This is a genomic window from Oleidesulfovibrio alaskensis DSM 16109 (assembly GCF_000482745.1).
GTDB lineage: Bacteria > Desulfobacterota > Desulfovibrionia > Desulfovibrionales > Desulfovibrionaceae > Oleidesulfovibrio > Oleidesulfovibrio alaskensis.
Genome location: NZ_KI519496.1, coordinates 170,320 through 211,405 on the forward strand (window position 1 = coordinate 170,320; position 41,086 = coordinate 211,405).

A 41,086-nucleotide genomic window follows, 5' to 3' on the forward strand; every position below is an offset into this window, starting at 1 on the left:
TACTGCGCTGCTCCGCGCATAACCAGCCGCCTCGTACGCCCGAAGGCGACAGCTGACCGGACCACCTGTGGCGCAACGGGGGATGCAAGGGGAATCAGTCCCCTTGCCCGCCGGAGGCATCCTCTTGCGCAAAAACACAGGATATGCCGGACCGGGCACAAAAAAGCGCCGGAAAGGTAAACCTTCCGGCGCGGCATTTTCGGCTATCTGCAAAAACTAGCTGCGGTGGGGCTTCAGTTCTTCAAGAAACTGGGGAGCCACTTCAAAGCCGAGCTTCTGTGCTTCATCGGCATACTGCACAGCTTTGGCAAACTCACCTTTTTCAAAGTATGCGAGAGCCATGTTGTTATATGCAGGAGCAAACGAAGGCTCTTTCTGGATGATCTGCTTACACACATCCAGTACCATGTCGTAGTCTTCCATCATAAAGTAGGCTGTGGCCAGAGTCGCCTTTGCCTGTACAAAGTCAGGATCCCACTTCAGGGCTTTTTTCAGGGCCGCGATTGCCGGTTCGGGTTCACCGCGCTGCAGGTGAACAAAAGCTATGTTAGCCCACGGTACAGGGAACTTAGCCCTGCACTGGGCGGCTTCTTCGTTGTAGCGCATACATCCGTCCAGATCGCCACGCTGCAGGCATATGCCGCCAAGCTGCACAAAGGCTTCGGCAAAGCGCGGCGAGTTACGCACGCACTCGCGGAACGACTGCTCCGCTGCGGCCCAGTCGCGCTTGGAAAGCAGGGCAACGCCGAGATTGTAGTGGTGGTTTGCGCAGTCGGCATTGTCCTTGATTGCAGCCTGCAAATCGGCGATGTACTCGTCGATGTTATCGTAGCTATCTTTCATAGTCCGTAAACCCCTCTTTTTCCAACAAGTTATGATACCAGACGCAAAATTCAAAAATGCCCCGGTACTTCTCGTCTCGGTTGATTATGCCCAGAGCGCACTCCAGCGCACCCTTGCCGTATTCGTTTGAGTACTCCGAATGATCGCAGGTTTGCAAAAACTCGCGGACGAGCTGCTGCGTGGTACGTTTTGTAACGTCCTGACGCACATCCAGAGGGTCATTGGGCTTCTGAAAAGGATCCCACTTGTCGTAGCCTATCCGGTCGATGAACTTTCTGCGCCGCGGTGACATCTTTTCATAGATGAACCGCTTCTGTTCTTCCTGATCCGGAGTAAGTTCCTGCGGGGTTCCGTCGCGGAACATGCTTGCGGAAATGGCCATCACTCGTTTCCTTTTGCGGTGGCGCCTGCACCGAGGTAGGCGTCGTCGTAAGTGGTAAGCAGAGCCATGGACACAGGCACAAGCACGGTATGCAGCTCAGAAAAACGCGAATGTACGGCATCGCGGATTTCAAGGCTCAGCTGTGCAAGGCGTTCATGAATTCTGTCGATATTGACGGTGGGGTATTGTTTGCCGGCCAGAAAGGCCGACTTGCCGCAGCTGTGGGCCTTGCCGCCTATGGCTGTGGGAATACCGTACAGGCGGCAGGTGATGGGGCGATATTCATACAGTTCGCACCCGTCCGTTTCGCCCAGCAGGGGGCAACGCACGCGCACACGGCCCATATCCTGCAGAATTTCTTCTGCATCCCTGCCGTTCTGCACATCGCGATGAGCCTGCCGTTTCAGCTTTACAAGCTTGCGGTCTGTTTCATCGGCCCGTTCCACAATAACGGAACGTTCCGGCCCGAAACTGAATTTCTGACCGAACCGGTGATTCAGGTACATGGCCTCGACCAGTGAAAGGTCGAACACCGCGTAGCAACAGTCGCTACAGCCTTTTTCACAGGTCACACATTCGGGGTGGGCTTCCTGAACACGCTTGAAGACGTTATCAACATCGGCCACAAGCGCTTCATACTTTGCAAAAATTTCAGAAAAATCCTGCGTCATTCTTTGTCTGCTCCTCGCCGCCCCGGGCCGCCTGATACAAAAGCACACCACAAGACACCGGTCTTGCGTGTTTTATGCCATTCAGACGGTGAGGCCGGTTCTACTGGTCGGTCGGGAAGTCAGATAATCACCGCGGTCGGGCCTGTCCAGTGCATGACGGTCCAATCATGGCGATTCCGTTACGGATTATGGCGGTCAGCCGTCCCGGAACGGAACCGGCGAACGATGCAGGCCGGAGTTCTTTGCCCCGCGTGCGCCGGACTACGCATGCGGAGAAGTACAGGATGCGGGGAATATCCTGCTGAAAATGCTGACCGGACGACGGGAAAAAGCCCGCCGTCCGGCAGCATGTCGCGTATGCTTGCGAAAAAAAGCGAGCTTACACTTCTTCGATGGTGATTGCGTCGGATTCACAGACTTCGACGCAGGATTCACAGCCGAGGCATTCTTCTTCGTTCACAACAGCTGCTTTGCCGTCCTGAAGTTCGTAAACTTCAACGGGGCACACGTCTACACATTCGCCGTCGCCGGTGCACTTGTCGTGATCAACAGTTACATTCCAACCCATGGTAATCCTCCAGGCGTTTTTCTCGGGGTCTTATGACCCCAGATTTTTGTAAACCGCGCCGCGTAAAGCCGCTGGACGCGGACTTGTGGCAGCTAACCATTGCAGTGCAGATAGCTTTACCCCAATAGCGTGTCAAGACTTGAGGTGGATTCTCAATGCACCTTGTGGAAAAAGTTTCTAATTGTCAGAAAAACTTACAATATCATGCGTACATAGGCGGCTCTTCCGCCGCGTGCCGCCACCAGCAGAACAGCACCGGAAAGCCGGTGCCTGACAAAGGCCTCGGCAAAGTCCTGAAGCGATCCCGTGCGCAGACCGCCCACCTGCAGAATGGCATCACCGGCTTGCAGCCCCAGACGGCCGGCAGGGCTGTCCGGACGCACTGATTCGATAACCACACCCTGCCCGCGGGCATCACGCACGCGCATGCCCCAGCGCATGGCCGCCATGGAAAGCGCATCCTGCGCCCCCAGCGCCACAGGAACCACTGCCGTGCGGCGTAATTCCCCCTGCCGGAATATCTGCAGCCCCAGCTGACGACCGCGTGTATGGTTTCTCAGTAGCTGCAGGTAATGATCCTTATCCTGCACCGTATCATTTTCCATCCGCAGAATTACATCACCGGGCTGGATACCGGCTTTTTGCGCGGGAGTGCCCGCGTACACGCGGGTCACCAGCATACCGCCGGTGCCGCGCAGCCCCAGCCATGCTCCGGTGCGCTGGTCAATATCCTGCCCTTCCACCCCCAGCCACACCGGCCGCACCCGGCCGGAACTCAGCAATTCATCCACCACCCTGCGGGCTTTGTTGACCGGAATGGCAAAACCTATGCCTTCGGCATTTGCCTGTATGGCGGTGTTCACTCCCACAAGCTCTCCGGCTATATTGATAAGCGGCCCTCCGCTGTTTCCCGGATTGATTGCGGCATCGGTCTGGATGAGATCTGTAAACACGCCCTGCCTTGTCTGAATGGAACGCTGCAGCGCAGACACCACTCCGGTGGTCACCGTATGTCCGAATCCGAACGGATTCCCTATGGCGATGACTGTTTCGCCGGGCATCATGTCTGAAGAATCAGCCATAGGCACCTGCGGCAGCGATTGCGCAGCCTGCAGGCGCAGTACGGCAATATCAAAATCCGGTGCGGCACCCAGCAGGTCGGCTTCAAATTCGCGCCCGTCAAGCAGCCGTGCACGGATGGTCGTGGCGCCCGAAATAACATGGGCATTGGTCAGGACAAGGCCTCTGGAACCATCTATGATTACGCCGGAGCCCAGACTGTGACGCTGCATGGGCTGATGCCTCTGGGGCAGACGTAACAGCTCGCGCAGCAGCGGTGATTCCGCAAAGGGTCCGGGCAGTTCCGCCCCCTGAGCCATACGGGCCGTGGTTATATTGACCACGGCAGGAGCCACGGCATGCACAGCACGCACAACAGGAGTGACCCTGGGCGAATCAGGCAACGGGCCATGTTCTGCCCTGCTGCCCGCTGCCGCGACACAAACAAACATCACCGCCACAACGATGCGCAGACACAAGGCAGCACCTGCCGCAGACACCGCGCGTAAACGCCTCAGCCCTTTTTCCGTTACCGCAGCAGCTGTTTTCATAGCATTTCCCTCTCCGCCATGCGGCTGTCTTGCCATTTCACCATGCCGATTGTAGGTATCAGGATTCTTAAAGGAGTCTTTCATGTCACATTCCGTGGAATACATAATACAGCACATTCCCCCTGTTGATACTTCGCTTGCCGGTGCTGCACAGGCGCATCTGGACAACCTGACAAAGCCGCGGGGCAGTCTGGGACGTCTGGAAGAACTGGCGCTCCGCCTTTACTGCATACAAGGCGGCGATACCCCGCTGGCAGCCGATCCGGCGCGCATTTACACCATTGCCGGTGATCATGGTGTAGCAGCCGAAGGCGTCAGCCCCTTTCCGCAGGAGGTCACGCGGCAGATGGTGCTCAACTTTCTGAGCAGCGGCGCAGGCATCAATGTACTGTGCAATACCGTGGGCTGTGAACAGTTTGTTGTGGATGCCGGCAGCTGCGGAGGGGCCTACCCAGAACACCCCCGGCTGATACAGCGCAAAATTCATCCCGGAACAGCCAGTATCGCGCAGGGTCCGGCCATGACAGCCGAGCAATGCAGACAGGCCCTGCAACTGGGCATTGATCTGGCCGGCATGGCCCGCGAGGCGGGTTGCCGCACCGTGGGTACAGGCGAGATGGGCATATCCAATACCACTCCTTCCACAGCGCTGTACTGTGCCTACCTCGGGCTTGATCCTGCCGGCATCACCGGGCCCGGAGCGGGCATCACCCCCGACCTTGTAAAACATAAGACAGATATTATCCGCAGAGCCCTTGCCGTCAACGCCGGTGCGGTACAGTCACAAAACGCCGTGGATATTCTTGCCGCCCTAGGGGGCTACGAAATAGCGGCTCTGACGGGACTTATTCTCGGTGCCGCCTACCATCGCATGGCTGTTCTGGTGGACGGATTCATTTCCACTGCCGCATGGACCGCCGCATGGAAGATATGCCCCGCTGTGAGCGATTACAGCTTTTTCAGCCACGCATCTGCCGAAGCAGGCCACAAAACGGCGCTGCGTTCCATGGGTATTGAGCCTCTGCACGATCTCGGCCTGCGTCTGGGAGAAGGCACCGGAGCTGCTCTCACCCTGTTCCTGCTGCGCTCCGCGGCGGCAATTTTCAACGATATGGCAACGTTTTCCTCGGCAGGAGTCGCCACACAATCATCCTGTTGAGCAACCCTGTGGCCACTGATACCATCAGCCATGCCCCAACATCACACCACGGACGCCATGCACGATAATACACCCCTTCTGCAGATAACAGACGTTTCGCGCAGCTTTACGTTACGGCAGAAGCTGTTCGACGCTGCCGCCGACACGGTGAAAGCCGTGGATTCCGTCACGCTGCACATCAGCAGGGGAGAAACGCTGGGACTGGTGGGTGAAAGCGGATGCGGAAAAAGCACGCTGGCACGCATGACAGCCGGACTGCTAAAACCGGATTCCGGCACGGTGCATATAACTCCGGACTCCGGCGGTAGCGGCCGCATTGCCAACGCATCCGGTGTGCAGATGATTTTTCAGGATCCTTTTTCGTCGCTCAATCCGCGCATGCGGGTGGGACGCAGTATCGGAGAGGCTCTTGAAGTACAGGGAATGCCCCGTGCGGCAAGGCGCGCGCGGGTGGAACATCTGCTTGCCGTAGTCGGGCTGGCACCGGAACATTATGACCGTTATCCGCATGAGTTTTCCGGCGGACAACGTCAGCGCATCGCCATAGCACGGGCTCTTGCCCCTCAGGCTTCTCTGCTTGTCTGCGACGAACCGGTTTCCGCGCTGGATGTTTCCGTACAGGCGCAGGTACTCAACCTGCTGGCAGACCTGCGTGATTCACTGGGACTTTCCATGCTGTTCATATCGCACGATCTCAGCGTTGTCAGACACTTCTGCCATCGTGTTGCGGTTATGTATCTGGGACGCATCATAGAAACAGCCCCGCGTGACATGATATACAATGCCCCCCTGCACCCGTACACCAAAGCTCTGCTGGCATCGCTGCCGGTACCTGACCCCGATGCCAGAACAACGCATACACGTCTGCAGGGCGAACCGCCCAGTCCTGTCAGCCCGCCCTCCGGCTGTCACTTCCACCCGCGATGTCCGCACGCCATGCCGCATTGCCGCACGCACATTCCCGCAGAAACCGTCCTGCACGGCAGGCACCGCGTCCGGTGCCACCTGTATGCATAAACCCGCAGCTGCCGCCGACAGCCGGCAGACCGCCTTTTTCCGGCACAGTGTATACGCTGCTGTACGGGTGTGTACCGCTCATGGACTTCGTGCGGCACAGACGGTATAAAATAGCAATTGCGCGCACAAACAGCTCCGCAGCGCTTTCCACAGGCTTCGGGGTTGACGCTTCTTTCATGGTGGCTTACCGATAGGTTTATGGTTTTACCATGGCCAGTAACGCAAGGGGTGACGATGACTGACCGGAATCTGACACACAAAGAGCTTTCCGCCATGCTGGGGGTTTCCGAGACCACCATAAAAAGCTACCGGAGAAAGTTTCCGGGCTGTATTCCCGTGGCAAGCAAGGGAAAGCCCATCCGGTTTACTCCGGAGGCGGGCACGGTGTGCGTACGCATACGCGATATGTTCAATCTGGGCATGTCTGTGGAAGAAGTGCGCAGCAGGCTTGCCCAGGAGTTCGACTGGATAGACGAAGCCCCGCAACAAAAGCAGCAGGACGAGCCCAAAAACCGCAGACCGGACGAACCCGCACGGCGCACAGAGCTGTCACACGATTTTTCCGCTTCGGTCAGTAATCTGGCAAAATCCATGGTGGCTCTGACACAGCAGCAGGCATCCATGCTGCAGCGCCTGCAGAATATAGAAGAAATGCTGCGTCAGCTGGGACTTTCCGGACCGGTTGAGCGCAAACCCCTACAGGCAACGCTGGGTCCGGAGTGGGATGACCGCTTTGAGCGCATGCAGCAAGCCATGGAAATAATGGCCCAGACAGTCACCGGACTGCGCCGGCAAGTTACCGACCTGCGTCCGGCACCGGTTGCACAGGTTCCCGCAGGAACAGCACCGCAGCCGTCAGGGACGGCAGACGCAGATGATGCGCCCGCACACACCACGGACACAATGCCGCAGGCCGAAGATGCAGCCGGTGATGAGCAGATGTTTGCCGCTGTACAGGCCGTATCCCCGGGACGCAGCGACCCGCCCCGCAGGGTGATGATACTTCCGCTTGTTTTCCAGTCTTCGCGGGGAGAATATCTTGGTGTAGCGGGCAAAGCCCGCGGACGGTTCAGCGCAAATGACCTCAAGGCATTGCTGGCCATGACGTTCTTTCCGCCGGAACGGTACACACAGCAATGGGAACAGGACGGCAACGGCTGGTGGCTGCTGCTGACCCAGCCCGAAAGCGCCACCCCCCGCGAGTTTGCCATCTACATGGAAGAAACGGTGACACCGCGCGGCAACACTGTGGCGCTTGTACTGCGCCTTGCCGTTAACGGGGAAGAACAGCACCCCGTGGAACTGCACAATTTTATCAGTGAAATGCAGGGCGAATAGCAGCCGCATCATGAAAAAAGCAAAACGGCACACCGTACGGTGTGCCGTTTTTTTACGGCCGTAAAGCAATACCGCAGAACCGGATACTGCAGGACAAGAACACTCCGGACGCCGGACGCCGCACGCAGACAGCACTCAATGCCGCAGACGCCCTGAGCCATAAAAAAAGCCCTCTTGCGAGGGCATTTGGTATCGGGAAAAAACTACCGAGCAATCATAGAGCGCAGCATATCCGAGCAGTTCTCGGTATTATGGCTCATGGCGTACAGCGCATCCACAAAATGGATGAGCTGGTAGATATCCTTGAAATCAAGATCAGAACGGTAGATAGCGGAAACAATCCGGTTCTTTTCACGGAACACTTCGCGCTGCTGGGCACGGATGGCGCGGTAGGTGTTTTTGGTGGATTCTCTGTCCAGCTTGCCGCCGCCGTGGATGAGTCCCACTGTGGCATCAAGTGCCGGCTTCAGCAGTTCGATGCTTTTGGATACCTTGTGCAGGAAGAAAACAAACTCTTTCTGAAATTCATCAGGAATGGGAATGCGGCGCATGCCCAGCCAGTTAAGCGCTTCCTGCCCTGCATCAAGAATGTTGTCCTGACTGCGGGTATAGTTGATGAAAAGCGTCTTATCCACAGCCATGAACAAAGCACGCGGCAGGTGGTTGCGGATGTTGCGCTTTATCTTGTCGGCATGTTCTTCCGCGTCATCCACTTCTCGCAGCAGTGTATTGAAATCCTTGCAGGTGCCGCCGGTTATGTAGCACTCCATGGACTCTTCGATAAGACGCATGCCCTTGGCTATCTGCTCGTAATGCTCGACAAGTCCTGTCATGGGCGAGCGTTCGTCGCGTACAAGCCCGAAGAGGGGGATTCGAATGTTCATATATGAAGCCTCCGGTAACAGCCTTCAGGGTCCTACAAAAACGACCATCTGAGAAGCTGGAAAATGACGATACTGGTTATAGCGGCAATAGGTACTGTAAGTACCCAATAAAGCACTATTTTGTAAAGCACTCTAAAATCAACGGCACCAAAGCCTCTGGCCAGCCCCACGCCCACTATGGACCCCACAGCGGCGTGTGTGGAAGAAACCGGCATTCCCAGATTTGATGCCATGAGAACTGTTGTGGCCGCTCCGAATTCCACTGAAAAACCACGGGTATTGGTCAGTTTGGTTATTTTTTCACCCACGGTGGCCATCACCTTGTGCCCCAGCACGGCAATGCCCAACGCAATGCCCAGCCCGCCGATGACCAGAAGCCACAGGGGCACCTCCGCAGAAGCCAGCAGCGTGCGTTCGCGCGCTATCAGGTATATGGCAGCCACAGGGCCTATGGCGTTGGCCACATCGTTGGCGCCCTGCGACACCGCCACATAACAGGCCGTACCCACCTGCAGACGGCGGAACATGTCTTCCACTGCTTCGGGTCCGTCGGCATCTTTGGGCAGCGTGCGTGTAAACAGCACCCGGAAACCAGTCCACACAGCCACCGTCAGCACGGCGGTCAGCCCCAGCGCCACAGACCAGTGCAGGTTAAGACTCTTGCCCACCGGCGTTTTATAAAAAAACGAAAGCACCACAAGATCGGCGGTAAGCGCTATCCAGAACGGGGCCCAGAATCTCGCTTTTTCTATTATCTTGGTTCGGTACAGAATAAACCGCCGTATATGGGAAAATACAAAAAAAGCAATGCCTGCGCCAAAAAGCGGCGAAATGATCCATGAAAGCACCACAAAGCCCATACTGCCCCAGTTGACGACTTCGGGCCCTCCGGCAACAATGCCGAATCCGAGAATCGACCCCACGATGGAGTGCGTGGAAGAAACCGGCAGCGACGTAAGCGTGGCCACCAGCACCCACAAGGCAGCAGAAAGCAATGCGGCGAACATGCCAACCATCATCACCCGCGGGTCTGTTATCATATCCGCGTTGATGATACCCTTGCTGATAGTTTTAGTTACATGAGCACCCAGAAATACGGCGCCCACAAAGTTCAGCACACCGGCAATCATTACCGCCTGTTTGACGGTGATGGCTTTGGAACCGACCGATGATGCCATGGAGTTGGCCACATCGTTGGCCCCCAGATTGAATGCCATCATAAAGCCGGCGCCGACGGCGAGAACAAGAAAAACAGTGTATATATCCATGTAACCTGTCCGTTTAAGGGATGAGCGATGCCCTGAATTACCCTGATAGCGGTGACCGGAAGGTGCACAGGTAAACGGGGAGCAGCCGGATGCCTGTGTTGTTCCGCTGCAGGTAAAAGACGCCGCTCCACTACTGGGAAAAGCGGCCTTTGTCAAAAAAGCGCCACCGTCTTACCTGCCAATTGTAACAATCGTGTGACAAAAACGCCATAAAGTGACGGTTAAATAACATGATGAAACATTACTCCATCCGCCACAGACTGTTTATAGGAAGCATCATACTGTTATTTCTGGCACTTATTCCGCCGTTTATTTATGTCGGCGGGCTGCTGAAAGATGATGTGCTGACCGAATCGCGCCTGCGCGCACGCAACGGACTGGAAATGGCCGCATGGCTGATGGAGGAACAGGCACCGTTTTCTGACACCGCTTCCATGAACGCATGGGCACACCGGTTCGGACAGCGTACGGGTATACGCATCACCTACATCGAAAACGGCCGCGTTGTGGCTGATTCTGAAATTGCCTACGAACAGCTGCCGACGCTGGACAGCCATCGCAACAGGCCGGAAGTGAAAGCAGCTCTGGCCAACGGCGAAGGCATGGAAGTGCGCTACAGCACCACACTGGGCAAAGACCTTATTTATATGGCGCGTACCATCACAGTGCCCGACAGCGGACTGGACGGTGTGCTGCGCATTGCCCTGCCCGCGTCCGTGGTTAACGAGCGTCTGGCCGAGCTCAAAGAAGGTCTGGCTGCAGTGTTTCTGCTGGCCATGCTGGCCAGTGCCGGCCTTGCCTATCTTGTAACCCGGTCTCTGGTGCGTTCCATCGAAGACCTTGCCGCAACAGCCCACGCCATCGGACAGGGTGATTACGCCCGCAAAATCCGCGACTATCCGGGAACGGAACTGCGTCCGCTGGTTGATGCCATCAACGACATGGCAAAAAACACCCGCAGGCAGATGCAGATGCTTACCGACCAGAAAGGACGCCTTGAAGCCATTCTGGACGGCATAACAGACGGAGTGATGGTGCTGGACGAAGAAGGACGCATCCATTCTGTAAACACGGCACTTACCGATATGTTTCCGCAGGTGGCGGGCATGGAAGGGGCCACCCCCCTTGAAGCCACCATGCAGCCGGATCTGCAGAAAGCAGTGGATGCCATGCTGCGCAGCGACACCGCCCACAGCGGCCAGCCTATGCCCGATACCGGACGGGTGTGCAATGTGGAACTTTCCGGCGGGCGGTACATGGAAATAACTCTGGTGCCTTTTGCCGACCCTGCCGGAACAAGAAAAATAGTACTGGCGTTTCATGATGTGAGTGAGCGCGAACAGCTGGAAAAAGTACGTCGGGATTTTGTGGCCAACGTGTCGCATGAGCTGAAAACACCGCTCACCAGCATCAAGGGATACACCGAGATGCTTATCGAATCACCGCCAGCAGGCCGCGAGCAGAACAGCATGTTTCTGCAGACCATCCTTAAAAATGCCAACCACATGATAAAAATGGTCAACAGCCTGCTGGTTCTGGCACGCGCCCAGCACAAACGCGAACAGACAGCCATGTCCGCAGTGGATGCCGCAGCCGTCATCCGCCAGACCGTGCGAGAAATGGACCCTGCAGCGCACGAAAAAAATATCTCCATCGAAACACAGATGCCCGAAACACCACTTATGGTCACAGGAGACAGAGATGCTCTGTGTGAAGTTTTCCGGAACCTGCTGGACAACGCCGTCAAATACAGTCCGAATAATTCTGCAGTGACCGTTTCTGCCCGAATAACCGAAGGCAGAGCAGCCTTCTGCATAAAAGACAGCGGTCCGGGAATTCCCGAAGCCAGCAAGGAAAGAATCTTTGAACGCTTCTACAGGCTAGACAGAGACGGAGATACGCACAAAAACGGTTCCGCCGGTCTTGGACTGGCAATCTGCCGCAGAATAGTGAAAAGCCACGGTGGCGAAATATGGGTGGAAAGTCCTCTGGACAGTAAAACCGGATCCGGCGCCGCCTTCTTTGTCACGCTGGATACGGCATCCGCATAACGCATCCTCTCAAAAAAAATTCAAAGGCTTCCGCTGGCAGAAACACTTCCGGCGGAAGCCTTTTTCATTCCCTGCAGCCATTTTTCCCGCTCTTCTCTGCCCGATTATTTGCAGCCAAGCCTCTTTCTGTCTCCGACGGGCAAGGAGCTGTTTGGGGGAGTGATTGTTTTATGTCTCCGACGGGCAAGGGGAATGATTCCCCTTGCATCCCCCATTGCGCCCGAAGCGGACCGGTCAGCTGTACCCTTCGGGCGTACGGGCGGCATCATCGGCACGGAGCAAGGCAGTACAGCGCGCCGCAGGCGTATCTGTGAAACATGCGAGGCGCGCACTGAGGGTGCAGGGAGGTCAGCTCCCTGCCCGCCGGAGGCTGTTTGTTTTTGTTTCAGATTTTGTATGTCTCCGACGGGCAAGGGCAATGATTCCCCTTGCATCCCCCATTGCGCCCGACGCGGTCCGGTCAGCTGTACCCTTCGGGCGTACGGGCGGCATCATCGGCACGGAGCAAGGCAGTACAGCGCGCCACAGGCGTATCTGTGAAACATGCAGGGCGCGCACTGAGGGTGCAGGGAGATCAGCTCCCTGCCCGCCGGAGGCTGTTTATTTTTGTTTCAGATTTTGTATGTCTCCGACGGGCAAGGGGAATGATTCCCCTTGCATCCCCCGTTGCGCCCGGCGCGGACCGGTCAGCTGTACCCTTTCGGGCGTTCATGGCGGCATCACCGGCACGGAGCAAGGCAGTACAACGCGCCGCAGGCGTATCTGTGAAATATGCGAGGCGCGTACTGAGGGTGCAGGGAGGTCACCTCCCTGCCCGCCGGAGGCTACCTCCTTTACTCCGCTTGCCCGACCTGCTCCCGAAGTTGTACACAAAGAACGTACAATAAATGTTCATAACAAAAATAAACCATTAATATAAAAAATATTATCATATAATCACTTTCAAAATAAAAAACCCCCGCCGGAATCACCGGCGGGGGTTATCTACAATATTTTTCTTTTATATTTCTACATACTGGATGTGTTATCTACACCGTATGTCTGTAAAGCAAGAGTTCCGTCCAGATACCCTTTATACGAAACAAGCACTGTCATGAACTCATCCATGCGTTCTCTGGATACGGGTTGCGAACGGGGGTTGGTTACTCTGGAAGGGTTAAGGTATTTACCATAGCGTTTCATGCGGAAATCAAGATGAGGCCCTGTGGCGTACCCTGTTGCTCCCACATAGCCTATAACCTGTCCCTGAGCCACTTTCTGCCCGCTGCGGATGCCTCTGGCATAACGCGACATATGAAGATACGCGCTTTCGTATCCGTTCATGTGCCGTATTTTAACATACTTTCCGGCGGCCTTGGTTCTGGCAACGGCCACAACGGTACCGCTGCCTATGGCTTTGATGGGGGTGCCTGTGGGGGCGGCGTAATCTATTCCGTGATGTGGTCTGACAATATTAAGCACAGGATGCAGACGGGCATTGCTGTAGCCCGACGAGATTCTTCTGAAATCAAGAGGAGCCTTCAGAAAGGCCTTGCGCAGGCTTTTGCCGTCCGCTGTGTAATATTCGCCCCTGCCGCCGTCTTCCAGCAAAAAGCCTTCATACGGGGTGTCCTGGTTGACAAAACGGGCAGCCAGAATACGTCCGTACCCTTTGAACTCACCTTCACGGTAGCGTTTTTCCACCACCACGGTAAAACTGTCGCCTTCGCGTATATCCCTGATGAAATCCACTTCCCACATGAAAATGTCTGCAAGGCGGTATGCCAGCGCAGCACCTTCACCGGCGTTTTCCACTGCGGTGAACAGGTTGGACTCTATTTTTCCTTCCACTCTGTCCAGCTGGATATCATAGGGAATAGGTTCCACTGCGGCGTGAAAAATATCACCGTCCCGCGCCACGGTCAGGATGCTTGTGTCATCTATTTCATACCGGAACGACTGAAGTTCATCCTGCAGACAGGTCACGCTCCAGGGCTGCCCCGCCTTGATACGGGAAAGGCTGAATACGTCATTGCACTGCCTTGCCAGAGAATAAACCTCTGCCGGAGAGAGCCAGTTTTCCAGAATACCGGAAACCGTATCGCCGGGCTGGATGGTGCCTGTGATGGTTTCTGGCACGGGCACCGGAGGCATCTCAGGCGTGGCAACATCCTCTGTCATGCTCTGCTGCGCACCGCCGGTCACAGCCTCGGGCGTGGTATCTTCGTCGCGCAAAAACAGCCCCGTGACGATCACAAGGCATAAGGTGACAACCGCCATACCGGCCGCAAGGCGTTTTTTCCGCGTATCCGCAGTCCGCAGTGTGTTTCTTTTTTTTACTGGCCGCATTAATCCTTCCCGCACGGAAGTCCGTGTACTCTGTTTGTCTGGTTACCTCCACCTGACAGCGGCGTGTACCCTACACAAGGCTACTATACAAGCCTATGGAGAACACAAGAGATTGTCTAGACTTTTTCCACAACTATAACGCCACGTTCGCCGGGCCTTTCAGTGCAGGCAGCAAGCTTGTTAAAAACCTTTAAATCTGATATGTTTCTAAGGTTGGATTGTACTGCTCCGGCATGCTGTAATTTTCTTTTGCCCATGCCATGCCATCCCGCATTTAAAAATACATAATTTGCAATAGATACGTGTTAAAAAAAGCGCTGCGCCAACACTTCAGGCAGTCCTGCACCGAACAGGATCTGCACCGGTGGTTTGATCCGCTGGATATCACCCTGGCCGATGAAAAACGGCTTGAGGTGCGTTTTCCGCATCGTTTTTTTGCGGAATGGTTTTCCACTCAGGTGCAGGGCCGTTTCGAGTCAGAACTGAACACATTCATGGGAGAAGGCACCACTGTGGAATACACCACAGGCTGCTGCCCCGTGCTGTCTTCGTCTCCCCTGCCGCCGGCCGCCGTTTCCAAAAAGCTTTCGGCACCTTTCGGCCGCGAATACACGTTCGAGACATTCATCTCCAACAAGCGTAATTTCTTTCCTGTTGCTTCGGCGCGCGAACTGGCCAGACAGGAAGAAGAAATACGTTACAACCCCTTTGTTCTCTGCGGCCCCGCAGGCAGCGGAAAAACCCATCTGCTGCGCGCCATAGCAAACGAGCTGAGCAAGACTGTAGATAAAAAACATATTTTTATCAGCACAATAGACGATTTAGGAACACTGTTTAGTAACAATGGTTCCGGCGATCCGGCACAGGTGCGCCAGCAGCTTTCGGCATGTCACTATCTGCTGCTTGACGACCTGCACCGCCTGCGCGAACAGCCCCAGTTGCAGGATGAGCTGACAGTGCTGTTCAACAGTTTTTACGACCGGCAGAAGCAGATGGTATTCACCTGCCCCGGCAAGCTGTCAGAACTTGATTTTCTGGAAACCGGCCTGCGGTCGCGTCTGGAATGGGGACTTATTGTCACCATGAAGACCCCCGATCTTGAAATACTGGTCACGTTTATCCAGCGGCAGTGCAAGCTTCACAAACTGCAGCTTGCCAAAGAGCATGTTTTCACGCTGGCACAACGTTTCCGCGATTTCAGGCATCTGCAGGGTGTGCTTAACAGACTTACCGCCTACCGCGATCTTGTTAACCGCACACTGGCTGACACTGATTTCGAGCAGGTGCTCAGCCATACCGAGGCCGGTGCCGGCCGCCCGCTGACAGCAGACAGAATAATAGCCCTGTGCGCAGGACGTTTTTCATTGCCGCCAAAGGATGTCACCGGCGACAAACGCCACCAGAAAGTGGTTCTGGCGCGTCAGGTTGCCATGTACCTCTGCCGCGAACTCATGGGCAGTTCATACCCTGTTCTTGGCCGGACTTTTGGTGGTAAGGACCATTCAACGGCGATGTATGCTGTTAAAAAAATAAAGAAAATGATAGATAGTGACAAAACGACCAGGCAGTTGGTCACAGAGTTGAAGAAACAGTGTCTATCCGGTGCGGAATAACCGCCGCCGGCCATGGCACTGTCAATACAGTTCGTATAAACTCACAATACAGGCACTTAAAATAATCATACATAAAAAGTAGTTATGCAGGTTGCCTACATAGGAACCGCCCCTACTACATAATACAAAGGGAGAATACCTTATGTATTTAAAAGTTTTCAAAGAGGACGTGATCGACGGACTTCAGAAAGCAGCCAACATCATTCCCGCCAAAACAGGAGCGGCTTATCTGCGTTCCATCTGGCTGAAAGCTGAAGCGGGTATGGTGCATGTTCTTTCCACCGACTCCAATATCGAGTTCAGAGGATCGTATAAGGCGGAAGTGACCGAGGAAGGTCTTGCCGGAGTTCAGGGGCGTGCCTTTGTGGATCTTATCCGCAAGCTTCCTGCCGGAGAGATCACCCTGCATCTTGACCCCAAGACCGGTACGCTGGGCATTGAACAGGGACGCCGCAAATATACGCTGCCCACCAATGACACCGCATGGTTCCAGAATTTTTCTGATTATCCGGAAAGCGGCAGTGTTTTCTGGTCCGGTGATTTTCTGCAGGAACTCATCGACAAGCTGTCTTTCTGCATAAGCGACGAAGACACCATGGAAGCCATTGCCTGCATGAGCATGAAACCCCGTCAGGACAACGCCATTGAAGCCTGCGGACTGAACGGCCACCAGTTTGCCATGCAGCGGTTCCTCAATGACGATATTCATGCGCTGCTGCCTGCCGAAGGCATTCTGGTGCAGAAAAAATATCTTATGGAGCTGAAGAAATGGCTCGGTGCCGATGAGATAGAACTGAACATTGACAACAAGCGTCTTTTCTTCCGCACGGGTGATAAGCGTGAAACATTCAGTTTGCCTCTTTCGTATTACCAGTATCCGGACTATACCAGCTTTGTTTCCAAACTGAGCACACCCGATGCCGGAGCGCTGGAAGTAAACCGCAAGGATATGATGGCCGCTCTGGACCGCGTGCTTATTTTCAATACCGACAACAACCGCTGCACCTACTTTGATCTTGAAGCAGGTGAAGTTTCTCTGTCCTCTCAGGGACAGGAGGTCGGTTCCGCGTCCGAATCGCTGGAAGGCACCTACGACGGCAGCCTTAAGCGCATAGCCTTTCCCACGCGTAATCTTATCGAGATAATGAACCACTATCAGTCGGACTCCATGCGCTTCACGCTGACCGGTACCGAAGGCCCTTGCGGTCTGACCGGTGAAAACGACCCCGACTATCTGGTAATCGTTATGCCCATGAAGATAGTGGAAGAGACGTACTACAGCGAGGAAGAAGTCTAAATGACCAACGAGACACAAAAGCAGAGCTACGACGCGGCGAACATCACCGTTCTTGAGGGGTTGTCCGCTGTGCGCATGCGCCCTGCCATGTACATAGGCAGCACTGACAGCCGCGGTCTGCACCATCTGGTCTACGAAGTGGTGGATAACTCCATCGACGAAGCCATGGCGGGATACTGCGATAAAGTCACCGTGAAGCTGCATCTTGATAACAGCGTGACCGTTATCGATAACGGACGCGGCATTCCCGTGGACATCCACCCGAAAGAAGGCCGTCCCGCGGTTGAAGTGGTCATGACCGTGCTGCATGCCGGCGGCAAGTTCGACAACGATTCGTACAAGGTGTCGGGCGGGCTGCACGGGGTGGGTGTTTCGTGCGTGAACGCCCTTTCCGAATATCTCGAAGTTACCGTGCGTCGTGACGGGTATAAATATCATCACCGCTTTGAACGCGGTGTGCCGGTCAAGGAACTGGAGCGCGTCGGAGAAACCGACCTGCGCGGCACCACCATCCGCTTCCGTCCGGACGAAGAAATTTTTGAGACCAATCAGTTTTCCTTCGATATCCTCAAAAAACGCTTTGAGGAGCTCGCGTACCTCAATCCCGGGCTCGAGGTCGAGTTCATAGACGAACGTACCGGAGATACCGCCTCGTTTCATTACGAGGGGGGTATCCGTGAGTTTGTGAAGAACCTGAACTCCGGCGAAGGCGGGGTGCACTCCATCATTTTCGCCTCGGGCGAATCCGATAACGTGATGGTGGATTTCGCGTTGCAGTACAACGCGGGGTACAAGGAAAACATGCTCACCTTTGCCAACAACATCCGCACCAAGGAAGGCGGCACGCACCTTGCCGGCTTCAAGACCGCGCTCACAAGGGCCATCAACAACTACATCCAGAACTCCGACCTGCCTAAAAAGCTCAAGGTCAAACTGTCGGGTGATGATGTGCGGGAAGGTCTGACCGGCGTTGTCAGTGTTAAACTGCCCAATCCGCAGTTTGAAGGGCAGACAAAGACCAAGCTGGGCAACAGCGAGGTGGCGGGTATTGTCTCCGGTCTGGTGTATGAAAATCTCAACACCTATTTCGGCGAAAACCCCAAAGATGCCAAGCTGATCATAGAAAAGGCCGTGGATGCCGCCCGTGCACGTGACGCCGCCCGCAAGGCGAAGGATCTTGTACGGCGCAAAGGGGCGCTTTCCGACAATGCCCTGCCCGGCAAGCTGGCTGACTGCCAGAGCAAGGATCCCTCTGAATCCGAACTGTTCATAGTGGAAGGTGACTCCGCAGGCGGTTCTGCAAAACAGGGGCGCAATCCTTCCACTCAGGCCATTCTGCCGTTGCGCGGTAAAATTCTGAACGTGGAAAAGACCCGCTTTGACAAGATGCTGGCCAACAAGGAAGTCAAGGCTCTCATCACGGCCATGGGGGCGGGAATAGGCGAAGAAGACATCGACTACGGCAAGCTGCGGTACCACAAAATCGTCATCATGACCGACGCCGACGTGGACGGTGCCCACATACGCACGCTGCTGCTGACGTTCTTCTATCGCCAGTATCCCGAGCTGATAGACAGGGGGCACCTGTATATCGCCCAGCCGCCGCTTTTCCGTGTGTACAACAGCAAGTTCGAGCGGTTTATCAAAGATGAAACCGAGCTGAACACCTATCTGCTGGAACGCATTGCCAAAGACGTCGTTATCGAGGCGCATAACGGCATGGAGTTCCGTGAAACGCAGATACTCGACCTGCTGAAAGCCATACGGTTCATCAATGCCAGAATTGCCGACGTGGAAAACGTGGGAATAGGCCGCAATCTCTTTCTCGCGTTTCTTGAATACGGCGAAAAACTGTCGCCCCAGTTTTTTGAGACGCCTGAATTCAACGGCTTCGGAACGTATCTGCAGGAAAAAGGCTATTCCGTGCAGACCAGCGTTGACGAATCCGGACTGGAACGCCGTGTGTACCTGGAATTTGAAGACAGCAACGGGCACAAGACCCGCATCGGCAACGAGTTCTTCAACTCCAAGATGTACAAGCAGCCTTACGATTCGATGGCCGACATGCGCCGCATCTGCGGCGGATTCTCGTTTGTGGTGGACCGCAAGGGCGAACGGACCGAAGTGGAAAACATCTTCGTTCTGCTGGACCATGTGCTGCAGGAAGCGCGCAAGGGTATAAACATCCAGCGGTATAAAGGTCTGGGCGAAATGGATGCCGAACAGCTTTGGGTGACCACCATGAACCCCGAAAACCGCGTGCTGCTGCAGGTACAGGTGGATGACGCGGAAGAGGCCAACGAGATATTTGAACAGCTCATGGGCGACAGGGTTGAACCGCGCCGCGAATTCATCGTGCGTAATGCCCTGAGCGTTCAGGAACTGGATATTTAACACACCCGAGAGGCTTCAGAAGTGTCCAATCAGGTTACCATCGAAGACGAGCTTAAGAAGTCATATCTTGAGTACTCGCTGAGTGTTATTATAGGCCGCGCCATTCCCGATGTGCGCGATGGCCTGAAGCCCGTGCACCGGCGCATCATGTTCGCCCAGCACGAGCTGGGCAACGGGTATAACCGTGCGCCGAAAAAATCGGCCCGTGTGGTCGGTGACGTTATCGGTAAATACCACCCGCATGGCGATTCCGCCGTGTACGATGCCCTTGTGCGCATGGCACAGGATTTTTCCATGCGCGACCCGCTTGTCACCGGTCAGGGCAACTTCGGTTCCATTGACGGCGATTCCGCGGCAGCCATGCGTTATACCGAAGTGCGCATGTCGAGACTCGCTTCGGAATTCATGGCCGATATAGACAAGGAAACCGTCGAGTTCCGCCCCAACTATGACAATACCCTGCAGGAACCCGCGGTGCTGCCCACCAAGGTGCCCAACCTGCTGCTTAACGGCTCTTCGGGTATTGCCGTGGGTATGGCCACCAATATTCCGCCGCACAACCTCGGCGAACTGGTTGACGGCCTGCTGCTGGAACTGGACTCTCCGGAATGCACGGTGGCTGATCTTGCCGGGCTGGTCAAAGGGCCGGACTTTCCCACCGGCGGCTTTTGCTACGCGGGCAGAGGACTGCGCGATGCGTATGAAACAGGACGGGGCACTGTTAAAATCCGCGGCCGTGTGGAAGTGGAAGAACGCAAAAAAGGCTTCCAGTCCATTGTCATCCGCGAAATACCCTATGCGCTGAACAAGTCATCGCTTGTGGAAAAAATAGCCGCGCTGGCCAACGAACGCAGGATAGAAGGCATAACCGACCTGCGTGACGAATCTGACAGACGCGGTATCCGCGTGGTCATAGACCTGAAGCGCGGGACCATTCCCGAAATCGTCATTAACCAGCTGTATAAATATACTCCGCTGGAGACGTCTTTCGGCATCAATATGCTGGCTGTGGTGGGCAACAGGCCCCAGCTGCTTACGCTGAAAAAGGTCTTTGAGTGCTTTTTGCAGCACCGGCGCGAAGTCATTATCCGCAGAACGCACTATGACCTGCGCAAGGCCGAAGCCCGTGCCCATATTCTGGAAGGTCTGCGTATCGCGCTGGATAACATCGACGAAGTGGTCGAACTTATCCGGGCATCCAAAACACCGCCGGAAGCAAAAGAACGGCTCATGCAGCGGTTCTCGCTTTCCGAAGTGCAGGCTCAGGCCATTCTTGATATGCGTCTGCAGCGTCTTACCAACCTCGAACACGAAAAGCTGATCGAGGAATACCGCGAGCTGCTTAAAAAGATCGAATACTTCAAGTCTATTCTGGAAAATGAAGAAGTGCTGCGCGGCGTTATCCGTGACGAGCTTAAAGAGCTCAAGGAAACATACGCCACCCCGCGGCGGACCGAAATGCTGGAAGATGAACTTGAAGGAATAGACATCGAGGACCTTATTCCCGACGAGGATGTGGTCATCACACTGTCGCGGCGCGGGTACATCAAGCGTACTCCGCTGGACAGCTATCAGCAGCAGCGCCGCGGCGGTAAGGGCATTGCCGGTGTGCATACCGGTGATGGTGACTTTGTGCAGGATTTTCTGGTGACTACAAACCACCAGTACCTGCTGCTGTTCACCAACAAAGGGCGCATGTTCCAGCTTAAGGTGCATCAGGTGCCCGAAGGCAGTCGTACCGCCAAGGGAATGCACATCAACAACCTGCTGCCCATGGAAGAAAACGAATGGGTGAACACCGCGCTGACTATCCGTGAATTCACGGAAGAAAAGTATTTCCTTTTCTCCACCCGTAAAGGCATGGTCAAGCGCTCCAGTGCATCGCTGTATGCCAAGGCCCGTCGTACAGGGCTTATTGCCGTGGGGCTGCGTGAAGGAGATGAGCTTATCATGGTGCGCGAGGTGGATGACAACTGCGAAGTTGTTCTGACCACCGAAAAAGGTATCGCCATACGCTTCGGCTGCGGCGATGTGCGCCCCATGGGGCGTTCCGCTACCGGCGTCAAAGGCATTGCGCTGAGTCAGGACGACAGTGTGGTGGCCTGCGTTACCGTGCAGGGCGGACTGGAATCGGAAATAATGACCGTTTCGCGGTACGGATACGGCAAACGGACACTTATCGATCGGTACCGTGTGCAGAGCCGCGGAGGTAAAGGTGTCATCAACTTCAAGGTGACACCCAAGACCGGTGAAGTGCTGGGCGCCATGACCGTAGTATCCAACGACCAGCTGATTCTGCTTACCTCCACCAACAAGATTATCCGCATAGGTGTGAAAGAGGTCCGCAGTGTGGGCCGCGCCACACAGGGCGTGCGTCTTGTCTGGCTGGACGAAGGCGACCATGTGGTCGGCTTTGACAGAGTTTCGGAGCAGGAACAGGAACAGCTTGACGATTAGGCGGGCATGATGCTGCAAAGGCAGACTGTTGCGCGTTGCGCACTGTGCATTACTGTCATGCTTTGGGCCTTTTTTTCATGGGGCTGCAAAGAAAATGACGGCCGTGCCGACCTGCTCGCTCTGGCGCGTACCGCCTTTGCCGAAAAGCAGTACATAGAGGCCGAGCGCCATTACGAACGTTATCTGCAGTTGTATCCCCATGCGGAAAACCGCTGGGAGGTATGGAACAAGCTTGTGGAGATAGCGCGCGGAGTGCGCGGAAAGCCTTCAGCGGCGGCAGAACTGCTTGAATCCATGTATCTTGAATTCGGGCTTGAGCCGCAGCGGGCGCAGTCTGTACTTCATGATCTTGCTTCGCTGTATGAAGAGCTGCACCGGCGTGACAGAGCGCTGGAAGTGTGGCTGAAGTATCAGACTTTGCCGGATCTGACAGACCGGCAACAGGCCGAAGCGCACAGGCGCGCGGCACGGATATACCGGGACCGCGGCGAATACGATCTTGCGCTTGAATCCCTGCGGGCCTGTCTGGATATGGAACTGCCTCAGGATATGCACGCCCGTTGCGTGTACGAACTGGCACAGACCGATATCTACATGAACAACTACCGCAGAGCCGAAAGTCTGTTGCGTGAGCTGCAGGGCATGACCGCAGCCGAAAGCACTGTGCGCGCTCTGGGCATGCTGGCACTCGCCGATGTGCTGCAGCATCAGAAGCGTTACGCAGAAGCGCGCAACGTCCTGAAGGGAATTCAGGACAGCTATCCTAACCCGCAGGTCATAGAAACACGCCTGCGCATGCTGGATGACAAACTGAACCGCTGAATCCCGCAGGCCGCTCCGGTACATCCGGAGCGGCATTTTCTCTTTCTCCGCTTCTTCCTCCGGTTGGCAAGGTCGATCATCTCCCTGCCTGCCGGAGGCTGTTTATTTTTGTTTCAGATTTTGTATGTCTCCGACGGGCAAGGGGAATGATTCCCCTTGCATCCCCCATTGCGCCCGGCGCGGACCGGTCAGCTGTACCCTTTTGGGCGTACGGGGCGGCATCACCGGTCCGGCGCAAGACAGTACAGCGCGCTGCAGGCGTATCTGCGGAACATGCAAGGCGCGCACCGAGGGTGCAGGGAGATCATCTCCCTGCCTGCCGGAGGCTGTTTTTGTTTCTGGTTTTGTATGTCTCCGACGGGCAAGGGGAATGATTCCCCTTGCATCCCCCATTGCGCCCGGCGCGGTCCGGTCAGCTGTGCGCTTACGGGCGTACGGGGCGGCATCACCGGTCCGGCGCAAGGCAGTACAGCGCGCCGCAGGCGTATCTGCGGAACATGCAAGGCGCGCACTGAGGGTGCAGGGAGATGATCTCCCTGCCCGCCGGAGGCTGTTTTTATTTCAGGTATTTTTATATCTGCAACGTGTATGACGTCCCTGCGGCTTTACTTGTCGGGAACTGGTATTGACCCATGCGGCGCTTGTGATAGTTTTTTTCTTCACCGTAAGGGGTAGCGCATGTGGGATGAAAAGCACGTTCAGAGATACGAAGCCTGGTATGCGGGCAAAGCCGGCAGTTTTGCCCTGCGTCAGGAAAAGCGTCTGCTGGAGAATCTGATTTCCGGCTGGCCGCGGCGTGGGCGTTCGCTGCTTGAGGTGGGCTGCGGTCCGGGATATTTTCTGGAAATGTTCTGGGAAGCCGGTCTGGACGTGACGGGGCTTGACCGTTCTTTGGCCATGCTTGATGCCGCCCGGGCGCGCATGGGCAACCGTGCCCGGCTGGATGTTGGTAACGGCGAGCATCTGCCGTATGAAGATAACCGGTTTGATTATGTGGCATTGCTGGCCAGTCTTGAGTTCATGGAGAATCCGCAGGCTGCTCTTGAGGAGGCAATCCGGGTTGCGGCGCGTGGTGTTGTAGTGGGCTTTCTGAACAGCTGGAGCCTGTATTATGCGTTGTCCGGCCGTAAGCGCTGTCCGGCATCGGGCACGTTGCAGGCGGCGCAGTGGTATTCTCCGTACAGGATAAGGGCCATGCTGCGGGAGGCTGCCGGTAATAAGCCCATGACCTTGCGCTCTGTGTTGCCGGGACCTGTTGTCACATGGCGCGATGTGCTGATTTTCCGTCTGTGCAATGGCTGGGTTTCTCCGCTGCCGTTTGGCGGATTTGCGGCCGTGCGGCTTGATCTGGTTAATATTGCGCCTGTTACGCCGATCATGGCCAAGGCGAAGTCGGTAAAACCGGTGCCCAGCGGATAATGGACAGGCAGGAATGTTTCTGAGCGGGGAATCCCGCTTTTTTTATGCCGGTGGTGCGCGGATGAAGGAGCGATGAGGGGATGTGCTGTTTATCAGCGGCACAGGCTGATTTTGAGGCATGCTTGTTTTTGACAAGACTCGGGCTATGGACTACAGAAGGCTGTTTCACCGGTGTGCCGCGCTTTCGTGGCGGTGGTGCAGCACCGTGACAACGTAATTTGTCTGTATGGATTGCCAGCTATGAGTAATGTAAAGAAAATAAAGGGTTTTGCAGACCTTTTTTCACCGGAAAGCGACGTGTTCACCTTTATGGAGAATACGGCACGCGATGTGTTTTCATCCTATGGCTACGGAGAGTTGCGCACGCCTATTCTTGAGCGCACGGAACTGTTCTGCCGTTCCATAGGCACGGAAACCGACGTGGTGCAGAAGGAAATGTATACGTTTCCTGACCGGAAAAACCGGTCTCTGACCATGCGGCCGGAAGCGACAGCCGGAGTGATGCGGGCTTATATCGAAGGTTCGCTGCATAGTCAGGAGCAGGTTTCAAAGCTGTTCACGTTTGGTCCCATGTTCCGGTACGAGCGTCCGCAGAAGGGGCGCATGCGGCAGTTTCATCAGATCAACTGCGAATGTCTCGGCCCGCAGGAACCGTATGCAGACGCGGAAATAATCCTCATGCTGCTGATGTTCCTCAAGCGCATAGGTTTGTCCGGCCTTGAGCTGCAGATCAATTCACTGGGCTGCCGTGAGTGCCGTCCGCAGTATCATGCGGCACTCAGGGCGTTTCTGGCGTCGCTTGATACGGCAGAACTGTGTGAAGACTGCCGCAGGCGCATGGAAACAAACCCCCTGCGCGTGCTGGACTGCAAGGTGCCGCGCTGTAAAGAGCTGACAGCGGATGCTCCGGTGATACTCGACCATACCTGCGATGCCTGTTCGGAGCATCATTCCGTGGTGCTCGGCATGTTGGAGCGTGCCGGTGTGGTGTATACGGCAAACCCCCGTCTGGTGCGCGGTCTTGATTATTACAACCGCACCACATTTGAAGTGGTATGCGGCGAAATAGGTGCACAGTCTTCCGTTGCCGGTGGCGGCCGGTACGACGGTCTTGTGTCGCAGCTGGGCGGTCCCGATGTGCCGGGCATCGGCTTTGCGTGCGGTATGGAACGTCTGGCGCTGGCGCTGGAGCAGAAGGCGCAGCGCGAAGTGCCGCGTCCTGATTTTCTGGTGGCAGTGCTGGAACAGGACGGTCTTGAGCGCGGAATGATGCTGGCTGAGGCCCTGCGCGAAAGCGGGCTGAAAGGTGAAGTCAGCTTTGCCGCCCGCAGCATGAAAAGCCAGATGCGGCAGGCCGGAAAACGCAATGTACGCAAGGTGCTGCTGCTGGGCGGCAGCGAGATTGCCGACGGTACAGTTACCGTGAAAGACATGGACACCGGCGGGCAGACGACAATTTCCCTGGACGCAGCACCCGGTGCTGTGGCTGACTGATTAACTTTTTTCGACAGTATCTTGGCGGGGTCGGATGCCCGCCGGAAACAGAGGTATACTTCATGAGCGACCAGAATTTGGACATTCAGCAGGATCACCAGAAATATGTGGAGTCTCTTGGCGATTGGGCGCGCACCAATACGTGCGGTGAGCTGAATGCCAATGCCATCGGGTCCGAAGTGTGCCTGATGGGCTGGGTTCAGTTTCGCCGTGACCACGGCGGCCTTATTTTTATCGATCTGCGCGACCGCAGCGGCCTGACACAGGTTGTGTTCAGCCCCGATGTCAGCGTGGACGCGCATGAGCGCGCTCACGTGCTGCGTTCCGAATACGTGCTGGCCGTGCGCGGCACTGTGCGTCCCCGCCCTGAAGGCATGGTGAACCCCAATATGAAGACGGGTGAAGTGGAAGTGTATGTTTCCGAGTGGAAACTGCTGAACACCTCCAAGACTCCTCCGTTTCAGGTGGAAGACCGCGTTGAGGCCAGCGAAAACCTGCGCCTTGAATACCGCTATCTCGACCTGCGCCGTCCGCGGCTTGCCCGCAACTTCCAGCTGCGCCACCGTGCCACGCAGGCTATCCGCAACTATCTTGACCAGCTGAACTTTCTGGAAGTGGAAACCCCGTATCTCACCAAATCCACTCCTGAAGGTGCCCGTGATTTTCTGGTGCCCAGCCGTATGAATCAGGGAGAATTTTACGCGCTGCCGCAGTCTCCGCAGATTTTCAAGCAGCTTCTGATGGTGGCCGGTATGGACCGCTATTATCAGATTGTGCGCTGTTTCCGCGACGAAGACCTGCGTGCCGACCGTCAGCCCGAGTTCACTCAGGTGGATATCGAGATGAGCTTTGTGGACGAAGAACGCGTGCAGTCCATGGCGGAAGGATTGATGGCGAGGGTTTTCAAGGAGACTCTGGGCATTGATGTGGCGCTGCCTTTCCCGCGTATGCCGTACGATCAGGCCATTGCCGAATATGGTCTGGACAAGCCTGACACCCGCTTTGATCTGCGCCTCAAGGATGTGACGGATATCCTGCGCGGTTCCGGATTCCGGCTGTTTGCCAAGGCGGAACTGGTCAAAGCCATGCGTGTGCCCGGCGGTGCCGTGCTTTCGCGCAAGGAAATTGACGACTTCACCGAGTTTGTGAAGGTTTACGGTGCGCAGGGGCTTGCGTGGATAAAGATTAAGGAAGACGAATGGCAGTCGCCCATTGCCAAGTTCCTTTCCGATGACGAGCGCGCCGCACTTACTACGGAACTGGGGCTGGAAACGGGCGATATCGTGTTCTTTCAGGCTGCTTCGCCCGACGTGGTCAATAACTCGCTGGGATACCTGCGCCTCAAGGTGGCCGACAGGTTCGGGCTTATTCCCGAAAACAGCTACAATTTCCTGTGGGTGACTGATTTTCCCCTGTTTGAATACTCGCCCGAAGATAAGCGCTATGTAGCCTGCCACCATCCTTTCACTGCGCCTCAGGTAGGCCACGAAGAACTGATGGTCAGCGATCCGGCCAAAGCCCGCGCCCGTGCATATGACCTTGTGCTCAACGGTAACGAAGTGGGCGGCGGATCCATACGCATCCACAGTCGCGAAGCACAGGAACATATGTTCCGCGCTCTGGGCTTTGATCCGCAGGAAGCCGAGGAACAGTTCGGTTTTCTCATGCAGGCGCTGGAACTGGGCGCACCGCCTCATGGCGGCATAGCCTTCGGCATGGACCGTCTGGTCATGCTGCTGGCGGGCTCCGCATCCATCCGCGATGTCATAGCCTTCCCGAAAACACAGAAGGCAACCTGTCTGATGACGCATGCCCCTGATCAGGTAGCGGCAAAACAGCTGCGCGAGCTTGGCATCAGACTACGTGAAAAACAGGAAGCGTAATAACCATGTACGCCCCGGCGGAAAACCGCCGGGGCGTTTTGTACGCTGTGCCGTGTCGCCGGCATATTGAAGTGTTGCCGCTGCATGCATGCGGGTGTATGGCAGAAGGCGGCGGTTGTCCGTGCGGCAGGGGCTTTTCAACGGATGTACTGTGCTTATTATTTGTCTGAAACGCCGTTGTGCGTAAGCCCGCAGCAGGAAAAAAAAGCTATGATTCGAGAAATTCTGACATACCCCGACAGACGCCTTGCCATCGAATGCGAGGAAATTGAAGAGATAACAGACGAGATACGTCAGCTGGCAGCCGATATGGCTGAAACCATGTATGACGCAGACGGTATCGGTCTGGCTGCGCCGCAGGTGGGTGCCACCTGCCGGCTTATTGTGGTCGATGTTTCCGGCCCGGAGGCGCGCGAGGACCTGCGGACATACATTAATCCGCGTCTTGAGCTGCTGGAGGGCAAGGTTGATACCGAAGAGGGCTGCCTGTCCGTGCCTGCACTGCGCAGCAAGGTAACCCGTACTGAAAAGGTACGTCTGCACGCCACCGACCTTGACGGCAACGCCGTGTGCATTGACGCCGACGGACTGCTTTCCATCTGTCTGCAGCACGAAATAGACCATCTGGACGGTACGCTGTTTATCGACAAGATAAGCCGCCTTAAGCGTTCACTCTATGACAACAAAGTGAAAAAATGGCAGAAGCGCGCGAAAAACTGAAAATAGTCTACATGGGCACGCCGGATTTTGCGGCGACGGTACTTTCTCATCTGCTTGCGTGGGAAGACGCCGAGGTGCTTGCTGTGTACACGCAGCCCGACAGGCCCTGCGGCCGCGGGCTGGAATGCCGTCCTTCCGCTGTGAAATCGCTGGCTCTGGAACACGGCCTGCCTGTATTCCAGCCGCTTAATTTCAAGGCCGAAGAAGATGTGCGTCAGCTTGCCGCGCTGCAGCCTGATGTGCTTGTGGTAGCTGCATACGGGCTTATTCTGCCGCAGTGCGTTCTTGATATAGCACCGCGGGGTGCGGTGAACGTGCACGCCTCGTTACTGCCGCGGTACCGCGGTGCCGCCCCTATTCAGCGGGCCATCATGAACGGTGACGCCGTGACAGGTGTGACCATAATGCAGATGGAGGCCGGTCTGGACAGCGGGCCCATGCTGCTGCAGAGGGCTACCGGCATAGGTATTACCGATACGGCGGCAACTATGCATGACGAACTGGCCGATCTGGGCGGCAGGCTGCTGGTAGAAGCGCTGGGGCGGATGATGAAAGGCGAACTGGTGCCCATGGAACAGAACCATGAGGCTGCCACCCACGCTCCCAAACTGACCAAGGCCGACGGTGAAATTGTATGGAACCGTCCTGCCCGTGAAGTGGATGCTCATATCCGCGGGGTTCATCCGTGGCCGGGGGCTTTTTTTGCGCTGCGCCGCGAAGGGCATAAAACATTGCGCGTGGGTATAGAACCCGGCTGCACGGGTGATGCCGTGCCCGAAGGGGTCAAGCCCGGCACGGTGACAGGTATGGCAGGCGACAGGCTGGCCATTGCCTGTGCTGACAGGTTGTACCTTGTTTCTTCGCTGCGTCCTGCCAGCCGCAAGCCCATGACTGCTTCTGCTTTTTACTGCGGATATCTGGCCGAATGCACTCTGGCGGAGTGTGTCGGTCTGGATGAATGCTGAGACCCTGCTTCTGTGGCCGGCTGTGGTCTGCTGCCGTGGCCGGCGACAGCCCTTCTGCAGTGTATGCGGCAGAAACTTCTTTTCTGCCGGTGTGTTATTTTTCTTTTCCGGTCGTGCCGTGCCGCGGGTATTGATTGCCTTTCCCGCCTTTTGCTAAGGTTACCTTATGAATCCGACCACACCCGACCGCAGCGACGCTGCATCAGAAGCCGGACCGGAAAGGTATTACGGGGCCCGCAAGCGGCTGTTCATAGGGCTGATAACCGGCACTTCGGTTATTCTGTGCACCATTCTGTTGCTGGTATGGGCGATACCCTCCATCGGGCTTGCCAACATTCACCCTGCGCTGCCGTATGTTTCCGGCCTTTTCATGCTCTCGCTCATACTGCTTATCGCATGGGCGGCGCTGGGGCTTGTGCTGAACATAGTCAAAGGGCGTCCGGTGCTGGGTACCAGCCGCATCCGCGGCCTGACCATCAAGCTGTTTCTGCCGCTCATGGTCATGCTGGCCCGTTTTTTCGGTATTCCCAAAGAAAAAGTGCGTCACAGTTTCATCCGTGTGAACAACGAACTTATCAGAGGTGAAACAGGGCGCTTTAATCCCGATGAAATTCTGATACTTACCCCGCACTGTCTGCAGAACAGCAACTGTCCCGTGCGGCTTACGTATAACGTTGACCGCTGTAAACGCTGCGGTTCATGCCCCATAGGCGACCTGATAGCTCTGCGCGATCATTACGGAGTGTCGCTGGCAGTGGCCACGGGCGGCACCATAGCGCGCCGCATTGTGGTGCAGCAGCGTCCCAGATTCATTGTTGCCGTCGCATGCGAGCGCGACCTTACATCCGGTATTCAGGATACATATCCTCTGCCGGTATACGGTGTTCTTAACGAACGCCCCAACGGCCCGTGCCTTGATACGCTCGTGCCCATGCAGCTTATGGAAGTTGCGCTCCGCATGTTTATCCATAATCCTCCTCCTCCGCTCGACCTTGAAGCTGCCATAAAAGCCGAGGCTGAACTTAAACGAGGCCGTTCATGAAAAAACAGTCCCCTCGCCGTGGCGGTGTTGCAACACTTCCTCCGGCACGAGGTGCCGCTCTGGAAATATTGCGCGATGTGCTTGATAAAAAGCGTGAAGCACAGAGTGTGCTGGACAGTTACCTTAAAGACAACAGATTAAGCCCTCAGGATGCCGCTCTGTGCACGGAGCTTGTGTATGGATACCTGAGGTCGGAAATCAGAATTTCGTGGCTTATACGCCGTTTTTTAAAGCCGGATTCACGGCTGCCCGCGGAGCTTTTGCTGACAATGGGTATTTCTGTGTATGAAATACTGTATTTACAGCGTGTTCCTGTATATGCGTCGGTGGACTGGGCTGTTTCGTATGTGCGTTCGCGGTTCGGAACAGGACTTTCGCGTCTGGCCAACGCTGTTTTGCGCAGCATCGACCGGCTGGGCGATGCTCCGCTGCAATCCGGCTGGTATCGTGAAACGCTGCAGGCCGAAGGCGTTGATACCGCAGGATACCTGTCGGTATGGTATGCCGCTCCGCGGTGGGTTGTTGATATGTGGATTGAAGCATATGGCGAGGAACGTGCTGAGCAGTATCTTGCCGGTTCATCACGTCACGCTCCTGCCGGGGTGCGCATCAACCTGCGGCATCCCGAAGGGCCGCAGACGCATGCCCGCCTGACCGCTCATCCTTCATGTATCGGGCACAGTGCCGCAGGATTGCTTTTTGCTTCCGACTCCCGCCCTGCCGAACTGTATGTTCTGCAGGAGGAGGGAATAGCTTCGTCGCAGTCTTTTGCCGTGCAGGAAGTTATGGACGCACTGCGTCCCGAAACATGGGAAGGCCCTGTGTGGGACTGCTGCTGCGGACGCGGCGGTAAAACATGTTCGCTGCTCGAACGGGGCGTGGATGTATGCGCAGCCAGTGATCCCAGTGAAAAACGTCTTAAAGGGCTGCGTACGGAGCTGGAGCGGCTGGGGCTGCCTGATGTTCCGTTGTTTGCTGCTCCCGCCTCGCAGGTTCCGGAGGGTATAGCTCCTCGTGCCGTGCTGGCTGATGTGCCCTGCTCCGGACTTGGTACGCTTTCACGCCGTCCCGACATACGGCAGCACCGCACTCCCTATTCCATGGCGCGGCTGGTTACGCTGCAGTCGGAAATTCTGGACAATGTCTGGCAGGTTCTGCCCGCAGGCGGCCTGCTTGCTTACATTACCTGTACTCTGAATCCCGAGGAAAACGAACTGCAGATAGCCCGGTTTATGGAGCGCAGCCAGGCACAGCTGATGCTGGAGTGGACGACTCCGCCCGACAGCCCTGCGTGTGAATATTTTTACGCGGCACTGCTGCGCAAAGCGTGACATGATTCAGTATGATTTGCCCGCCATCCTTTATGGGATGGCGGGCTTTTTGTATGCACCGCCCTGCACAGGGCAGGAGGAGAACGTGGCACTTCAGGTTATGATGGGGTGAAAGACATCCTTTTGATCTGCTGATTGTTCGCAGCTGTCCGGCAACGCCGGAAGGCAAAACACAAGCATGTCACGACGGGTGACGTGCACATTGCAGCTCTTGCAAAACCGGACTGCGCATATGATGCGGCAGTTGAATCAATGCCCCGTCGGTACAGCACATCAGCTGCCGCCGTTCACCGTCACTCTTTCCACGGTTTTGCGGTAGTATTCCTGCAATTCTTCCAGCCGCACCGGATAGCGGCGGCCGCGGTTTATACGGGCAAGAAGCACCTGTACCTTATTCATCTGCCGGTAGCGCACCTGCTCGTCGCTGCATGTGTCCAGCAGCTCCATTATGGAATGGACTTCTTTCAAATCCTGCGCTTCCGGCGGCATAAATCCGCTGTTTTTCAATATCTTGTATGCCATGCGCAATTCCGGCGGCATCAGCGGGTCATCATTGTGCACCAGTGGCTTGCCTTTGCCTTCATAGTCATCCAGCTCACCATTTTCCGCCGCTTCTTTAATGCGTTGCTCGGCTATATATTGCATGCAGTCCATGGTTACCGCGTGCCCTTTATCTGTTGCGGCAGCGCCGGCAGCGCCAGAGTTTCCAGCCATGCACGCGTCTGTCCGGCAAGATTTTGCAGCACTTCTGATGCAGCACCTGCAATGCGGTCGGCCTCCATCCGCGTAATACTTTTTTCAGCCCGCAGCTCAGTTATGGCCGCTCTCCGTGTTTCGTCAGGTGTCCACAGCTCCAGCCGTACGGCGCCCCGCACCGTATACGGCGTGTCCGCAACCACCTCGAAGGCCGTGATGGTGGTGTGCAGAACGCCGTCAAGCTGTCTTCGCGGCACCGGGTGTGTACTTATGTCGTAATACGGCATGACAGCTGTTTCGTTTTCAAGGGTCCGCGTGAACAAGGCGGCCGGTGTCCCTTCCCAGTACCATGTGGTGCTGGGAACAAGCACATTGCCCCGCGCCACCAGTACGGCCGTTCTGTTGAGTGCCGGCATGGTGCCTGTCTCCTGCAGGCGCAGATGCCGTTTTTCGTCTTCGGCACAGGTTGTCTGCGGTTGTTCCCGCAGGGCGTGGCCTGCATTGATCCGGAGCAGATTTTCTCTGGGGCCGCCTGTTCTGCCGCAACCGACAGCCAGCAGCAGGCATGCCAGCAGCACAGTGGCTGCCAATACTGCGGTATGGTGAGTATGGCGTATGTTTGTCATAAGTGTTGTCCGCCGGCGTTATCTCGTTATTTCGTGTGATTCGTCCGGATGAAAGATAATCTGCCATGGTCTGTCCCGCAGAGAGCGCGAAAGCAGATTGAGATTTTCTGTCAGTTCCCGCGTGTTGCGTAAAATTTCTTCCACCTGTGCCTGATCGTATTCCATGTTTTCTTCAAACCTGCCGGAAAGCGCCGTCAGCATGCCGCCCAGCGTTTCGGTCTGCATCCGTACTGCTTCCATGGCCAGACGAGTGCTTTCCAGCGCTTCATCGGCTTTGTGCGCGCTGCCCTGCACTGTGCGCATCACGTTGCGCGCTTCACGTATTCCCTGTCTGGCATCGCCGCTTACAGCCTGTATTTCTGTTGTCATGGTCTTTATGCCCTGTGCTGCGTTGTGCAGCACGGCATTCATGTTCCGGGTCACTCCTGCCATGTCCTGACTGTTTATCGTGGCAAGCAGTATATCAAGGCTGTCGGCTATGCGTACCAGCTTGGGATGCAGCTCCTGAACAAGATGCCCCACGGAAGCAGCCGCTTCAAAGATCGAAGTGCTGGTATCTGCGGGTATTTCGCTCTGTACCGGCAGTTTTTGTCCGGGCCGGGCTTTCAGGCTCAGCAGAACGTAGTTATCTCCCACCAGTCCCTTTTGGGTTATGCTGGCCACTGTGCCCTGATATACGGCAAAATCCTGCTGCACGCCGATGGTCACATGCACCTGCCCCGGGTCCATCTTATCCACCGAAATATCTAGCACACGCCCGATGTTGATACCTGCATATTTTACCGGCCGCCCCACTGAAAGATCTTTCACCGTCAGAAATCTGATGTGATAGGTGTCTAGCTTTTCCCAGAATCTGTGTCCGCCGAAAGCCACAATGAAAAGCCCCAGCACCGCGAGCCCCAGCGTTATTGTCAGGCCCGCTCTGACCATCTCTTTTGTTGTATGTTTTCTGTCCAGCATGTTGTCCCCGGCTACCGGTGCGTTACAGCAGCCAGTCCGGTGTTTTTCTGGCATCCGGCCGGCGTTCCAGAAATTGCCTGATGTATCTGTCCTGCGACTTGCGCAGATCATCTGTTTTGCCGGTAAACAGCACCCTGCCCGCATGCAGCACAATGACATGCTGTGCAATACGGTACAGGCTGTCCAGATCATGGGTGACCACCAGTATGGTCATCTGCAGTGAATCATGCATGTCTGTAATCAGTTGATCCACCTCTGCCGCCGTTATGGGGTCAAGCCCTGCAGATGGCTCGTCACACAGTAGAATTCCCGGATCCAGAGCCAGTGCCCGGGCAAGACCAGCCCTTTTGCGCATACCTCCGGAAAGCTGTGCAGGCAGCATGTCCATTACATTATCAAGCCCGACCAGCGACAGCTTGAGCCGCACAACAGTGCGTATGGTTTCATCGTCCAGACGCGTGTGCTCCATCAGGGGCAGGGCCACGTTTTCGCCCACTGTCAGCGACCCCAGCAACGCGCCGCCCTGAAACAGCACCCCCATGTTGCGCCGGTAGCTGTACAGCTGCTCGCTGTTCATGGCGCACAGATCGTCCTGCCCGATATATATCCGGCCGCGCCGGGGCAGCTGCAGCCCCAGTATGTGACGCAGTAAGGTTGATTTTCCGCAACCGGAACCGCCCAGCACAACAGTTATCTTGCCGGCCGGAATGGTCAGATGCAGGTTGTGCAGCACAATATTGTGCGGGTAGCCCACATCGACATCCTGCAGGGTTATGGATGGTGAAGAGTGCATGATCTATCCTGCCAGATAATTGATGGCTGTAAAAAACAGATCAAGCAGGATGACCATGAATATTGACTGCACAACAGCCTTGGTGGTGCGTCTGCCCACATCCGCCGCACCACCCTGTGCCATGAATCCCTGCCAGCAACATATCAGGGTGATGGCTGTACCGAAACCGGCGGCTTTGACCACGCTGGAAACAACATCGCCCGTACCCAGAAAATACACGGCCTGATTCAGGTACCCGCTGAATGAAAGCCCCAGCCCCAGCGCAGCGAACAGACCGCCGGAAATGATACCCACAAGGTCTGCCCACAGTGTAAGCACAGGAAGCATGATCAGCATGGCACAAAGCTTGGGCACCACAAGATACCGTACAGGCGAGATGCCTATGACCTCAAGCGCGTCAATCTCTTCATATATCTGCATGGTTGATATTTCGGCGCAGAATGCCGCTCCGGAACGGCCTGCCAGAATGATGGCTGTAAGCAGCGGTCCCAGTTCCTTGACAATGGTCACGCTGACCATGTTAGCCACATAGCTCAGCGCCCCCACCTTTTCCAGCTGCTGCGCCGCCTGCAGCGCCAGAATCATACCCGTGCAGGCAGCGATAACTGAAACAATACCCAGCGATCTTGTGCCCGTTTCGGCAAGCTGATGCCACATCAGCCGCCGGTAGAAAACGCGCTGCCGGCGACGTGCCTGTGCAGGCCACGACAACAGACTGTTTATCAGCCAGACGAATGTCTGCACCTCGCGCGGCATGCTCAGTCTGCCCTGTCCTTCCGCAGACCGAAAATCGGAGCTATCTGGGTGAGTTCAAAAAGTTGCCGCACGCGCACCGAAGCTGCACTTATGCGTATTTCTCTGGACTGTTCCTGCAGTTTCCTGCGCAGTTCTATCAGTAACGCAAGCCCCGTGCTGTCTATGTAACTGACCTTTTCCATGTCCAGCACTACCGCCCCGCCGGAGGACTCGATATGCCTGTGCAAGGCTGCCCGCACCTGCGCAGCAACGCTGTAGTCAATTTCCCCTTCCAGAATAAGCGCCCCATTATCCGAAATGCTGCTTTGCCATACTGTCATCGTTGCCCCCCGTGCTGCATCAGACCACGTCAGTGCAGGCTTTTTTGTCTGTATTTTTCAGGATACGAAAAAATGACTCTTGTGCCAACCGGCATATTTAACGTTTGTCTTCCGCAACCGGAACTGGCGGCGTCAGCGGGTCGAAGCAAGGCCGTGCAACGCGTCGCAGGCGTATCTGTGGAAAATGTGATGCGCGTACTGAGGGTGCAGGGAGATCATCTCCCTGCCCGCCGGAGGCTGTTTGGGATGGATATACCGGACAAAGCAAAAAAGCTCCGGAAGGATCCGGAGCTTTTATTTACAGCCAGCGGCTGATAGCGGGTGCCTGATGCCTGCGGACGGCTTCTTCAAGTTCAGGAGGCGATACGGATGCAGCCCCGACCTGTCCCACAACAACACCTGCGGCAAAGTTTGCCAGCATGCAGCTGTCCAGCAGAGATATGCCGGCAGCCTGTGCCAGAGCCAGCGTTGCTATGACAGTGTCGCCTGCGCCTGTTACGTCAAATACGGCCTGCCCAGTGGTGGGTATGTGCCACACTTCATCCTGACCGTTAAAGAGCGCCATGCCGGAGGCCCCCAGTGTGGTCAGCAGTTTGCTGCAGTTGAGCAGTTCGAAGATACGTTTGCCTGCGGCAAGAATTTCTTCACGCGAACCGGCTGGCATACCTGCGCCTTCGCTTGTTTCCTTGGCGTTCGGTGTCAGGATGAAGACATCTTTATACAGCCGGAAGTTCCGTGTTTTGGGGTCGACAAAAACATTGTGGCGTACGCCGTGCCGGGCGGCATATGTATCCAGAAGCGTATTCAGCCGAGACATGAAGACGTCTGTAACCAGTCCTTTTCCGTAGTCGGAAAGAATGATTACATCATGGTGCGGGAGTCTGTCTTTTATGGCTTCAAGCACTCTGTCCAGTCCGGTGCCGGTCAGCGGAGAGGTGTCTTCGCGGTCTATGCGTACCATCTGCTGCTGTCTGGCCAGCACTCTTGTTTTAATGGTCGTTCTTCTGCCTTCTATATCAATCAGATTTGCCTGCAGGTTTTCGTTTTGCAGTACATGGCGCAGCGTTGCTGCGTTGCTGCCCGTACCGCACAGGCTTATCAGTTCCGGCTTTCCGCCCAGTGACTGGATATTTTTGGCCACGTTGCCGGCTCCGCCGATAAGCAGTTGCTCGCGCTCAACACCCACCACAGGCACGGGAGCTTCGGGTGATATACGCTCTGCATCGCCGATCAGGTACTCGTCCACCATCACGTCGCCGACGATAAGCACTCTTTTGCCGGTCAGAGCCGGTATGGCGGCGCACAGGCGTTCAGTATCAAAAGAATAGGTCATGGAGTGGCGCCTTTGCTACAGTTCAATGCCCAGCAGTGAAAGAACCCTTGCCAGCTCTTCCTGAGAAGAAAAAGACAACGTTACTTTTCCTTTTTCTTCCGAACCGGTGATACTGGCCTTTACCGGCATGGTTGCTTTAAGTTTTTCGCGCAGGCTGCTCATAGTCGGGCTGGGCATGGTTCTGGGAAGTGCGGAAGCCTTTTTTGCCGGGCCAGCGCTGTTTTCTGCGGGCAGTTCGCCGTGCTCTTTAAAGTATGCGGCCTGCTCTTCTGCTGCCCGTACGGTCAGCCCTTCGTCGATTATGCGTCTGTGCAATGCTGCGCGCGCGGTCTCGTCCGAAACGGATAACAATGTGCGGGCATGTCCGGCTGTCAGCGCTCCTTTTGTCAGGTCCTGCTGTGCTGCTTCGGGCAGCTGCAAAAGGCGCAGTGTATTGGCTACGGCAGATCGGCTTTTACCCAGTCTGGCGGCCAGCGTTTCCTGATTCATGCCGAACTGCTCTTTCAGCTGTGCCATGCCGTGAGCTTCTTCCATAGGGTTCAGGTCTTCGCGCTGCAGGTTTTCTATCAGAGCTACGGCAAGGGTCTCTTCATCCGTCAGGTTTTTGATGATGACGGGTACGTCTGTCACCCTTGCTTTCTGGCATGCCCGCCAGCGACGCTCTCCGGCGATTATTTCGTACATGCCTTCCGCGTTTTTGGCGGGCCGCACCAGAAGCGGCTGTAATACACCCTGTGAACGGATGGAGTCTGTCAGCTCCTGCAGAGCTTCTTCGCTGAAATGTTTGCGCGGTTGATCAGGATTAGGCATCAGCGCCTTTATGGATACTGTGCCCGGATTTTCATGTTTGGTATCTGCCGCGGGCGCTTCTTCCTGATAACCTTTAAACAGGGCATCCAGTCCGCGACCTAATCCTCTTTGCACAGCTGCCATTTCTCTCTCCTTGACAATATGTTGATTCCTCCTGAATTGTGTTGCAGCCCTATGCAAGCGCAACAACTATTCGGAGGCGAAGTATGTCTGATAAAAATACCCATGTGCTGCCGCTGTACGACAGGCAGGGCAACCTGCATTCAATAACCATCAGTGCAGAACTCTGGAACAGGGTGGGCCGCAAGGTTGCTCCCCTGCTGGAAAACGCCCTTGATGCCATGTATCCGACGGTGGAACAGCCGGAACCGCTGGAAGACTGGGAGTCCTTTAAAGAGTTCTGGGACTTCAGGTATCCTTTTAACGCCGAGGTGCAGTGCAACTGCTGCGGGGCAAAAACAGAAGACTGGGAGCATGATGCGGCCAAACCGTTTCGGCTGACCAATGCCAATCTTGGCGGGCTGCTGGTTTTTCGTTGCAAGGCCTGCGGGGCCACTGTGCGCAAAAAACACTTCAAAGACCACATCTGCTACGAACATACAGCCGTGTGCACCGAGTAACCGCCCTACCCGTTTTTCTGCTGGGGCCTTCTGAGCACAACTTCTTTGGACAGTGCCAGATAGGCCTCAGCGCCTTTTGATTTCACGTCATAATGAATGATTGATTTTCCGTAGCTCGGGGCTTCGGAAAGGCGCACATTTCTGGGTACCACTGTTTCAAACAAATGGTCCGGAAAACATTTGCGTACTTCATTTTTTACCTGACGAGAAAGTCTGTTTCGCAGGTCGTACATGGTAAGCACAACGCCCATCAGCGTCAGCCCCGGGTTAAGCCGTTTCTTTACCTGTTCGAAGGTCTGCAGCAGTTTGACAATGCCTTCCAGTGCAAAAAACTCGCATTGAAGCGGAATGAGCAATTCGCGTGCGGCACACAACGCATTCAGCGTGATAAGCCCCAGCGATGGCGGGCAGTCCAGAATTATATAATCGTATCTGCTTTCCAGATTTTTCAGGACATCTGTCAGATAATATTCTCTACCCATTTTATCCACCAGTTCCAGCTCCACGGCCACCAGATCGGTGGTGGTAGGCAGTACGGACAAATATTCCAGATTGGTGGGGTGAACGGCTTCCAGCGCTTCTTCCGGCCGGAAAAAAACCGTGTACAGGCTTTCGCCCAGTTGGTCCGGATCAATGCCCAGTCCGCTTGTGCCGTTAGCTTGCGGGTCGCAGTCTACCAGCAACACGCGTTTTTCCATCACTGCCAGCGAGGCCGCAAGGTTAATGGCAGTCGTGGTCTTGCCTACTCCACCCTTCTGGTTAGCGATAGCGATGATTCTTGCCACAGCACTCTCTCTCGGTTTGCACGTTCATGTTTCACGTGAAACATGACAAACAGTCATATTTCACGCTGAGGTCGAGTGTATAGCTAGTAAAGCGGCCAGAAAGTGTCAACGGGTGTCGGAGTATTTTTACAGGCGGCATGATTGCCTGTTTACAGCTTTAACCGCTCAACCACGGTGCTTTGCTGGTTGTTAAGGCAAAACTTAATGTTTCACGTGAAACAAAAGAAAGCCTGATGAGAAGTCTTTTTGTATTACAAAAAGAAATACGTTGAGCGAGACCATGCAGCAACAAAAAAGCCCGCAAAAGCGGGCCTGAAGTCTGGAGCTGTACACGGCAGCTATTTTTTGTAGTACTCCCGATACCAGCTCACAAAGTTTGCTATCCCTTCTTTGAGCGGAGTTCCGGGCTTGAAGCCGGTGTCGGCAATCAGGTCGTCCACATTGGCATATGTTGCTTCCACATCGCCGGGCTGCATGGGCATCATATTTTTAATGGCCTTTTTGCCCAGGCATTCTTCCAGAGTCGCGATGAACTCGCCAAGCTCTACCGTGTTGTTGTTGCCAATGTTGTAGATGCGGTACGGCGCAGGGCTGGAAGAAGGGTCAGGAGCTGTTCCGTCCCATTGGGGGTTGGGCTCGGGAGTGCGCATGGTTACGCGCACCACTCCTTCGATGATGTCATCAATATACGTGAAGTCGCGGCGCATGTGCCCCTCGTTGAACACATTGATGGGCTTGCCTTCCAGAATGGCTTTGGTGAACAGAAAAAGAGCCATGTCCGGTCTGCCCCACGGGCCGTATACGGTAAAGAACCGAAGCCCTGTGGTAGGCAGTCTGTAAAGATGGCTGTAGGTGTGAGCCATCAGTTCATTGGCTTTTTTGCTGGCGGCGTACAAGCTGATGGGATGGTCCACGTTGTCGTGTACGCTGAAAGGCATATTGGTGTTCAGACCGTAAACAGAGCTGGACGAGGCATACACAAGATGCTTCACCCCATTGTGGCGGCAACCTTCAATTATGTTGCCGAAGCCCACAAGGTTGGACTGGATATATGAACGCGGGTTTTCGATACTGTAGCGGACTCCGGCCTGAGCAGCCAGATTGACTACATGCGTGAACTGTTCTCTGGCAAAAAGCGCATCCATGGCCGTGTCGTCGGCAAGATCTGTGGGCGTAAAAGTAAAGCCCTTCTCCTGCTGCAAAAGGGCAAGGCGGTCTTTTTTCAGCTGTACGTCGTAGTAATCATTCAGGCAGTCAAGGCCTACAACAGTATGCCCTTCGGCAAGAAAACGTCTGGAAAGGTGAAACCCTATGAATCCGGCTGCGCCGGTGACTAGTATATGCATGTCTGATTCCTGTTCTGCTGCGCTGCTGCGCAGTCTGTGTGCGTAAAAAATGACAGGCGGAAATATAGAGCAAAAGTCCCCCGCCGTCACCTTTTGCCCTGAAGGTAATCCGGACGGATGAAAAATGCTGGTGGCAGAGGGTATCGCCGCCTACGGTAAGCATGAAAAATTTTACGTTCATGCCGGAAGCATTACAGGGAAGCTTGAATCCGGTTGCGCTGACGGGCCGCTCTTTTGACGCAGCCGTATCGTGTGATGAGCCGGTCCGCAAGTTCGCCGTTAGCCCGATAAGGCTCAGCTGACCGGAACCGCACATGCGCAACGGGGGATACAAGGGGAATCATTCCCCTTGCCCGTCGGAGAGCTATCACAATGCGATCTCACTCTGCCTCCGGCGGGCAGGGAGATGATCTCCCTGCACCCTCAAAGCGCGCATCGCATAGTTCATAGATACGCCTGCAGCGCGTTGTGCTGCGTTGTTCCGC

Annotated in this window: 35 protein-coding genes; 17 read left to right on the top strand and 18 right to left on the bottom strand. The window is 55.6% G+C overall.

All coding sequences use genetic code 11. The annotated features are described in order from the left end of the window. Positions 1 to 216: 216 nt before the first annotated feature. The 5 genes from H586_RS0117455 to H586_RS0117475 all read right to left on the bottom strand — a co-directional run bounded on the left by H586_RS0117455 (position 217) and on the right by H586_RS0117475 (position 4,074). A complete protein-coding gene (locus H586_RS0117455) occupies positions 217 to 843 on the bottom strand; it encodes a tetratricopeptide repeat protein (RefSeq protein WP_011369411.1) in 627 nt (208 codons plus the stop codon). Then, complete coding sequence (locus H586_RS0117460) at positions 833 to 1,225, bottom strand: hypothetical protein (protein WP_011369412.1); 393 nt, start codon at positions 1,223 to 1,225, stop codon at positions 833 to 835. Before H586_RS0117460 ends, H586_RS0117455 begins: the two co-directional genes overlap by 11 nt. Continuing rightward, positions 1,225 to 1,896 carry a YkgJ family cysteine cluster protein gene (locus H586_RS0117465; RefSeq protein ID WP_011369413.1) on the bottom strand — a complete coding sequence of 224 codons (672 nt, stop codon included), beginning with the start codon at positions 1,894 to 1,896 and terminating at the stop codon, positions 1,225 to 1,227. Before H586_RS0117465 ends, H586_RS0117460 begins: the two co-directional genes overlap by 1 nt. 379 nt (positions 1,897 to 2,275) lie before the next feature. Further along, complete coding sequence (locus H586_RS0117470; RefSeq protein WP_011369414.1) at positions 2,276 to 2,464, bottom strand: ferredoxin; 189 nt, start codon at positions 2,462 to 2,464, stop codon at positions 2,276 to 2,278. A gap of 194 nt (positions 2,465 to 2,658) precedes the next feature. Beyond that, a complete protein-coding gene (locus H586_RS0117475; protein ID WP_027182651.1) occupies positions 2,659 to 4,074 on the bottom strand; it encodes a trypsin-like peptidase domain-containing protein in 1,416 nt (471 codons plus the stop codon). 82 nt (positions 4,075 to 4,156) lie between these two features. On the opposite strand from H586_RS0117475, the gene cobT reads away from it, so the two are divergent. The 3 genes from cobT to H586_RS0117495 all read left to right on the top strand — a co-directional run bounded on the left by cobT (position 4,157) and on the right by H586_RS0117495 (position 7,588). After that, positions 4,157 to 5,233, top strand: a complete 1,077-nt coding sequence (gene cobT, locus H586_RS0117480; RefSeq protein ID WP_027182652.1) for a nicotinate-nucleotide--dimethylbenzimidazole phosphoribosyltransferase — start codon at positions 4,157 to 4,159, stop codon at positions 5,231 to 5,233. A 30-nt stretch (positions 5,234 to 5,263) separates the two neighbouring features. Beyond that, positions 5,264 to 6,250: an ABC transporter ATP-binding protein gene (locus H586_RS0117485; protein ID WP_011369417.1), complete on the top strand. Its 987-nt coding sequence runs from the start codon at positions 5,264 to 5,266 to the stop codon at positions 6,248 to 6,250. A gap of 234 nt (positions 6,251 to 6,484) precedes the next feature. Next, positions 6,485 to 7,588 carry a helix-turn-helix domain-containing protein gene (locus H586_RS0117495; protein ID WP_051364093.1) on the top strand — a complete coding sequence of 368 codons (1,104 nt, stop codon included), beginning with the start codon at positions 6,485 to 6,487 and terminating at the stop codon, positions 7,586 to 7,588. Positions 7,589 to 7,791: 203 nt separating this feature from the next. Here H586_RS0117495 and H586_RS0117505 read toward each other — a convergent pair whose 3' ends face one another. Together H586_RS0117505 and H586_RS0117510 are read right to left on the bottom strand one after the other, a co-directional pair. Continuing rightward, on the bottom strand, positions 7,792 to 8,472 hold the full coding sequence (locus H586_RS0117505; protein ID WP_011369420.1) for a DUF47 domain-containing protein: 681 nt from the start codon (positions 8,470 to 8,472) through the stop codon (positions 7,792 to 7,794). A gap of 32 nt (positions 8,473 to 8,504) precedes the next feature. Continuing rightward, positions 8,505 to 9,740, bottom strand: a complete 1,236-nt coding sequence (locus H586_RS0117510) for an inorganic phosphate transporter (protein ID WP_011369421.1) — start codon at positions 9,738 to 9,740, stop codon at positions 8,505 to 8,507. A 230-nt stretch (positions 9,741 to 9,970) separates the two neighbouring features. Here H586_RS0117510 and H586_RS0117515 point away from each other — a divergent pair, with 230 nt between their 5' ends. Next, positions 9,971 to 11,791, top strand: coding sequence for an ATP-binding protein (locus H586_RS0117515; protein WP_034619685.1), 1,821 nt, complete (start codon positions 9,971 to 9,973; stop codon positions 11,789 to 11,791). Between the two features lie 1,008 nt (positions 11,792 to 12,799). On the opposite strand, the gene H586_RS0117520 is transcribed toward H586_RS0117515, so the two are convergent. After that, positions 12,800 to 14,050, bottom strand: a complete 1,251-nt coding sequence (locus tag H586_RS0117520) for a M23 family metallopeptidase (protein ID WP_234702992.1) — start codon at positions 14,048 to 14,050, stop codon at positions 12,800 to 12,802. Positions 14,051 to 14,421: 371 nt separating this feature from the next. On the opposite strand from H586_RS0117520, the gene H586_RS0117525 reads away from it, so the two are divergent. The 12 genes from H586_RS0117525 (at position 14,422) to H586_RS0117585 (ending at position 31,556) form a co-directional block, all read left to right on the top strand. Next, the gene (locus H586_RS0117525; protein ID WP_027182658.1) at positions 14,422 to 15,732 is read left to right on the top strand and encodes a DnaA ATPase domain-containing protein; all 1,311 of its coding nucleotides are present in this window, start codon (positions 14,422 to 14,424) and stop codon (positions 15,730 to 15,732) included. A 142-nt stretch (positions 15,733 to 15,874) separates the two neighbouring features. After that, entirely contained in the window at positions 15,875 to 17,029 is a 1,155-nt protein-coding gene (dnaN, locus tag H586_RS0117530; protein WP_011366206.1) for a DNA polymerase III subunit beta, read from the top strand. Beyond that, entirely contained in the window at positions 17,030 to 19,423 is a 2,394-nt protein-coding gene (gene gyrB / locus H586_RS0117535) for a DNA topoisomerase (ATP-hydrolyzing) subunit B (RefSeq protein ID WP_027182659.1), read from the top strand. 21 nt (positions 19,424 to 19,444) lie between these two features. Then, positions 19,445 to 21,880 (top strand): DNA gyrase subunit A, encoded by a 2,436-nt coding sequence (gene gyrA / locus H586_RS0117540; RefSeq protein ID WP_027182660.1) that lies wholly within the window; start codon positions 19,445 to 19,447, stop codon positions 21,878 to 21,880. 57 nt (positions 21,881 to 21,937) lie between these two features. Continuing rightward, positions 21,938 to 22,702 (top strand): tetratricopeptide repeat protein, encoded by a 765-nt coding sequence (locus H586_RS19770; RefSeq protein WP_162147985.1) that lies wholly within the window; start codon positions 21,938 to 21,940, stop codon positions 22,700 to 22,702. Between the two features lie 678 nt (positions 22,703 to 23,380). Further along, positions 23,381 to 24,121: a class I SAM-dependent methyltransferase gene (locus H586_RS0117550; RefSeq protein WP_011366210.1), complete on the top strand. Its 741-nt coding sequence runs from the start codon at positions 23,381 to 23,383 to the stop codon at positions 24,119 to 24,121. 240 nt (positions 24,122 to 24,361) lie between these two features. Beyond that, positions 24,362 to 25,615 (top strand): histidine--tRNA ligase, encoded by a 1,254-nt coding sequence (gene hisS, locus H586_RS0117555; protein ID WP_011366211.1) that lies wholly within the window; start codon positions 24,362 to 24,364, stop codon positions 25,613 to 25,615. A gap of 62 nt (positions 25,616 to 25,677) precedes the next feature. Further along, positions 25,678 to 27,498 carry an aspartate--tRNA ligase gene (aspS, locus tag H586_RS0117560; protein WP_011366212.1) on the top strand — a complete coding sequence of 607 codons (1,821 nt, stop codon included), beginning with the start codon at positions 25,678 to 25,680 and terminating at the stop codon, positions 27,496 to 27,498. 210 nt (positions 27,499 to 27,708) lie between these two features. Further along, the gene (gene def, locus H586_RS0117565; protein ID WP_011366213.1) at positions 27,709 to 28,218 is read left to right on the top strand and encodes a peptide deformylase; all 510 of its coding nucleotides are present in this window, start codon (positions 27,709 to 27,711) and stop codon (positions 28,216 to 28,218) included. Then, complete coding sequence (gene fmt, locus H586_RS0117570) at positions 28,194 to 29,183, top strand: methionyl-tRNA formyltransferase (protein ID WP_011366214.1); 990 nt, start codon at positions 28,194 to 28,196, stop codon at positions 29,181 to 29,183. Before def ends, fmt begins: the two co-directional genes overlap by 25 nt. 166 nt (positions 29,184 to 29,349) lie before the next feature. After that, positions 29,350 to 30,225: a DUF116 domain-containing protein gene (locus H586_RS19775; RefSeq protein ID WP_051364095.1), complete on the top strand. Its 876-nt coding sequence runs from the start codon at positions 29,350 to 29,352 to the stop codon at positions 30,223 to 30,225. Continuing rightward, on the top strand, positions 30,222 to 31,556 hold the full coding sequence (locus tag H586_RS0117585; RefSeq protein WP_011366217.1) for a transcription antitermination factor NusB: 1,335 nt from the start codon (positions 30,222 to 30,224) through the stop codon (positions 31,554 to 31,556). The genes H586_RS19775 and H586_RS0117585 overlap by 4 nt, the downstream gene beginning before the upstream one ends. A gap of 273 nt (positions 31,557 to 31,829) precedes the next feature. On the opposite strand, the gene H586_RS0117595 is transcribed toward H586_RS0117585, so the two are convergent. The 8 genes from H586_RS0117595 to H586_RS0117635 all read right to left on the bottom strand — a co-directional run bounded on the left by H586_RS0117595 (position 31,830) and on the right by H586_RS0117635 (position 37,973). Further along, a complete protein-coding gene (locus H586_RS0117595; protein ID WP_027182661.1) occupies positions 31,830 to 32,210 on the bottom strand; it encodes a DnaJ family domain-containing protein in 381 nt (126 codons plus the stop codon). A 2-nt stretch (positions 32,211 to 32,212) separates the two neighbouring features. Next, a complete protein-coding gene (locus H586_RS0117600) occupies positions 32,213 to 32,878 on the bottom strand; it encodes a hypothetical protein (protein ID WP_027182662.1) in 666 nt (221 codons plus the stop codon). An 18-nt stretch (positions 32,879 to 32,896) separates the two neighbouring features. Beyond that, complete coding sequence (locus tag H586_RS0117605) at positions 32,897 to 33,838, bottom strand: MlaD family protein (RefSeq protein ID WP_011366220.1); 942 nt, start codon at positions 33,836 to 33,838, stop codon at positions 32,897 to 32,899. Between the two features lie 22 nt (positions 33,839 to 33,860). Then, entirely contained in the window at positions 33,861 to 34,631 is a 771-nt protein-coding gene (locus H586_RS0117610) for an ABC transporter ATP-binding protein (RefSeq protein ID WP_011366221.1), read from the bottom strand. A gap of 3 nt (positions 34,632 to 34,634) precedes the next feature. Continuing rightward, entirely contained in the window at positions 34,635 to 35,387 is a 753-nt protein-coding gene (locus H586_RS0117615; RefSeq protein WP_011366222.1) for an ABC transporter permease, read from the bottom strand. A 2-nt stretch (positions 35,388 to 35,389) separates the two neighbouring features. Then, a complete protein-coding gene (locus H586_RS19780) occupies positions 35,390 to 35,707 on the bottom strand; it encodes an STAS domain-containing protein (RefSeq protein WP_034619688.1) in 318 nt (105 codons plus the stop codon). Positions 35,708 to 36,005: 298 nt separating this feature from the next. Then, positions 36,006 to 37,040 (bottom strand): bifunctional ADP-heptose synthase, encoded by a 1,035-nt coding sequence (locus H586_RS0117630; RefSeq protein ID WP_011366224.1) that lies wholly within the window; start codon positions 37,038 to 37,040, stop codon positions 36,006 to 36,008. Between the two features lie 15 nt (positions 37,041 to 37,055). After that, on the bottom strand, positions 37,056 to 37,973 hold the full coding sequence (locus tag H586_RS0117635; protein ID WP_011366225.1) for a ParB/RepB/Spo0J family partition protein: 918 nt from the start codon (positions 37,971 to 37,973) through the stop codon (positions 37,056 to 37,058). An 83-nt stretch (positions 37,974 to 38,056) separates the two neighbouring features. Between H586_RS0117635 and H586_RS0117640 the strand changes: the two genes are divergently transcribed. Further along, entirely contained in the window at positions 38,057 to 38,470 is a 414-nt protein-coding gene (locus tag H586_RS0117640; protein WP_011366226.1) for a hypothetical protein, read from the top strand. 5 nt (positions 38,471 to 38,475) lie between these two features. Here the strand turns inward: H586_RS0117640 and H586_RS0117645 are convergent, their stop codons facing one another. After that, entirely contained in the window at positions 38,476 to 39,255 is a 780-nt protein-coding gene (locus H586_RS0117645; RefSeq protein ID WP_011366227.1) for a ParA family protein, read from the bottom strand. A gap of 338 nt (positions 39,256 to 39,593) precedes the next feature. Then, positions 39,594 to 40,601 carry an NAD-dependent epimerase gene (locus H586_RS0117650; RefSeq protein WP_027182665.1) on the bottom strand — a complete coding sequence of 336 codons (1,008 nt, stop codon included), beginning with the start codon at positions 40,599 to 40,601 and terminating at the stop codon, positions 39,594 to 39,596. Between the last annotated feature and the right edge of the window lie 485 nt (positions 40,602 to 41,086).

Bases quoted from the DNA above. Each gene is read 5' to 3' on its own strand.
- H586_RS0117640 (WP_011366226.1), top strand. From the start codon at position 38,057: ATGTCTGATAAAAATACCCATGTGCTGCCGCTGTACGACAGGCAGGGC.
- H586_RS0117520 (WP_234702992.1), bottom strand. From the start codon at position 14,050: ATGGCGGTTGTCACCTTATGCCTTGTGATCGTCACGGGGCTGTTTTTG.
- H586_RS19770 (WP_162147985.1), top strand. From the start codon at position 21,938: ATGCTTTGGGCCTTTTTTTCATGGGGCTGCAAAGAAAATGACGGCCGT.
- H586_RS0117635 (WP_011366225.1), bottom strand. From the start codon at position 37,973: ATGGCAGCTGTGCAAAGAGGATTAGGTCGCGGACTGGATGCCCTGTTT.
- H586_RS0117650 (WP_027182665.1), bottom strand. From the start codon at position 40,601: ATGCATATACTAGTCACCGGCGCAGCCGGATTCATAGGGTTTCACCTT.
- H586_RS0117585 (WP_011366217.1), top strand. From the start codon at position 30,222: ATGAAAAAACAGTCCCCTCGCCGTGGCGGTGTTGCAACACTTCCTCCG.
- def (WP_011366213.1), top strand. From the start codon at position 27,709: ATGATTCGAGAAATTCTGACATACCCCGACAGACGCCTTGCCATCGAA.
- H586_RS0117630 (WP_011366224.1), bottom strand. From the start codon at position 37,040: ATGACCTATTCTTTTGATACTGAACGCCTGTGCGCCGCCATACCGGCT.
- H586_RS0117475 (WP_027182651.1), bottom strand. From the start codon at position 4,074: ATGAAAACAGCTGCTGCGGTAACGGAAAAAGGGCTGAGGCGTTTACGC.
- H586_RS19780 (WP_034619688.1), bottom strand. From the start codon at position 35,707: ATGACAGTATGGCAAAGCAGCATTTCGGATAATGGGGCGCTTATTCTG.
- H586_RS0117600 (WP_027182662.1), bottom strand. From the start codon at position 32,878: ATGACAAACATACGCCATACTCACCATACCGCAGTATTGGCAGCCACT.
- H586_RS0117605 (WP_011366220.1), bottom strand. From the start codon at position 33,838: ATGCTGGACAGAAAACATACAACAAAAGAGATGGTCAGAGCGGGCCTG.
- H586_RS0117460 (WP_011369412.1), bottom strand. From the start codon at position 1,225: ATGGCCATTTCCGCAAGCATGTTCCGCGACGGAACCCCGCAGGAACTT.
- gyrB (WP_027182659.1), top strand. From the start codon at position 17,030: ATGACCAACGAGACACAAAAGCAGAGCTACGACGCGGCGAACATCACC.
- H586_RS0117595 (WP_027182661.1), bottom strand. From the start codon at position 32,210: ATGGACTGCATGCAATATATAGCCGAGCAACGCATTAAAGAAGCGGCG.
- dnaN (WP_011366206.1), top strand. From the start codon at position 15,875: ATGTATTTAAAAGTTTTCAAAGAGGACGTGATCGACGGACTTCAGAAA.
- H586_RS0117485 (WP_011369417.1), top strand. From the start codon at position 5,264: ATGCCCCAACATCACACCACGGACGCCATGCACGATAATACACCCCTT.
- cobT (WP_027182652.1), top strand. From the start codon at position 4,157: ATGTCACATTCCGTGGAATACATAATACAGCACATTCCCCCTGTTGAT.
- H586_RS19775 (WP_051364095.1), top strand. From the start codon at position 29,350: ATGAATCCGACCACACCCGACCGCAGCGACGCTGCATCAGAAGCCGGA.
- H586_RS0117495 (WP_051364093.1), top strand. From the start codon at position 6,485: ATGACTGACCGGAATCTGACACACAAAGAGCTTTCCGCCATGCTGGGG.
- H586_RS0117465 (WP_011369413.1), bottom strand. From the start codon at position 1,896: ATGACGCAGGATTTTTCTGAAATTTTTGCAAAGTATGAAGCGCTTGTG.
- H586_RS0117615 (WP_011366222.1), bottom strand. From the start codon at position 35,387: ATGCCGCGCGAGGTGCAGACATTCGTCTGGCTGATAAACAGTCTGTTG.
- H586_RS0117515 (WP_034619685.1), top strand. From the start codon at position 9,971: ATGATGAAACATTACTCCATCCGCCACAGACTGTTTATAGGAAGCATC.
- hisS (WP_011366211.1), top strand. From the start codon at position 24,362: ATGAGTAATGTAAAGAAAATAAAGGGTTTTGCAGACCTTTTTTCACCG.
- aspS (WP_011366212.1), top strand. From the start codon at position 25,678: ATGAGCGACCAGAATTTGGACATTCAGCAGGATCACCAGAAATATGTG.
- H586_RS0117505 (WP_011369420.1), bottom strand. From the start codon at position 8,472: ATGAACATTCGAATCCCCCTCTTCGGGCTTGTACGCGACGAACGCTCG.
- H586_RS0117455 (WP_011369411.1), bottom strand. From the start codon at position 843: ATGAAAGATAGCTACGATAACATCGACGAGTACATCGCCGATTTGCAG.
- H586_RS0117610 (WP_011366221.1), bottom strand. From the start codon at position 34,631: ATGCACTCTTCACCATCCATAACCCTGCAGGATGTCGATGTGGGCTAC.
- H586_RS0117550 (WP_011366210.1), top strand. From the start codon at position 23,381: ATGTGGGATGAAAAGCACGTTCAGAGATACGAAGCCTGGTATGCGGGC.
- fmt (WP_011366214.1), top strand. From the start codon at position 28,194: ATGGCAGAAGCGCGCGAAAAACTGAAAATAGTCTACATGGGCACGCCG.
- H586_RS0117470 (WP_011369414.1), bottom strand. From the start codon at position 2,464: ATGGGTTGGAATGTAACTGTTGATCACGACAAGTGCACCGGCGACGGC.
- H586_RS0117510 (WP_011369421.1), bottom strand. From the start codon at position 9,740: ATGGATATATACACTGTTTTTCTTGTTCTCGCCGTCGGCGCCGGCTTT.